The following is a 51,432-nucleotide window of genomic DNA, read 5'->3' on the forward strand; positions in this document are numbered from 1 at the left end:
GACGCCTCGGCGGTAGCCCTCGACCAAGGCGACTTCAAGTCCTACGTTTCGCTGTGGGAGCGTCATAGCTACTCGATATTTATAAGATGCCTTCACTGCTTGGACGGATTCGCGGTGCGTGACGATTGCAAGCACTGCGATGGACGAGGCTTTATCGAAGACCCGCAATGCCCGAATAAGCTGCCCCCGATGATTCAGCGAGTCAATGAACCATAGGCGGCTTCACACGCTTGCCCGGCTATTCGGGCACCGTCATAAGCTTTTGCCAGCTCTCCCGCTCGCGCGTCAGCCCGGCCGAGCAGGTCGGAGAGCACCATTGCGGCGCGGGCGGCTGTTTTGCTTCGTTCGGCAGCGCCGGTATCGCCGGGCACACAACTTGCCGTGGCTGCCAGCTTTCCGGCTTCGACGCGCAGCCGGTCGCCAGCAGCGTCAGCGACAGCAGAATCAGTAAGCGCAGCGGTCTGTTCTTGTCTTGCATCGTTCGCCACCTGGTTGGCCGCTTTCTGGCGGCGTTGCTCTTCGGTTCGGTACTCGGTGGTCGTGGTGGCCACCGCTTCGGATTGGGCGCTGACTTGCTCGGCCCACTTCGCCTTCCAGGCCAGATCGGTGACGGTCACGCCGTGCCGGTATGCCCCGTACAAAGCACCGGCCAGCGCCAGCATGATCAGCAGCAGGCCGAATGCCTTCCACGGCAGGGCCTTCACGCCAGCACCTCAAGCGCTCGGGTATAAAGCGCCTGCCGATCAGCCAAGCCGTTCGTGCCGCCGTTGATGCGCTTGGTGATAGTCAGGAAATCGCCCTTGTCGGCCAGCGCATTGAGGTTGGCCCGGTCCCAGAACCATGCCGCCGACATGGCGGCGTGGTCGGGTTGTTCGAGCAACTCGGGATGGTTGATCAGGTCCAGGCCCAGCGCTTCGGCGCACGCTTCATAGTTGGCCCGCCCCGTCACCTGAATCAGCCCACGGCCCCGATACAACTGGCCGTCGCCGTCGGCCTCGGGTGTGTTGCCAAGGCGCTCCGCCAGCTTGCCGGTGTCGTACTTCGACAGGTAGGCGCTACCGCCCAGCTCGCGCATGTAACGCAGCTGACCGGACTCATGACCGACTTGGGCGATGAAAGCTGCGACGCGCAGCGGCGTCACGATCTGGTACTTGCTCATTGCCGTGTTGAGGGCGGGTGCAAAAACGCCGGCTTTCTGGCCAGCGTTCGGGAGGATCTGCAGCAGCTGCTGCGCGGTGATCGGCATTTCGGTTTCTCCAGGCAAAAAAATACCCGCTCGATGGCGGGGTGCGGGTGCTGCGGGCTTGGCTCTACTGCGCTGAAGCGATTGCGGCCTCTAGGCGGGCTATCCGCTCTTCCTGTCCGCGAGCGATGAACAGAGCCAGTTGGTCGTATCTGAAGCCGTATCGATTACCTGCTTCCCGAGCTTTCTGAGTTATCACTACCTCGCGACTGGTTTCCTCCCAAGTGAAAGCAGGGAATTCACTGTACTTGTCGAACTCAGAATAATTAGCGTTGCTTTGAATAAGTTCTCCAGCCGAATAGATATTTCCCTTAATTATCTCAATTGACTCTTCCGGGAGCGCACCCCACTCATCAAAACAAATAAAGGCGTAAGACATTGGATCTATTCCGGCGCCAACCATTATTTCAATGCAGCGCTGAACAGTCATACCAATATGAAGTCGTGCTTCCTCTCCTTTTTTGTCAATAGCTTCCAGCCACTTGTACGTTCCTATCTCCCTTGCTAAAAGCATTGATACTGACAGCTCAGGGCCGGACATAGGTGATACTGTGGTTTTCTCCCTAGCGTCTGATGTTTGGATTGCTCCAGTTACGGCGAAATATGCTGCAAATCTATTCGTAGATGTTCCGCAGTTTATAATTCCGTCAGAGTTTGGATAGAACTGTGCGCCAAATACCAATCCTGGAGCGCTGGCAGACGAGATACCCAGATTACCAGCAGAAAGAGGAATTATCCTGTTTGTGTAATCTGCTGTAGATGACTGAAAGTGAAAGTCTATGTAAGCGCCACCAGTTAGCTCTAAACCGCTAAATGTAGGAGCTCCTGAATTCCCGAGGCCAAGGTTATCTCTTGCCGAGCCTACATTTGATGCTCCAGTACCTCCTTGAGTTAATGAAAGAGCAGTAGTTAGCCCGATTATCTGTGGAACCTGTATAGAGAGAGGAACTTTTAAAGCGCCTTCATAGCTAAGCGTCATTGCAGGACCTGTAGCACTGTTATCAGAGTTAACAGTTCGCCAGCTGAACCCGCCAGCGCCGCCGCCACGATTTACAACGAAGTGGCCCTCACCCTGTGAACCAGAGTTCCAGCCCATGTACATGCCTTGCACGTTGTAGAGCGCAGCCGCCTGTTGAACTCCAACCTCCGATAAAAGTACCCTTCCATCGGTTCGGCCAGTACCGCCCTTCGCGACCGGGACTGTGCTCTCTACAGCCACTGAGCCCAAGCCCAGCCCAGCACGCGCATCAGCTTGGTTTGCTCCGCCAGTGCCGCCCTTGGCCACCGGAAGCGTGTCGTAGTTGCCGGTGGTGCCGAGTGCCGCCAGCTTTGTGCCGAACTGGTTTACCAGTGCCCGCAAAGCATCAGCCGATTCTTTAACGTAGCCCTGCAGTGGCGCGAGTGCATACCCGCCCGCGCTGTTGCTTGCTCCTTGGTAGTTCGGAGAAATCGACATCGCGGTATCGCTGGCGATGTTGGTTACCTCGTACCAGCCGCCGTCAGGGCCGCGAAATCCGTCGCCTACACGGCTGTTTGCAATGAAGGCCGTACCGCTACCAATAACGGCGTTCGAATTTTGGGTGACGGAAACCGTCCCGGCTTTATACCAAGGCATTGAAGACTCCTAATTAAAAGACGCCTTGATTTAGGCGGTAAGTTTTGCGCAGAGAAATGGCCTGTGACCCTGATCGGTCCATGCCGTTGTTGCGAGGCTGTAAAGCATTATTTTCGAGTTGGCGTAATCCACACCGATGGCGCAACCGCCACCGTTTGACCCGTTATGGCAATGGAAGGCGAACGAGTTTATGGAGATAAATTCCCCAACGCCGAGAGATTTATCAATGCTCCACCTGTAACGCTGGCCAACACTTAGTTGCTCGCTGCCCACATATGTCCAGTTACCAGCAGCAAACGTCACTACGACTGGCGGTGCCCCGCTGTCATATACAAGCTCGCCTCCCGGACCCCATATTCGCGCACCAAACAATGCAGTACCCATTGATGCCCATGCGGCAATGAAGTATTGACCGCTCAACGTGCTTTGGACGTTTGAAGCCTTCATTGCGAAGCCTGTCCAATTGCCAGGACCGCCAGTGAACCACACCGATATCGGCACCTGAACGATGCCGTTTTGATCGGGCCTGATGAATACCAGAGGCGGATCAGCACTTGTTACCGCACGCGGAAAGGTGACATTAGCGTTTGTTGTTCCTGAATAACTGCCCTTCGTGAGCACGCAGAGCCGAGGCGTTTCCGAATCGATCTGCACAAAAGAGCTTTCATTGATGCTGATAACGCCAAAGCTCATGTCTTGAACCTCACTGCAAAGCCCTTTGCGACGATGCGCGTCTGGTTGGTGTTGCCGAGATTGGCTGACGGGTTGGCTGACCTAAGAACTACCTGGCCAGCCGACGTGGTCACGTACGGATAGGACTTGGTGTTGCCGGTGGCATCGCCCTCGGCGGACTGAATGTCCTGCGCCCTTGTGGGGATGACCATAAAGATGCAGTTCGCCGGATCAAAGCCAGGGATGCTCAGCGTGATTACCTTTGCCGTTGATCCGGACGTGTCACTGAAATCAATAACCCCCTTCCAAATAACCTGATAAGTGAACGTGGTCGTGTCCATGACCACGTTGCCGCTTTCATCCCATACCCTGGCCCCAAAACTCATGCGTCAAGATTCCCCCACTGATAGCGCTTCACACCGTTTTGGTCGAAGACCTTGCCGCCTGCGCCATTTATTACCTGGCGACCGCCGCTGCCCAGAGCGCTATTGATCTCAAACGTCCCGTCGAACCAAAGCTTCCATCCGGTGCTTCCGGCCACATAGTTGTTTGACTGGATGTAGCTGCCGATCTTGGCGTTGGTGATGGTGCCGTCCTGGATGAACGCAGAGTTGATGAATACCTGGCCGTTCTGCACAGCGAACGGGACAGAAATCGCGCCTCCTGCCATGGAATTGACCACCGCAAAACGGTCAGCACTGACCAGGAACTGGCTTTGCAGGCCTGCTGCGGTGTTCTCGATGCCAAGCCCAATGCCTGCGGCGATGTACTGTCCGTTTGCTGCGACCTGCATCTTGACGGACCACATCGCGTTCAGCTTGCCGTTGGTGGTCGCCTGCGCCGTACTGACTGTCTGAACAGCAGAGCTTGCGTCGTTCGCTGTTGCCTGAACCTGAGATAGCGTCGTCGAAAGCGCGCCGTCGGCATTCGCCCTGGCGGTTGCCTCTGACTGAATGGCCGCCTGAACCGTTGTCTGGTTCGTGGTAACAGTCGCCGTCAGGTTCGTAATTTGCTGGGTGGTAGCCTCCCGATCCGTAGCTTGAGCAGTTTCAACGATGCTGATTTTCGACTCGGTGCCGCCCACCCTGGCATCCAGCACCGTCGTGCGCTGTGCCAGTGCAAAGTCCTGCTCCGCCCTGACCTTCACTTCCTGCGCCACACTGGCCGTGCTGTCCCAGCCCTTGAGAGCGTCCAGCAGATCGCCTTCCCCGCTATCAGCCCGGTACTGAGCCTGCACCGCCTGTAGCTGGCTGGCGGTAACGCTGGTCTTGCCGTCCACCGTGGTGATGTCTGCGGTGTTCTTCGTTACCTGAGCTGCCAGAGCGTTGGCCGTGCGGATCGACTGACCACTGTTCACCCAGTACGCCGGGTTCGGCGGACCGTTGGACCCATCGGCAGCCGCTGGCACCGCCGCAATGGCCGTCCAGAGGTTGTCGCCCACGCGCACGGTGTTGTCGCGCACGTAGGGGTCGGTCGGCACGTAGACCAGAGCGTCGGTGATTTCCCCGATCTCAGCCTTCAGCTCTTCCATGCGCTCATTGACTGAGCCAGGTCCGTCGCCACTGATCAGCTCAATCTCTGAAAGTAGGTTCTGCGCAAGCTCGGTCTTGCTGATCTTCCCGCCGAGGGCAGCCAGATAAGCCGACACATCGTTCGAAGTCGCCGCGGGCACATAAAGGAAGGCGCTCTTCCCGTATGCGTTGGTCGAGCGGATGAAGTAGTAATAGTTTGTGTAGAACGCCAAATCGTTGTGAGTGAACGACAGGCCCTGCCCCAGGTACTGCGCCGTGCCCGATGTTGCATTTGGGTTGGTGCTGAAAAAGTACTCGTAGGTCCCGCCATTCAAGCCGTGGTTCGGGTTCTGCGGGATCAGCACAATGCTGTCAATCGAGGACTGCACCACGCAGGATTCCGGGATTGGAGGACCCTGAATGCTCACCGATATAGAGGCCTCTCCGGAACGAGCCATAGGACCCAAAGCAGCCACACTCATTGTGTATGTGCCCGACGCCAATCCGTTGATGGCAAGCGTGTTGGCAGTGGCGGGCACCGAGCGTGACTGCGCGACACCGCCGCCCTGGCGGACTGTCACCACATACGAGGTGACGATGCCCTGCGGTGGAACCCACGAAAGTACGCCCTGCACCACCTCAGCAGCATCGCCAGCCGACCATGCAAGGCCGGTGGGCGACCCAAGGCCGCCGCTTGGCAGGTTGATGAATCCCAGCGGGTTGTAGGGCTGGCCCACGGCGTCATCAAAGATTGCCGCCTCGTATTGCTTGACCTGAACCGTGCAGCCTTCGTTGTCACCCATCGACCAATCAGAGACGATGAACTCGCCAAGGATGTTCAGGGATGGCAAGTTCACACGCACGACGCGGCCAGGTCGGCAGTTGTAGCCTGAGAAGTTCATCGGCAGGCTGATTGCCCCGCCAGCCCGGCGCTGACGCAGGGAGATGTTCGCCAGGCGCTGCGGCTGATATGCGTCGGTCACATAGGAGAACGTCATCGTCTCAGCAGCTTCGCCACCGTCCTCAAGAATCCATTCGGAAACGCTGACCTCTGGGTAATCCGTCTCGGTCCAAGACTGCTCAGGATCAATGAACGTGCCGCGCACCGTGTTGATGGCGGAATCGTTGGTCGACTCGGTGCTGCCGGATACAGTGCCGATGATCATGTCTTCGGTGATTTCGAAGTCATACGGGCCGTAGTAGGCACCTGCCTGGAGCATCCATCGGCCGCCGACGCGGATAAGCTTGCCGGCGCATGACGCTTCCAGCTTCTGCAGCACGCCCGGGCGCTGCTCATCAGCACCAATCACGCAGGAGGTACGATAGCGCTGGCTGACAGAGCCGTCGGCATTGGTCAGCGCTTCATCGCAGACGTTTGCTGCACTGGCGAATGTCTCGAAAATGATCTCGTCGTCCGGCACGTTGCAGCGGTTACGCAGAAACCAGAGGATGTGCAGCGCGGTATTGGCGGTGTAGATGTTGTTGCCTGTGCGCGGGTCGTAAATGTCATTCCGGCCACGGACCACAAAGCGGGTGTCAGGGATGCCGGATGGGAACTTTTCGGCGCTGTACTTCAGGGTTATGCGCACGAACGACAGGCCGCGCCCGATCTGGCTGTCCTTCCAGTCCTGGCAGTTGGCCTTGAGGAATGCGTTCACTTCTGTCGGATTGACGATCAGCTCATAGCTGGCGAACTCGCCGTATGTGCTGATTTCCTCTTCGCCGAGGTAGATATTTTCAAGACCATCTATGGCGCCTTCACACAGCACGTAGACGAGGTGCAGCTGCTCGCCCTCTGTGAGGGTGCCTGACTGCTCCTGCGCCCAGACCAGCACGCCACCAGTGGACACACGGCCGAGGATGAAACGGATCGGCGCTTTGGACGACCTCACTGTCTGGGCGGATGGCTCGTTGTCGCGCAGCGGGGATTTAGTGTTGAGCTTCTCCTGTTGCTCAGATGCATAAAAAGCGAGTGCGGCACCAGCAACAGCGCCCCATGGGCCGCCTTGAGCGAAGCCAACGACAGCACCGACGGCGACTTGAGCCAGTTTTCTGACACCACTGCTCATTATTCAACCCTCCACGCCGCCAGCGGCTCACACACAACTCGAGCAACGCCGTCATCGGTCGTGGCCCAATAATCACCAGCCCAGAACACGGCCATGCTGCGGCCTGCAGGCGCTTCGTACATCACGACGTCGCCGCGCTGGATGAAAGGGACTGCCACCCTTGCAAAGCACGCGTCCCATGCAGATTCCAGGCTGCCGTGACGCTTCTTCAGCGCACGCTTGGCACCAGACTCGGTTTTGTAGGTGCCCCGGTATTGTTCTGCGGGATCGACACCGCACACGGCGCTCGCGCAGTCGGCGGCGAACAGGCAACAGTCAAATTCGCCCCATGAAAAAGGCCGCCCTTGGGCAGCCTTGATCACTTCATGCAGACGCGTGGTCCAGTCTCGATTGCGCATATCTAACTTCCGTAGGTGAAGGTCGGCGCATCCTTGGCAGACCCCCAGTAGATGGGCCATTCGGACATTTGCGCGATTGCGTAGAAGAATCGGTCGCCCTGGTGCCGGGCGCGGTGGTTTTCGTCAGTCCAGCGCTCGGTGCCGGTGCGACTCCATTCGGCCATGCGGTCGATGACCGGGACGGTGATGGTGTTGCCGTCCTGGCCATTGCCCGCGAACGAGAACTTGGCGGCGTCCATCCGCCCGGAAAACAGGATGTCTGCGGCGTAATTTCCGGCCTCGTCGAACACCACGAAGATGACCTTAGCCATTCGGCCCCGGCAGCCGCGCACGTTGGTTTCCGACAGGATGTAGGAGTCCAGCCCGCTCAACGTCAGGTCCACCGACATGGGCGAACCGGAGTTGTCGCTTTCCTGCGACTGGCTGACCTGGCCAAAATTGCCCACGCCTTCATAGGTGATGCCGTCGACGATAAGCTCACCAGTTCCGGTGTGGGCGAACACCATGCCGTCTGCGAAGTCCAGCTGCACGGCGTATACCGGCATGAATTTGCCAGTGGCGATGATATCCACCACGCTCTGGCTGAAAGGGAAAGCTGAGGGCATCAGAATGCCTCCCTGAATTGATAGCTGCCGTTGGCGACCACTGGCCGGCGCGTCATCGACCATGTGTCAGAGGTCATGCGCATTTCCGAGTAGGGGTTCATGTATTCAACCGCTGCCCCTGCCGTGAGCGTTTTCCGAATACGCTTGTTGAGCAGCGCCGTGACCTGTCCTTGGGCGTTCGACGATGCCGGGTCGGTCACCTCAAACATCTCTCCAGCTATGGTGATGTAGTCACCGGCACTGAAGACTGGAGAGCTGGCCGGGGCGCCAGCAATGATCATGCTGCGCGCCTGGGCGAAACCGCTGACCACGCTGAGCGCGCCGATACTCACTTTCCGGTACCGCGTGAAGTCCGGCAGGTTGAACGTTCCGAACATCCCGTCCAGCCTGCCGAGGAACGATGAAAGCTCGCGCTCCTGAGCCCGCGTGAGCAGGCCGAAGGTCAGCGTGCACTGCCAGTACGCGCCGGGATAGCCAACGATCTGCTGGGCGTTCGAAAGCGACGAAGTGAACGCCCGGCTGTTGTTGACGATGCCCCAGCTCATTTCTGACGGGCGCAGCGAAGCAGGCCACGTGAGAGCCATGCGTTACTCCTTATTGATTAGCGCCTGGCTGCGAGCTGGCGGATGGGTCCGTTTCGTTTGAAGTCGTTCAGCACCATGTCGTATGCAGCTTTCGCACCGTCGTAGGTGGATCGGGTCACATCCTCTTTCGTGGCTGCGTCAACATTTCCGCCCACAGTGATGTACTGGGTGATTGGCGGTACATTTGACGGAGACGAACCTGTGGACTGCGAAGATCCTTTTGCCGCGACTGCCGAGCTGCCGACATAACCTCCGTCGGCGTAACCCTTGGTATTGGCATTCATGCGTTCCAGGAACTCACGCGCGCCGGGCTGACTGACCACTTCTTTTTTCACGACAAACTCGCCGCCGTGCACGACGCCTTTCGGCTGGAACTTGCCGCCGTCACCGGTATAGCCACCGTCGGAGAAGCCATATTTGGAGCCGTACCCCGCCGCCGAAGCGCCTAGCGCCGATGACGATGTGGCCGCAGCGCCACCGCCAACACCCGACAGGGCGCTGAATGCAGTGCTGAGGAAACCCGCCGCCGCCTGCCTGAGCTGAATCCTGATCAAGTCAGAAACCACCCCGTCAGCAAAATCCTTGAACGAGGCCTTCCCGGTTTTTACGAATTTGAGGACAGCATCCTCCATGTTGCTGAAGCCGTTGGTGAACAGCTGCTTGGTCTGCCCGGCCACGTCGCGCGACTGCTCGAGGTAGTTCTCAAGCGCCGAACTGGCACCCAGGGTCCAATCGGACTGGGCTTTGTCGACGTCCGAGTAATACTTCTGCTGCATCGCCAGGCGGCTTTGCAGCGCAGCATTCAGCGCGTTGGTCTCCTTGCTGTACAGGTCCTGGCTGATCTTCCCCTCGTTGCGCTGCTGCAACAGGTTGTCCAGCTGGGACTGGTACTGCTCTTGAATCGCAAACTCCTCTTGAAGTCGGGCGCGCGCCTGATCGCCCATGCCCTGGCCTGCTAGGCTGTTGCTCAGGCCGATCTGCTCCTTAGAGAGCTGACTGTTCAGGTTGGCCTGAAAGGAAATCATCTTCTGAGTTTCCTCAGCAGCCAGCTTCCTGAGCTCGACTTCCTTTTCAAGGCTGGCGTTTTGCTTCTGCTGCGCAATGTTCAGTTCGGCCATGGCCAGAACTTGCTTTTGCGAGGCGGTGAGCGTTTTCTTTTCCTTCAGCTGAGCAATTTCAGCTTCCAGCTCGACCAGCTTCTTCTGCTCTGCCCCTATCGATTTGATGGTGCCGTCCTGATTCAGCAGCTCCTTGCTCTGTGCGACCAGCACCGCGTAGCGCTGGCGCGCGTCGTCGAGCATCTTCGTGCCAGCATCTTCCTGAAACGCCTTCTCCCTTCCAGCGTTCTTGTTGGGCTTGGTGCCTTCTGTGATTTGCCTGATCTGCGCGTCTACCCGCTGCTGCGGGGTCAACTTGACGGGGGCTGGAGCGACCGGAGCTACTCCGCCATTTGTCAGCAGACCATACCCTTTAGCGTTTTTATTTATGCCAAGGTCAATCTGTGGGCCGCCCTGAATTTTCAATGCCGCATTGATGACCCGCTGCATTTGTTCAATCTGCTTGTTAGCGCTTGTCTCTGCTGCTTTGGCGGCGTCTTCATGACTCCTTTTAACAGCCTCCGCTGCATCCTCAGCGGCCTGCTGCTGGGTATAGGTGGCAAGCAATTGCAATCTGAGTGCGGCCTGCTGAACTTTGTCAGCCTCTTTCACCGCGTCCTGATATTTCTCCCAAAGGTCCTTTTGTTCAGCCACAAGAATGGACTGTGCTTTTTGCTCTTTGGTAAGCCCCATCTGTTCAGCGCGGTGAGCAGCTATTGCTTTTTCATTCGCCCCGACCAGATCGCGAGACTCTGTCAGTTTGGCGATGTACTTCTGCCACTCGCCGAGCTGGGCTTTTGTTTGGGTGCTTGAACCGGCCTGAGCAGCGCTCAGACTTGTGGTGCTGCCGGTCAGCGCCTTGCTTGCAGCATCAACGCCAGCAAGTTTTGCTGCGAAATCAGCAGAGCTTTTGCTGCTTTCTTGCTGGGTTACAGCCAGTTCGGAAAGCGTCTTTATGAAAGCCGGAGTAGCGTTGCTGTTCTCTTGAATCCATTTTGTTACATCGTCCAGTGGGCGTTTACCCGCCTTAACCTCGTCAATCATGGTTCGGAACTGTGCGGCGAACGGCCCGAGTACGATGCCTGTTTGAATTTTGTAGGTGAAATCATCCAGCGCCGATTCAGCTGTTTTCAGCTCCTTAGCCTGTTGTTCTGCCCACGTTATTTTCTGTAGGCGCTGCTGCTCAGCCGACAAGGCTTTGTACTTCTCTATCGACTCGGCAACGGTTGCGTTATGACTGACAAGCGACGCTGAGGCGTCTTTGGCGCTGTCGCCAACGCTCAGAAACGAGTATGCGACGGCGCCGGTCAAAGCAATCAGGCCAACAGGGCCTGTCAGTAATGCGAGAAGCCCGCGCCCTGCTGCTGCCGTAATCAGCATTGCCTTGCTGGCGGTGGTTGTCGCGGCAGTCGCCACCTCAGAGGCCCGAACTGCTGCGTTGAGCGCCAGCGTTGTCTCGGCGTAAGAAGCGGCAGCAGCCGTCCGGCCAGCGTAAGCTGATTGAATCTGTGCGGAAGTAGCGATGGTTGTTGCTGCGAGAGCGGCTTCGGCGGCCTGTACCTGCCGGATGATTGCCACCTCATCAAGTCGAGCCAATGCCATGCGGTTCCTGGCTGCGGCACGCCCCTGCTCGCTGATCTGGGCAGCTAAACGCTGCTCTTCTAACACCCGCTCTGCTGCGAGCGTTGCCTGAACAGACTTTAGGTTGTTGATTTCGGACTGCTGACGAACTCGGTCGGCTGCCACTTTTTGCTCGGCGAGACCCAGCTCGGCGTTTGCCCTGGCAAGCATGGCGGTAGCATCTGCTTGTTTGGACTGAGCACTCAATAGTGACTGTTTTGCCGAGGCCGCCTCCACTGCGGCGTTTTTCAGGCTCATCGTGGTTGAGTACGCAAGAGCCCCCGCCTGCGTCAACGAGGCTTTGGTGGCAGCCACCAAGCCGACGGTAGCTTGACCTGCTGCTATTGCCAGGCGACCACCAAGCACGTAGGCAAGCGTTTCCGCTACATTCGAAACCCTGGAAAGCAGAAGATAGGTAGAGGATGAATCCTTTGTAAGGTCGTCCATCGACTTGGACACAGATACCAGCGCGTGCGATATCGACGCGCTGACGCCGCTGGCTTGGTCCATCTTACCGACCAGCTGGGTAAACGAGTTGTCCAGCGCGGTTATGCTGTTGCCGATCGTCACCGCAGTTCTGGCGAAAAGCTGGTCGACGGCCTGCTGCTGAGACTGCAGGGCTTTGACTACGGCATCGGCAGTGAGAAGGCCGGCAGCGCCAAGCGTACGCAGCTCTCCAACCGTTTTACCCATACCCGTAGCAATGGCCTGCGCCAATGCTGGGGCCTGCTCCATAACGCTGTTCAGCTCTTCGCCGCGCAACACGCCCGACGCAAATGCCTGGCCAAGCTGGATCAGCGCTGCGTTGGCAGATGCCGCAGACGCGCCAGAGATAGCCAAAGTCTTGCTGATCGTACCAACGACACCGGCCACGCCCTCACCAGTAAGCTTCAGTTCTTTCTGATTGGTCGCGATACGCTGATATAGCTCCGCAGTTGCGGTCAATGGCTGATAAGAGCTCTGCGATATCGCAAAAACTGCTTTTTGGGCAGCCGCAAGCTCTCCGGCACCATCAGTCACAAGCTTCATGCGGTTCGTGAGAGTGCTGTATGCCTCGGCTGCGTCGTAGAACGCCTTGGCGCTGAACGCAGCCGCGAGCGGTCCAGCGATGCCAGCGGCAACACTGCCGAGCGACTTTACTTGACGCTCGAGGCTTTGAACCTGAGCGGCAGCTGATCTGGCATTTTGGCCAGCGCCATTAATTGCATTGCCTGCACCGGAAACTATCGGCCCAGTCCTCAAGCCTGCATCGTTCAGCGCCTGCAAACCTCGACGAAGATCGTTCACTTTCTGCTCGGCGCTGCGGCTATCTACCTCAATAGCGAGGCGTGAGGTGAGGGCCATATTCTTCTCCAATGAAAAAGCCACCCGTAGGTGGCCTTGTTTTTTTGTCGGAACTTCAGAATTTTGTGTTTCCCGGAGACTTAACCATCGAACATGGGGACGTTTCTTCGTAAACAGTTCCGGTCATCCCACTTGAGGTTTCTCTTCGTAGCGTAAGGGTTACGCGATCAAGAGAGAACTTTTGGGGGTAGCTGCGAGAATCGCTTCGCCATGTAACTTGCTTTGGCCCAAACGAAGCAGATGAGGTGAAGTTGAGCCCGGACCCACTTTTTTCGCTTTGCAGCGACGCTTTGCCGTTTGGCTGATCAATTACAACCAGCAAGTCGTCCGCGCTCTTGTCGAGTGCCGGGCAAGAAAAATACAGAATGTCTGCCGCAAAAACAGTTTGAGAAAGACAGCCAAGCACCAGTGCAGTTAAAGCCGATCGCATCATTTACTCTCCTTGTGAATAGCAGCAATCTACCATCATCGGGCGCAACGGCGAACGACCGTTAATCCTCTTCTTCCTCGTCGTCCTGATCCATGAACATACGATCCAGCTCGAAGATCACATCATCGACCTCTTCCCTGGGAATCGGAGAGGGTCGCGCATCCAGCCAGTCCGATATCTCGCGGGCAGAAAGCGGCATTGGGAATACGCCGCCCATACCTGAGATGTAGCGCCGCCCCCGGCACACTCCCCTGAACGTGTTCAGCAGGTATGCGGTGATAGGGTCTTGGGGCGGCTCATCTGGTACGGTCATGCCGAACCGCTGGAAGATCAGCTTGCGCTTTTCTGCTTCTGGCCCCGCCCACTCGCTTTCCCACTGGAAGCGGGCAATGGCTTTTCCAGTGTCTCTACCTGCTCTTCCTTCTTCGAGATGGCCAGCTCACCGCTGTACTTCAGCACAAACATGAACAACTCAACATTGTCCTCGAGCATCTGAGCGCCGATATGGGCGGTGTACTTGACTTCGTTTCCTTCGTCATCAACCGCACCGGTCCAGTCCTTCAGCAAGAACGAGGCGATGGCCAGGCAGTGATTGACGTACTCGGTCTTTTCGCCCTGGATGATGCCGATGTCACCTTCCTGGAACTGGGCGTCGTTGCGAGCGACACGGCGGCGCATGCGCTCCATGGCGATCTGGTATTCGGTGTTGTCCAGCGAGACCAGCAGGACTTTGGTTTCCTTGTCGAAATCGAACCACTTCGCAGCGGTGTCTGCCGCTTCTTTGTTCTTCAGTTTGAGAGCCATGATGCAACCTCAACGCCACGCCATAAAAGGACCGCCCCGGCAGGCGTTATCACCGGAGCGGTCAAAAGGTTTACGCGTCTGGATCAGCGGCCAGTCGAGTGATGGTCGGGCTCTGCTTGGCCACGGTGTAGTTCAGCTCGATCTGGATCAGGTCACGCTTACCGCCGTTGGGAAGCTCGCCGTCCACTTCCACAGCCGGGAAGCTGAACGTGTACTTGTTGCCCAGCGAGTCGGTGATAGGGAACTCGACCGCGATCGGCAGCCGGGTGAAGGTGTTCTTCCAGATCTGCCACGCGCGCTTGGACCATGCCAGCGTGATGCTGCCGGTGATGGCCGCTTCGGTGGCGATGTGGGCACCCGGGCCGAGTCGCTCCGAACCCAGACAGCGCTGAGTCTGCAGGCTGTTGTCCAGATTGATGGTCATGGCCGATACGCAGGCCACGCCTTCCAGCGACTGACCATTCACCAGAATCGTGCCTACGTTGTTGTTCGACAGGAACGGCGTGGTGGTCGGCGCGTTCGGCGTCACGACAATCGGCGTCTCGCTGTCGGTGTAGTCCAGGCACGCCATGTTGAACGTGGCGGTGACCTTGCCTTCTTCCGGAATCTCCAGCGCAAAGGTAGACACGTGAGCGCCCTTGAAAACCCCGTAGACGCCGATGTCGTTGTAACCCTTGGCGATGCTGAAGGTATTGCGAGTATCGCCTACACGCAGCACGTCGCCCGTCCAGACGCCGTAGAAAGCGGCCTCCAGAAGCTGGTCAAACGAGCCGAACGAGAACTCGGCAGAAAGATCACCGCCGATATCAATGCTGGTGGCCACAGAGCCTTGGCTCAGTCGGGTGTCGGTGATCTCGTCACTGACTTCGGTGTTGACGGTCGGGGTCAGCGCGTTACCGGTCAGGCGCAGCGTATCCCAGGTGCCGTTGGGGGTAACGCCGGGCGTCACCTCCTTGATGATGTGTGAAACGACTTTTGCGCCGGAACTCATGTGAGTCTCCTTTCTGCGGGCATAAAAAAACCCGCTCAAGGCGGGGTTGGCGGTATTGCTTGGCTGTTACTTGGAGGTCACTACGGCGGTCAACTGGCTTACACAATCGAACAATCGATCCAGCATCTCGTTGGCGTGGGCAGCGTGAACTTCAAGCGCTCCGATCCGGGCAGCAAGCTGAGTGTCGGCACTGACTCTGGTGGTGATCTCATGCTCGATCCTGGCAGCCAGGGCTTTGCCCAGCTCGGTTTCGCTGATTGCTGAACGGAACTGATCCGCCAGCTTCGATTTATCATTTTCAGCATCGCAACCGGTGCGCCCCAGTGCGTCAACAAACTTCTCAATCGGATCTTCATCAAGATCCATTCCCACACCAGCCACGATCATCTGTCCTGCGGCGTTGGTGGTGGTCCGCAAACCCCAGTCTGGGGAAAGCTTGCCAGCGTCGATGAACGCCTGGGCCAGGGAGACCTGATCGCCTTCAACGGCGAATGGCGTCTCGATCTTTTCGTCGGCCTTGTCGAGGTTGCCCAGCACGATTCGGGGCACGCCATCATAGAGAAATGTGAGCGTGTCACCTTGCTTCTTGATCGAGTATTCAGGAAGTCTGGCCGCACTGGCGCGCGATTTTGCCTCGTCGGCAGTCTCAGGGCGCTGGTAGGTCAATGTGGTGCGGATATCAGCGAAGCCTGGATCGTATGACTCATCCTGAGTCGTGAGCTGCGCACTTTCACGATACTCGGCGGGGATCTTGAATATCTCTGCGCCGATGAAGGCGTAGTGTTCGATCGCGCTAGCGGGAAGATCGCTCGCCGCCCATTCGCCAGCTGTAACGGTAATCATCTGAGGCTGCTCAGGCAGGCTGCCGACAGAAATCTTAGGCGAGTTGATTTCAAATTCACCGGTTACTTTGTCAAGCTTCCAGCCAGATACGTTTGGCACGTAGTTATGACTTTGCATAATTCCTCTCAACCGGCGCGGAACCGGATATTCACGTTGATCTGATAGAAGCCTTCGTACTCGCCTGCGTCGACCTGGCTGGCCTCGATGCACTCAAGATCGCCTTCAGTCCAGTAGGCAAAGTGCGCTTCCAGTGCATCGGCCAGTTCATTCAGGCCGCGCATACCGGTGCGTAACCGGGCAAAGCACTGCACGACGATGATGCCGGGCTTGCGGGTGTAGGGCTGGTCGGCCATGCCGGCCATGAAGGCGGTGGCGTGCTGGATGTTCAGGCGGCACCAGAGGCCTTCGGCAGGTGGCTTGAACACGCCCGAACTGTCTTGGTTCTGAGCGGGGTACTGAGCGTTTGGGTAAAAAATGCGCTCCTGATCAATACCGGTGAACGCCACCATGCGCGCCGTGATGGTCCGGCGGATCTGTTCGTAGGTCATTTCGTATCCTGTATAATTCAGGGTGCAGCTAGGGTCGCTCCCGAAAAGGCCGATTCATCGTCAGCCCTGCTGCGCCCTCCCTACGATGAGAACTCTGTGATGGAGAGTTACCGTGCAAGAAATCTGGAAGCCCATTCCCGGGTATGAAGCTTTTTACGAAGCATCAACCCTTGGCAGAATCCGCTCACTGGATCGTCAGATCCTTCGCAGTGATGGCGTTGTCAGGCCGCTCAAAGGCCGTATTTTGAAACAGACCCCCATGTCTGGATATCTCATGGTTTCTCTGAGTGTTTCCGCCAAGCGTGACGTTCAGTTGGTGCACAGGCTGGTCGCATCCGCTTTCTGCGAACAGCCTGAAGGATGCTTTGTGATCAATCACATTGATGCGGATAAATCGAATAACCGCTCTGAAAACCTTGAATGGACTACCAGCAAAGCGAATACAGCCCATGCAATGAGCCTGGACCTTATGAACTGCCCTGTGGGTTCCAAGAAAGGCGCTGCCAAGCTGACCGAGGCCGATGTCGCGGTAATCATTCGCCGGCTTCACACCAAAGAGCAGCAGAAGGTAATTGCAATCGACTTCTGTGTTTCCGGCCCGCGCATCGCAGACATTAATCTCGGAAAGGCTTGGCGCCATGTTGTTGTGCCTGAATGCGGCTCTCCGCCCTACCACTTGAGACGACCTCAGGTATAGGCAGCAGCGACGCCAGCGAACGCCAGTCCAAATATTCCATTGGGGGCTTGCTTGGAGTGGCCGTTCTCTAATTTTTCGGCGTAAACCAAATTATTCTGGATGTAGATGATCGAAAATGGCTTGAGACCAGCCAGAACCGAAGCGCCCTTGCTGATCGTGGCTGCTCCGGTCGGGTCCAGAGTTTGGCTGTTTGAGAACACTGGCGAGCCAATCGTGACCGTTGTATTTCCTCGAAACCTGCCGGTGTCCACCGGGGAGCGGCTGATAATTTCACCCAGGAGCGCCATTGCGATGATTCTCAACTGCTTGGTCATATCGCCTTCAATCTGGGCGATGAACGCTGTGGGGGGCGTGCTCCATCCGGCCATCAGATTTGCCTCAGTTGGATTTGATAGATGCAGTCGGCCGGGTCCTTCTGGACGTTGATCACGTCGAAACCGTTGATCTTGTGGCCCACCTGCGGGATACCACCGATCACCTCATTTGTGAGGGCAATCAACTGCTGATCGGTGGCCTTGATGCTTTCACCGTCGATTAGGTCGATTCGGTAGTCTGCGAAAACCCCTCGCCCGCTGTACGCAACCACTACGCCCGGGGTAGAAGCCTCCGTGACTGGGTTAACCGTTCCGGGCAGCGTAATCCCACCGCTGAACGTCTTTACCGCATCTGCCAAATCAGTGTCGAAGGCCTCAGCCATATCAGCCTGGATTTCATCTCGAATACCCATGGCTCACCTGTAGACGTTGAAGCTAAATGCGCTGGATCGCCACGGGGACAGCAGCGCCAGAGCGAACTGCAGGCCATCCGGAAGCGAGGTTGATTTACTGGTGTCGATTGACGCGAATGTTTTACTGGTGGTCACCGGGCCAGCCTTGACGGTCTTAGCCTCAAGAGTGCCCTCGGTCTGTTGCTGGTACAGCTTTCCCTCGGCCGCAAGCTTGGCCATCTCGATGCCCGCCTGCTTGACCTCTTCAGGGATCGCTTCCATATCGACGCCTGCCAGGCTCAGAGACGTCATGTATGCATTGGCCTGCATGACCGCCCTGGCCTTCTGGTCTTCGGGGGCCCAGGTGGCACCCAGCGCGGCGTCAACGTCTGCCACGGTGATGTAGGTAGCCATCAGGCCTCCGAATTGAATGAGTGGGGCCGAAGCCCCGGTGTTACTTGGTCGTCTTGCTGGTGGAAGCTTTGTTGCCTTCCGATTTATCGCCGCCGCCATTGCTGCGTGCTGCCGACTCGTCAGCTTCAGTGCGCGCGCTTTCGACGCCACCGGTTTCGCCTACGGTTTCAGGGCCCACGGTGATGCTGCCTTCAGCGCCACCGAAACCCCAGCGCGCTTTCACGTTCGGGTCGATGTGCTTGTCTTGTGCTACAGCCATGATCTTTCTCCTTCAGGTCGGCCGGCCCCGCGTGAGGCCGGCGCTCGGTTACGCCGAGACAGTGGAAGTGATGAAGGCCAGAGGAACCTGCTTGCGGCTCCACTTACGCTCCCAGTTGGTCGCCAGCGCCAAGTCGGCCCAGTTCGCCGAGATTGGGCGAGTTGTGGTCGGTGTGCCCGTGATGGTGGCGCTCAGGAACGAGTAGCCCAGGGGGTGCATGACGAAGTTGCGACGGTTCCAGAGCGTTTCGGCACCGCCACCATTGCCGCGATCAGGCGTGCGGTCGTACTCGAGGCCGTCCTCGCCTGGAGGGGTTTCCTCAGCGAAGCCCATCGCGCCAGGGCCGAAGATCACCGACAGGTACTTATTCGGCGTACCAGCGATCACCGGCATGGAGTCATCAACGACGACGCGCATACCTTGGAAGCGGCCAAACTCGGGAACCTGGTCAGCGATCGGGGTGAAGTCGATCAAGTTCAGGATCTGCAGCTCGGTCTGCACGGCGGAGTGCATCGCGATGACGCTCAGGCCGCCCAGCTGGCCGGAATAGTCGCCCATGGTGGCCTTGGCGCGGATGATCGCTGCTGCGTTGATCACACCGCCCGCATCAATGACCATGTCGCCGCCATTGCTGGCCACGTTGTCGTTGTAGATGCCCACGACAGTAGCAATGGCACGGCGCTGGGCCGCACGACGCCAGTAGCTCAGCAGGCGGCCTGCAACGAACTCAAGCGGGTCCTGGTTGGTGATGTTCTTCACCAGATTCATGCAGTTCCAGCCTTCGTTGAGGTACGCCGCGCGCGCCTGCATGGAAGCACTGGTTACCGACAGCGGTACAGCAATGTCGGTGTACACGTCGTTCGAGTAGTTCGACTCGATGGACGCATCCAGGTCAACCCACCAAGGAATGGTGAAAGTGTTGGAAGGGCTGGCCAGCAGCGTGGACATGTCGCTGTTCGATGTCAGGATGCCCGACTCGAAGAACGCAGTTTTTTCCACGCTGTTGACGGTGATGTAGTCGCGCAGCTCGTCGCGGAAGACTACGTCGGCGAGAATGGTTGGCATTGCTTAATTTCCTTTTTGCTTGGCCTCAGCAGCGGCTTTCATGCGCGCATGCTCGGCGGGGTTGGTTCGGCGAAGCTCTACGCGCTCCATACCGGTCATTTGGTCCCACGTTTTGGTGGCCCCGCCACCCTTACCCCCGGTAGCCCCGCCACCGTTCGCTTGCGTGCCGCGCACCAGTGATGCGTAGCGTGGTGTTTGTTCGAACTCTTTCGCCAGGTCCTCCAGAGTAGCGATGGTCAGATTGCCCTGGGCATCCGTGACCTTGACCTGACCCTCGACGACCTTCAGCCGGCGCTGGATGAACTCGGCCAGGATCTCGGCGTTTTCACCATCAGCGATGACGGTTGCAACCTTCGATGCTGCCGAGGACAGATCGCGGCGCTCAATGGTGCTGGTCAGTTCGGCCAGCTTGGCGCGCTCTGCTGCCAGTGCTTGTTCGCTGCTGGTGAACAGCTGCTCGAAGTCACCGCGGGCCTTTGCTGCTTCCTGCTCGCGCAGTTGCTGGGCCTGCTCGGCATCTCGGGCACGCTGCTTGGCAGCCTTGGCCTCGTCCAGCAGGGTCTGGTTCTGGCGCTTCAGGCCTTCCAGATCCTCGCCGCCGCTGGGCAGGCCTTCAATTGCCAGGACGTAATCCTCGCCCTGCGCCTTGTAGAACGCCTGCATGGATGGTTCGAGCGCGTCAAATGCTGCTTTGTCGATCTTGTACTTCATGTCATCCCCCGGATGATTTGCCGTCGGCACAACCTCAGGCGTAAAAAAACCGGCTCATGGCCGGTCGGTTCAAAGTCCTGCGCGCTCGAATGCTGCAGGCTGTTTTGCTTTCAGTTGATCAAGCGTCAGTGTTCGCCCGTTGTCGTCGACGAATCGGTCGAGGGTAAGCTCACCCTTCGAGAACAAGGCATAACGGCTCGGACCGAGAACGTCCTTCTGAAACGCGGCGGGCTGGCGCTCCAGCCATGACTGATAGGTGACCTTGCTGGATACCGGCTCGGTTCCATCCGAACCTTTTGAGGGCCTCGTTGAGCCTGGTATGTCGCGCGCATACTGGTCTTTCAGCACTGGCAGCGCGCTTGACCTGCAATTCCAGTGGCCGGGCGGTCTGGGGTCATCCCATCCGTACAGCTGTTGGTCACGGGCCTGGCACATGTGCGACGTGCGGCTATCCAGTGTGGATATCCACCGCCAACCCTTGAGGATGTCGTCGTTCGCCTTGAGCGTCTCCATGCGTGCCGTGCTGGCCACATGATTTGTGACCGTGCGGACCAGCGCTCTCGCCTGTTCGCGTTGCAGCATTTCCAGACCTCTGATGCGTTTGGCGATGGCCTGAGTGGTCTCACCCAGCGCGGCCCCGATCTGAATCTCGCTGATGATCTCGGCGGCCTTCTTGCTGCCGAACTGATCAAGCGCGCCGCTGATGCTGATCTTCTGGACGCCCTTCTTTCGGGCTTCCAGCGCCATAGGCCTTGTCAGTGCGGACGAAACGACGATCCGAGCCGACGGCGTGCTGACCTGAACGCCAACGCTCACCGTAGCGCCGAGCATTGCAGCGCTGAATGCGGACTCATGGACTGCAAAGTCGCTTAGGTCGGCTTGTGCCTGCCCTTTCATTTCAGCGTAGATGCCCCGCAAATCGCTTTGCAGCACTTCTATCTGCTTCTCGTACCGCTTGGTGCCGTAGACACTCAATCCCGCTGATACGCGATCCTTGGCGGTCGCAATGGCAAGCGTGATGAACTTAGCCACCTCCTTGAGATTGCTGCCTGCGTGCCGCTGGACGTATATCTGGTGCCGGGTGGTGGCGTCGATCAGATAGCCTTCACTGCTCATTGCCTTCACCGGTCACTGGTGGCTCGTCCGGCTCACTGCCCAGTACAGGCGCTTCAGCCTCGCGGTCCTCGTCGATATCGTCGTCGGTGCGGTCCGACTCCAGTACGCCGGCTTGACGCAGGTTCGTGCGGAAGTCGGTCTTGGCTATGATCCCCTGCTGCCAGAGCTGCATTTGAGCCAGGATCGCCTGAGCGTCCATCACCTGATCGAAGAATTCCTGATTAAGCCAGAACACGGTTCCCTTGATGTCCACTGCATCCATCATGAAGCGCTGGGCGTCGAACAGAGCCAGCTTGATAGCCTCGGACACGTTCCCGGCAATCGTGCCCAGAACTGAGTTGTCAGAGCTGTAACGGATGCGAACAGCTTCTGCCGTCTCGGCCCCGTTGCCCTGCTGGACGATTCGGGCGCCGATCATGAGCATTTGCTCTTCCTTATCCTTCATCAGCTCCCGTGCCAGCTGCGTTTCCTTTGCCTGCAGCATGATTGCCGAACCTGACTTGCCCAGGTTGTGGCCGCGCCTTGACCCAATGTGCATACCGTTCGGGTTCAGCTTGATGAACTCTTCAGGCTGTATGTCCGTGGTGATGAACAGGGTTGGCTGAGAAGCGATGAATCCAGCCTCTTCCACCGTAGCGCTGTTGCCATAGTGAAGGATGTTCACGTCGGCAAGGTCCTCAAGCGGGGCCTTGTCGATGCTGGCGTCGTTGTTCTGAGCGCCGAAGAAGTGGAACAGAATGTGATCGAATGGATTGCCAGCCTTGTCGGTAGGCTCAACCTCGTCACCCTCAGGGTTGTCCGATGAATGCACGCTCTGGACGTACTTGCCACCCTTGAGCATCAACGCCCGGTATTGATCCTTGGCTGTGAACTCAAATCCGTCCTCGGTGGGCTCATTGATTTTCTCATGCAGCACGACCAGCACCAGCCGCTTCACGCCGTTGATGACGTCCTCGCGCCAGTTGATGATGGACTCAGCCGGGTAGAAATGAATGAACGCCTGAGCGCCTGCCGATTGAGCTTTTGTGAGAGACGTTTGCCCCTCTGGCAGCTCAACCTTCGGGAAGTCCACCAGAAAGCCGCCACGCCCCGTGTCCATGCATTCGCCGACAGACTCCTTGCTCAGCTGCTCAAGGCTCGCTCCGTCGCCGCTGGCGTTCTCCAGCAGGTACTGGATAGGTGCCGGCAGCTCAACCTCAGCAGTCTTGCGGAACACTGCGCCCAGCAGGCCGGTGCGAGTCCGTCCAACCACGTTCAGAAACATGGCGCGTTTCTTGAGCTGCTGATACCGGGCCTTGTTCTCGTCCGACTGGTTGAGAGGGTCCGGCATAGGCAGGTACTCGTCGTACTTGCGGACCTCGCGCGGGCCAGCTACGCAGCGCTTGACCAGCTGCCAACCGGGCAAGGCATCGCTGTACTCCTGCCGTGTGGTGCTGTAGTTGGGCATTGCGTATAGCCTCAGAAGGTAAATGTGACAGGGATGTGGGTCATGGTTGCGCGCTTGGTCTTGGCTACAGCGAAGTAGCGGAATGCGTCAGCAGCGTGGGATGACCAGTCATGAAGTGGCCGGTCTTTCCAGCAACCCTTTTTGTCGTCCCATTCCTTGCGGTAGTTTTCCAGACAGGTGATGCCCTCTTCGCACTTGGCCTCGTCGAACGCGCAGTGCGGCAGGATCTCGCGCACCTGGTCGATGCCGTCGTCCACACCGATCTTCGGAACAACCTGGAAGGTCATCCGATAGTGCTGGCCGTCGATCTCGTAGCCCTCACGCGCCATTTCGCGCCGGGTCTTGGCATCACTGCTGAATTCCCGGTTGTCGATGTCGTGCGGCCCCCAGTGCTCGCCGTAGACGTAGCCGCGATCCTTGAGAACCTTCATGTAATGGCGCAGGCCTTCACCGCTGTTCTGGTAGAAGTCGACGACGTGGTATTCCTCGCCCACCATCCGGACGAACCAGATCGAGGTCGAGTCGCCAACGCCGATGTCCCAGAACGTGTGCACAGGCTGATGACTGTTGTCAGGCAGCACGCCGATGCGTTGGGAACCGTAAAGTTTGGTGAACTGCTTGGCGTAGTACGCGCCTTCAATCGACTGCTGGAAGGCTTCGGCGGGTATCGACGGGTATTCCCGCTTCATGTCGTCGCCGAGTGTTTTCTCTTTGGCCGAGTACCACGCGCGCTGACCTGGGTTCGTGACGATCCCGTGCTTTGCCTGCAGCTCGTTGAAGTAGTTGGTTAGCCGGTCAGGAATGATGACTTCGGTCGGGTCCAGCCAGTACAGCGGGTTACGCCACCAGCTGAAAAAGAAGAATTTCCAATCCAGCTTGCCCAGCGGTACGCCGGACAGTTGCTGTTTCTCTGCGCTCTGCGAGTAATCGAAGAAGTAACCCGCCCGCCCCTCTGCCGTCGACTCGATGGTAACGAAGCAATCGGCGGCGACCGCCTCGAATGCCCCGGTGACGATCTCTCTGGCCTTGTGGGGAAACTTGGCACAGATCTTCCCGAACTCGGATACGTGCAGATACCGTAGAGTCCCGCCCCGGAAGGATGTGGACACGTAGAGCGATCCGCCCTTGCTGAACACAAGCTCACCAGCAGCATCGTTAGAAGCAGGGTTGGCAGCGCGTATTTCCTTGGGAAGGTTGTCATACGCATACTTGATCTTCTCACGGAACAGGCGCTTGGCGTCGTTCAGGGTGTGGGCAATCAACGCGCACTTGGCCGACTCGAACAGCGCGGCATCCAGCTGGACGATGCAGACCAGCGTCGTGAAGCCGAGCTGACGAGCCTTCAGGATGATGTTGCGGGTGTGCATGCCTTGGAAGTAGTCGATTTGCTCCTGCGTCATCCGGAAGCGGACTTTCTTCCCGTTCTTGTCGGTAATGAAGTACAGGTTGTTCAGTCGCCAGAACCGATCCCTGAGCAGCTTCATGTGCTCGGGTTTCATGTCAGGCTTCCTTCGATAGTTCATCCATCAGAGAGGCCAGGGTGTCGACTGTCTTGTCGCCTTCCTCGGCATCCAGGTTGTAGGCCTGGCGCTCGCCCTTGATAACTTTGAGCTGTGCATCTACGCCAGCATTCAACGCACGCGAGAAGTCCCCGATGTTGTCCTCGCCCACATCCATCTCGGCCAGAGCAACAGACAGCTTGTCGGCTATTGATCGCCACTGAGCCAAACCAACTCTATGAGCCAGCACAACAGACGCAGCCTGATCAGATGCCTCCTCGATGATTTCCGCATCGGTACGCGGCTGCGTACTTGGCGTGCGTACCGAGTTGCGTACCAGCTTGTCGCGGGCAGCAGTCTTAACTTGATGCGCAAGGTCACGGGTCCAGCCTTCCTTCTTGGCTCGTTTGCGTACCGCGCCCTCTGTAAGGCTGTTGTTCTCGGCTATTGCTCGTACCGAAAGCGACCCGGCCCGGTAGGCACGTTCGATCGCCTCCCAGTCGGGTTGCTTGGTTGTCATGTGTTACTCCACTGTACAGCTCGGCCAGATCGACCGGGCAAAGGCAAGCGCGCCGTCGTGATCGAGGGCGCACTCAAGAAGTATCATCGGGAATGGTTTGTGGCCGGGCGTGGTGACCATCCAATTCTTCTTGGTCATGGTCACTCCGCGCCACGAAATGGCAGTGTCTGAATCTGTGGCGCGTTACGGCGTCTGCCGCTCTACCGCCTCGTTGACCTTGTCTGCTGCCTTACTGGCCACCTCTGCCGCTTCCGTGGCCTTCCCTGCCGCACCCTCAACCTTTACCGCTGCATCGGTCGCGGTCTTGGCCAGCTTGTTCAGGCGCATGTCGCGCTGAACGGTGGCCTCGTCGTAACCCCGGCGCACTTCGGCGACCTGGGCGCTGTACCAACTGGCAAGCGACCATTGCGAAGCACCGAAGCCCAGCGCGAACGAGCCGGTTACTAGCAGCGAGGCAATCACCCACACCTCCACCCGGCGCCACCAGCGGCGAGCGATGAAATCAATTGCGCATCTTTCCATCAGTTGATACCTCCGAGCTGTGCACGCAGACGAGCGATCTCAGCGCTTTGGCTGGTGACCTTCTCGGTAAGCTGAGCAACATGGCCGGTGAGGGCTTCGACCTTTCCTTCCATCCGGCCGACTGCGGCAGCCAGCTCGTTACGTTCTTTAGCGAACTGATCGGCTCTGGCCTCAGCCTCTTTGCGGGCAACCCGTTCAGAGTCGAGCAGTTCGTTGAGCCGTCGGACTGTGCCGATATCGGCGTTGTCCATGGCGCGGTCGGTCGCGTCCCTGGAGAGGAATTTCCTCAACCACAGGAAGCCACCCAGCAGGATTGTGCCCGTACCGCCCAGCCAGGTAGCTGTGCCTGGGCCGAGGTCGGTTGGGTCCATCTTTACTCCGGAATAAAAAGGGCCGTCAGGGCGGCCAATGAGGTGCGAGGTACGAAAGAGTCCCTCTCAAGTGGTGCATCGCCGAGGCGAGAGGCATGGAGGGCATTGGGGAAATCTGGACACAAAAAAAGCCCGGTTTTTAGGCCGGGCTTTCGGTGTTTCCTGAGCGAGTTGCCGTAGGCAAAATACTCAATATGGCAAAATGATGCCCTCAGCCGCACGGGAAGTCAAGCAGCTTCTCTCATCTGATAAATTACTGCTCCAATCGGGCTTAAAGCCATGCGATCCAGGTCCTCACAGCAGTCGAAGGACAGGCGCACAAAGCACTCCCAATCCCGGTCCCAGTTGCAGGATTCCAACCTCACGCCGAACTCCCCCATAAGCCAAGACCGGAACGCTTCTGGCTTGATCAGCGGATCGTCGTTGGCCGATTGCCCGCCCTGGTGCATGTAGCGATACCGTCGCATGACGCCCTTCACCACATACTCGAGCTTTTCCCGCTTGCCGGCCGTCATGCGCTTGGACTTGGACATGACCATGCCAAACACGACGTCTTCAGCGGCCTCGCGGATATCGTCATCACGGTTTGCGGCATACATGTACTCGCCGAACACACGCACCTGAGGGTGCAGCTTGGCAATAGCCGACTGAATATGCCCAGCCAGTGCGCTGTGCATGGCGTGGTTTGCCGTTGGACCTCGCTCTGTGCCCTGCACTACCACGCCGAGCTGAACGACGTCAGAGGACTGGCCAGGAACCGGAATGTAGGTGCAGTCATGCCACGCCTGACGTGCTGAGTGGATTTTCATGCTGCTTGCCCCTTTTTCAATTCTCTGGTCAGTGCCCGGTACCTGGCTGTAAGGGCTTTCAATTCGTCGATGGTGTACTTCTGGGGCTCATGAGGCCCTTCGAGCCATTCCACGTTCACGATGCCAATGCGGCGCACCAGCTCAGCCCGGTAATTCACCAGGTCGCCAGACTTGTGCGTATTGCACGGCGCGCACTGTCGCCAGACGTTGAGCGGTTCGAACCTGAGCGCCGGGTGCCCACCGACGGATCGGTAGTGGCCTGCGTGCCATTGACCGTTGTGATGCCGTCCACAGCTCACGCACGGCTCACCCATGTCGCGGTGACGAACCCACTCGTTGAACGCCTGCTGGGTGTCCTTCATGTGGTCGCTGCGAGACTTCAGCTTCTCCTTGCGCACCTTGATCTCGGAACGCTCAACCTGAGCCAGCGCTTTACGAGCCTTGGCCTGGTTCCTCGGCGCATCAATGATCGCGCACGCCGGACTGCACACCGCCTGCCCGAGCTTCTGCGGGACGAATGAGGCCCCGCACTCAGGTACGCGGCACTTCTTCGGCTTGGGGGTTTTGGATTGGAGGCTTACGCGCATGGCTCGGCCTCCTTGGCTTTCTGCTGCTCTGGGGCGAAGTCGCCGCGCAAGGGGATCAGCCACTTTTCCCAAACGATGGCTTTGTCATCACTCACGACCCATACAGGATCACCACCTTCTTGCTCATAAACCCCCGGGTCCATCGGGTCTTTGCGACCCACTGGACTCACCAGATGGCGGCTTATCAGCTCGACGCATGTGCCGATCACTGGCGGGTATGTGTGATTGATCACCAGCGCCAGGTCGCCCGGCTTGAATTGATGGTTCACAAAGACTTCCTCGCGGCGCGCTCTACTTCGGCCTTTCGGTCCCGGCGCTTCCGCTCAAATTCTTCGATGGACCTGCTGCGGCGAACCTCAAGAAAGTGGCCAGCGATCAAGCCAATAATGATGAAAATGAATGCAACGACCCAAAACATCTCAAATGCGCCCATCAGTACCGCCCCTCCCACAAGTCTTTCTGACTCCACCGAACATCGTGCTCAGCACCAAATGCCGCGATCCATTCCAACAAGCTCGCGCACTGCGCAACGGTGAGCTTGCTTGTGCGCTCGTACACGACGTCAAAGCCGTGTCCGTCTACCGCTGGTATCAGTTGCGGCTGATCACCAGCCTCACGAAGCCAGGCAGCGGTCAGCAGTCGTTTCCAGATCAGCACGTCCCACTTTCGCCCGGCGTGCTCGACCTGATTGGCGATGTCGGTCAGCGAGGCATGGAGCTTCTTGTTCTGCTCCCCACTGCGGTCCTGATCCTTGATCACGATCTTCTTGGGCTTGGTGAAGTCTTGAGCCTGCAGGTGGCCCAGCAGGCGGTTGGCGTCGGCCATGCTCCGCATAAGGAACTCAGTCATGCGCACACTCCAAACAGCCAGCTCAGTGCATAAATCAGCGTGTCTACCACGCAGTACAAGACCGCAACGCAGAATGCGAACTGTATGAACTCAGTCATGAGCCACCCCCAAGAACGAATAGCCTTCACGGCCGTTATGCAGAACCTTGGCGGTGTTGAGCAGGGTTAGAAGTTGCTCCCAGGTGAGGATCATTGGTCGGCCCCCTTGCTCATGGCGGCGTCAATGAAAGCATCCATGCGTTCTGGAGCCATGCCCGGTATATCTCGGGTGTCGCAGTAGCCAGCGCCATCGCGAAGCCATTCGTAGCGTCTGGAGTTTCGGATAACAGCTTGCAGCGCCGGCACAACTTCCTGCCTGAAAACTACCAGCGGCGCTTCAGGCCGAGCACCAGTCACACCAAGCAACCCGGACACCTCGTAGAAGGCATCGGAAAAGCCCTGTCGATTGCGCAGCGACTCGCACTCTGCCCGCAACTCAGCATTCACCCGCTCGTAAGCTTCGTAGCCGGTCTTGAGGCCTGCGACTTCGGCCTTGAGGTCACGCATCTCACGCGTTTCAGTCTGCTTGTGCATCTGGTACAGGCCGCGCAATGCTTCGTTCTCGGATAGCAGAGCCTGAGCCCTGGAATGGAACTGCCTTCTCGACAGTTCGCTCTCCATTGCCATTTCAAAGGGCATGCCGATCACTGCTTTGGTTATTTCACTCATGCCAGTCTCTCCGCTGATTCCGCGATCAATGCCATGCGCTCAAGGCGCTGCTGGGCCTGGTCATCAAGGTTTTTGCCGTCGGCTTCGTCCACCACGGGCATGCACACAAAGCCGATACCGGACTTCGCGAGGGCGTGCGCCATTTGGCGCGAATGACGAAGCTTTGCTGGGTTTGCGCGGTTCATGGCTTCACCTCGTATGCTGCGCAAGGCCCTTCATGACCGGAACTGCGACTGCACTCCCAGCCCTCTGGCGGAACGTCACACATCGGAGCCACGTGTAGTCCCGCCTCGCTGATGGCTAACGCCAAATCCTTGTTGTAGACGGTGAAGCGCTTACCCCTTGCGTCGATTACTCGCCATGCAGTTGCCGTGATCACTCCAGAGGGGATGCGGGCTGCCTGCCATGCCATCCAGCAATACTGGAGCGTCGTGCTGTGATACTCGCCATCGGCGAATTGGCCCATGTGCTGGTTCGGGAATTCGCTGAGAACCCATGCTTCGTACTCTTCACGCATCTTGTCGTTGCTCACTGCCCCGCCCTCCTACCAATTCTCGCCAACAGCAGAGCGCGCGCTGAGGCTGCGTCTACCGGAATTCCTTGTTGAATGATTCGTGCCTGTACCGCCTGCTCGGCCAGCTCTTCGGCGAGTTCCAGCTCGGTCTTCTGGCTGTCATGGCCAATGCCGGCCAGGATCTTTCCGTCCAGCGGTTGCCCGGCCTGGGCGCGACGGATCACGATCGTGTAGTTGTGCTCGAAGCGCTGGCGCAGGCCTTTGTCCTCCTGCTTGGCTGAGCGCAGGTCGAACAGGCCGGTGGCAATGGCCGCGATCTTCACGCCTTCGTGGCTGTACAAGCCCATCAATGCCTCCACCCATGCGTCAGCGCTCGCTGGCAGGCCAAACGCCTCAGGTCCAGGCGTGCACCAGCCTATGAACTGGCCGACGCTTGGAGCGAACGGTGAGCCGCTCTTGCGGCACTGCTCGATTCCAAAACGGATCTGCTCAAGCGTGCGGATGCCAGCTGCCATGAAACCCATCGTCCAGTTGCGCATCGCAGCGGCCTTGGCCTTGTCGTCAGGCCATGCCTGCTTGTGCGCGGGGAAGATGGCCTGCAGCTGGCGGAACAGGCGCTCGACCACTTCACCGGTGGCGTCATCCACAACGCCCAGCTGTGTGCCGGCCTGCACCGGGGCCTGATAAGGCGCTGAGGTGCCCAGAGCCCGCGAGGCACCTGGGATCAGCTGAGTGACGTTCTTCATAGGTCATCACTCGTATCGGTGCGCCACGACTTGTCGTAGAAGTCAGGGCCGGCCTGGCGCTGGGCAGATGCCTTGGCGCCCGGCAGGACCTTCTCAGGGAACAGGCCGGTCCAGCCGTTGCTGATGGACTGGTTGATCACTGCATCAGCGTCGTGGTGGCCTGCCAGTGTCTTTGCTTGGCGGGCGCAGGTGGTCGCTGTAAGGGTCTTGCGGATCTCCTTGCGGTGCTGGCACCAGTCAGCCCACGCGGTAGCGCTGACATTGGCTGGCTTGGCAGTCAGCGGGTCGAATTTCTCAGCCTTCGCTTTTTTGCGAGAGGGAGCGTCAGCGACCGGCTCTTTTACTGGTTCAATGACTGGTTCAAAAGAGTGACTGGTTCTGGTGCTTTCTGGGCCTACAGGGGGTGTAGGCTGTGTGCCTACACCTGTGCTTTTTGGGCCTACAGGTGTGCTGTTTGTGCCTACCCCCCCGAGGGTCAGAAAATAGAGGTTTGACGAGTTACCTTTTGGGCCGTCGCGGTTCTCAATTCTCAGCAGACGCTGCTCTTCCAGGTTCTTGATGTGGCGGCGAACAGTGCTACGGTCGATCTCGCACTGGTCAGCGATGTGCTGGTATGAAGGCCAGCATTCGCCCATATCGTTAGCGTTGTCGGCCAGCTTGATGAGGACGAGCTTGCGCAATGGGTTGCCCACTCTGGTCTTCATGGCTTTGACCATTAGTTCCATGCTCATTGCCGCATCTCCAACTGGTACTGAGCCCACAGACCGGCAATCCAGGTGACGCCCTTAGACGTGAATTTGGCTTGGTTGAATGCGTGCCCGCCGTCAGTGGTGCCGGTCTTCACTTCAAAGCGGCCAGCGTCGACGTGGTTCTGGTAGGCCTGCCATTCGCCGCCCATGCGGTACATGATCCGGCGATCAAGCAGGAACTCGCGGAACCGGGCCTCATTAGCACCCAGCAGCTTGGCGGTTTGGCGGAAGCCCTTCAGGCCGGTCGATTCGACGTACTTGTCAACGAACTCGGCCTTGGGGGCTGCGATGGCCAGGGCCTGATTGGCTGCCTGCTGGAGTTCGAACTGTTCCGCCCAGGCGCGCGCGGCGGCTGCGGGGTTGGAGAAGTCGGGAAGCGTACCGACGATTCGGCCACCTTCCAGCTCGCGCCAGCGCTTGATAACAGCCATGCGCATTGCAGCGCTGTAGCCGGTGAGGAGGCAGTCGGTATGCTCCCGGTCAAGTAGGTACTCGGTCTGAGTGCGGTTTTGACCGTCGAGATAGGTGCATCCATAAATGGATGGATCTTCCTGGAGGTCTACGAGCATCTTTTCGATGTCGCGCTTCACATGAAAGTGTTGCTTGCCAGTCAGTTCGGCAATTTCACGCGATGACATCGTGCGCGCCACGTTTTGCGAAGGTGCAATTTCGTGGCGCGGACGGTCAGAGTTGACGACGTGTTGGGAAGTGGGCATTATTCGCTCCAGTACGTTGTTGCAAGCGTTGTAAAAAGAGCCGGGATTGCCCCCCGGCTTTTTTGTGCCTGCGATTTGGTGGTTGGGTTGTTCATTCAGCAGTTCCTCAAGAGTCCCTCAGGGGCTAATCAGCCCTTCTCCCTATTGACCTGACCTTTCCCCTGCTCGGGGGTGGTCGTGACATCCGGTCCAATTCCTTGTTGATGATTTTTGCTGCCAGCTCTTCGGGGGATATCCCTTCCCGCTCCGCCAGAAGCTCCAAATTGCTCAGTCCGATCCCGTCAAGCTGGACATCCAGCTGTTTTCTTTCAGGCACAGGGCCTCCTCGGCAACTTCAGGCCACATCAGTCTTTGCGGTAAGCTCTTCCATCATCTGGTTCAGCCCGCGCTCGAGGATCTCGCGAGCCAAAACGGCTTTCTGCGTGCGCTGATACCTGGCCATGGCGGTCAGCAGGTCGTCGGCCACCTCATCCAGGCGGACTTTGGTGGGCTTGTCGTGCATGTGGCTCGGGTCAAAGTGCATCGTTTTTCTCCAGTGGCTGATGAATGGGTTTAGGCGGCAGAAAGCTCTGGCCAGATCTGACGCCAGTCTTCCGGGCGTAAATCTCGCCTGGTCACGGCGCCGTTGGTGGCGGACTCGGTGCGGACAGCTATTTCTGCGGATGCAGTCTTGTGCCCATAAGCGATAAGTCGGAGGTAGGCGCGAGTTGTGCCGGTGTCCTGAACCTGCGCATCGGTTGCCGTTTTCAGCCAGGCAAGCAGGCTTTGATTTTTGCTCCGCATCGGGAACCTCCGTATAGATGTACGGATTATTACCCGCAGGTAATGATCAAAGCAATACCCATAGGTAATTTACCCTGCGGTAACAGGCGGCGATCATTGGGGAATGGATATTTCAGAAATTAGGCGAATCAACCTTCAGCACCTAACCGATACTCAATTCGGTGGTGTGAAGGCTAAAATTGCAGCGAAGCTTGAGCGTGAAGCGAGCTACATTGCGCGATGCTTGTCGCTTACGGTTGCCCCGGAGAATCGCAAGAAGATTGGTGAGGATTTTGCGCGCCATATCGAGGAAAGGCTCGGCCTGGAACGGTATGCTCTTGATAGCCCATCACTTAACGCCGGCAAGCGTGACGATGCAGGTGGCGGCGTAGCCTCATCCGCACCAGAACCATCCAACGTTGCGATGATCGCCCAGCCAGAGCAGATGTACCGCTACCCGGTCGTGAGCTGGGTAACTGCGGGCACCTGGTCTGAAGCGGTCCAGCCATTTCCGGATGGATTCTCAGATCGGTACGACATTTCGGACTACAAGGCGAAAGGCCCGGCGTTCTGGTTGGAGGTCAAAGGCGATTCGATGACGTCCACGTCCGCCCCTTCTATCCCTGAAGGTTCGCAGATCCTGGTCGATACAGAGGCTGACGTTCGCCCGGGCAAGCTTGTGATCGCGAAGCTGGCCGACAGCAATGAGGCGACATTCAAGAAGCTGGTGGAGGACGGCGGGGTCAGATACCTGAAGCCGCTGAACCCGGCGTACCCCACTGTGCAGTGCTCGGATGATTGCAAGATCATTGGTGTGGTGGTCAGGTCGCTAACGAAATTTGCCTAACCGCCTGGTTGATCGGGCGCATCATGGGTTTGTAGGGAAAATCGCATTCAAGGGAGATGGTGATGCCAGATACAGATGATCAGCATGAAGCCAACAGGCGCAGGATAAAGGCATTCAAGATTCCTCAAGACGCGCTGCTTGGGTATCTCGATAGAATGAGGCCGGGACGAGCCTGTGAGTTCTGCAAGGTAGGTCTTTATGAGGTTGCTCCTCACCCATCGTCCGAGGGCGTTGCCGGTATTGTCGCCACGCCAGTGCCGGACATCCAAAACATAGGCGCGTGGTTCTACGTTGTGACCTGCAATAACTGCGGCGATTCTAGATTCTTCCACGTTCACAAAGCGCTGGCTGCCATGAGATCGGACCATTAATGGGCGCCGCGCTGAGTTCGTATGAATTTTATGATTATTTCCCCGATGAGCCGGAATCAAATTGGGCGCAGCCTGCTTTGTCGTTTTTTGTAAATTCTGGCAACGTAGATGTGTCAATTGACACCGCCACCTATCAGGATCAACCAGACACTTATGTGTATACTGGTAACCGAACACACGGAAGAATCACCATCATGAGCGCATTCAGAAAAGATCTGTTTGTATCCGTCACGCTACCAGTGCTTATTGCTGCAATAGCCTCCGTAAGCGTGGGATGGGCTGCCTATGCTCATATTGACACGAAGCTTGATGCCGCCAGAGCGGACTCATCCAGCAGTGTTGATCATCTTGGGGATACGCTCAGGATTGAGCTTCGCGCCGATCGTGATGCCCGAGCCAAAGAGTTTGAAGCTCTTCGACTAGAGATGAGGGAAGATAGAAAGGACACACGCGATGCTATAAAGGAGCTAATCAACCGCTCATAGCCTCGATCTAACAAGTAGATTCCTCCTAAAGCCCGGCCCTAGCGCCGGGCTTTTTCGTTCCATCCCTTCTAAGCCCTCTCCCGCTGGCCAGGACTGAGGTGTCGATGCTTCAGCTCATCCTTGAGCTCCAACACCAGCGCTGCGATGGCGCGACTCGAACCAAGTCCTGACGCATCTACACCGGTAACCGTAAGCTCTTCCTTTTCCGTGTTCTGACTAAATATCTGAATGGTCAACGAGCCATCTGGGACGTTGATGCAGATGCATTTCATCGGCAGAAACGCTTGCTCAATTATGTGCCGCAGCTCCAGGCTCGAAATCATACCGCCACCTCCTTTTTGGGTGTTCAGGGGTTGTGAGTCTTTAGAACCGCCTGAATTTATGACGTTCCTAGAATTTCCACTTGTAGCGTAGACCTGGTTTACCGATCTGACACAGCCCGCCACTGAGCGGGCTTTTTTGTGGGCGCGTGAAAAAAGATTACCTACAGGTATTGACGCTATGAGTTACCTACAGGTAATGTTCACCCATCGAGACGCGAAACAGCCCCTCAACAGGCCCAGCGGATCGAACCGCTCTTTAACAGCCTGCGCAACAAACAACAGACCGCATTGCCTCTACCGGCGACCGGCGATCAGACAGCCCCGAAAGGCTGCCCACGACAGGGAGAACCCTGTACGGCTGACGATGGTGAAACGCCAGAACCGAGTGAATGACCCGGCAAGCAATGCGCCCCGCGAATCCCAGCGGCAGAAGGGAGAGACAACTATCGCTTACGCAGCAAACCGCGATCGACGCCAGTAGCGGGTCGCGGTGCAATACCAGATTTCACTGGCTGGCCTTGGCGACAGGGCCAGACGGGAAATCGACGAACAACGGAGCAAGGCGAGATGAAACGACTTCAGCAGACGCTCTGCACGAAAACCGACAACTTCAGCTACACCGTCGTCGGCGAAGGAGCACCGATTTACCACGTAGACAGCTCGGGCTACCTGAGTGAACGAGGTAAAGAGATTGGTAAATTCTGCCTCGGTGACAATCAGTGGCATCTGAGAATTGACGGGGTGATCGTAGATTCTGGGCCAGAAAACGGGATGTTCTATCTGCCTGAATTTGAGATGCGAGCCCTGACAGCGCTGATCAATAAGGATTGAACAAACAGCGCCAGCGTCAGCCTGACGAAAACTGCCCGATCCCTGTCATAGCGCCAAGCTGCATCGGTCTGCACTCAGCGATAGCTCAGCCAGGAAGAGCGCCTTGACTGGGAGCCATGCCGGGTTCGAATCCCGACCTGAGTGCAGACCGATGCGGATGAGTACACACCGCGAAAGCGGCCCCCTGCATCACCACAACAAAGCAGATGAATGCGCAGGCTGATGCGCAAGCCCAGACTCGCTGATGAGCTACTGAGTCCTAGATGAGTTAGGCCGTCATGCCGGGATCAGCTCCGGCCATCTGCACCCTCCCACACCCCGAACCTCTCCGACTGAACCCTCTCGGTGCCTGTATGGCCTCTATCCGTTCTTGAGTGTTCAGTCGAAGGGGTTCACCACTCGGCAAGAGGAAATGACATGAACGACGAACACAGCCATATGGCATGCGAGTCGATATCCCACCACGCGCAGCAGAGCTTTTCGGCAATTGCTGATTATCAGACCGAGCCGTCGGTTCTCTACCGCCCAACTCTGAGTGTCGATGGCAATCAGTGGTGCGCGCTGTACGGGGAAGACCTGCAATCTGGCGTGGCGGGCTTTGGCGATACCCCAGCGCTGGCGATGATCGACTTCAACAAGAACTGGAACATACCCCTGCGCAATTCGCCAAGCGGTATTGCCCTGGCTGCAAAGAACGCTGCCAGCACCGCATAACCCAGACCCTGGAGGCAATCATGAACGCAGCAGCAAAGGTGTTGCCTCCTACAGGCACGCCGCATATCGCGCTTACCAACCCCCAGCGACTCTGGGTCGAGAACAGCTCAGACCTGCTGATTCACGGCTCTGACATCAGGGTCAAGCGGCGCGGACATCCCGAGCGGTCGGTGACTCACGCGGAGTACCTGACCGCCCTGCAGGATCGCCTGAACCAGCGCCAGATCGACGGTGAAGACCGGGAAGACCTGTTTGCACAGCTGGTGCTGGCCAACTTCTTCGGCAGGGCCAGCGGCTCTCTGGCGGGTTACCTGATCGGCACCGGTCACCCGCGCGGCAAGCTGTTTGAAATTGCAGAGGGCCTTTTGCGGCCCCTTGCGGCAGACGGTGTCATTGCTGACTTTGAGGACGCAGACCTGTGAGCCCGCACATCCTCATCGACAAGATGCTCGACGCCATAGGCGAATACGACAGCCTCGACCCTTCCGGGGTTGAGGCTATAGCCCAGATCACCGCCCACTTCATGAGTGGCGCCATCACCCTCGAAGAATTCAACCATTACTGCGCCCGTCAGCGGAAAGCTGTTCTGTGTGCGCCAAGGAGAGCGGCATGAAGATTGACTGGAGTAAGGCGCCCGTTGGAACCACCGGCGCCATGGTTGCTGACTTCAATGGCGCGACCGTGAAGCGAGGCGAAATAGAGTGGATTCCATCCAGTATCACACCGAAAGGCCAATACCAAGTAGGTGCTGGGGCTTGGGTTTATCACGAGGCACCTCAGCAGTGGGATGGCAAAGGCCTGCCGCCTGTTGGTACTGAGGTTGAGGTTCATCGCGGCAAATGCGTCTGGATAGAGAAGGATGAATGGCAGATAGGAAAAACAGCGAAGGTTATGTCCTCGTTTGAAAATTCTTTTGAATTAGGCATGGCCGCTATTCAGTTTGAGTCTGGCCACTGCGAATGCATTCTTGCCGAATGCCTGCGCCCAATCCGCACTGCCGAGCAGATCGAGGAGGATCAGAAAAAGCAGGAGGTTAAGGAATTGATGATCATTTTGGGCTCCGTGGAATCCGCCGCTTACAAAGACATCGCCATCGCGATCCAGCAGGCGAATTTCCGCAAGCAGGTGCCGCAATGAGCCAGCCCATCGTGAAATCGCTGATCGACGAGCAGCTCGACGAGGCGAAAGCCCGCGCTCACGTACGTGGAACGATCACCTACCCATGCGGCATGCGAGTTGCAGACCTGCCCTGCCCGATAAAAGCCGACTGGCTGAAGCGTCGGCCGGTGGGTGCGCGGTCATGACCCGCAAGCAGCGACAGCTGCGCATCCATACCTGGCGAGGCTCATTCGTCGTCCTGACCCTCGTTACCGCTTGGATGCTCGCCAGCGCCTACGCATCGCACATCACGCAGTAACCCCTTCCCTATTCAATCGCAGCGCCCCGGCAACGGCATGGCGCAAGGAGCAACCATGTCTGAAGCACAGCAAGTCATCACGATTGACGACATCAGCGCCGACAACGCGCCGGCAATCTACGTCGCTGGCGGCCTGAACCAGTTTCTCCAGGCTGTCACCGCCAAGGTCACCGCTGAGGTGCCGGATCTTAGCACCCGAAAAGGTCGTGATCGCATCGCATCGCTGGCTGCCACGGTCAGCAAGTCGAAGACCGCCGTCGAGAAGCCCGGCCGGGATTACCTGAAACGCCTGAAAGAAATGCCCAAGGTCGTCGAGACTGAGTTGCGCGAGTTCGTCACCAAGATGGACGCCCTGCGTGACGCTACCCGAAAGCCGCTGACTGACTGGGAGGAAGCGAACGACAGGCGGATCGACGCACACAACGACGGAATCCAGCGCATCAAGGATCTGGCTGTGTTCGCAGAAACGCCCAGCGCCGCAAATGTCGCGCAGATCATCGCCGATCTGGAGCTGGTTGAAATCAACGACAGTTGGGAAGAGTTCCTGGCGGAAGCGGCCCAGGCCAAAGACCGGTCTCTGGCATCCCTGCGCACCCTGCTGGCAGACCGCACCAAGCACGAAGCGGAGCTGGCAGAGATCGCCAAATTCAATGCCGAAAAGGCTGAGCGCGAGCAGAGAGAGCGTGACGCGGAGATTGCCCGGCAAGCTGTAGAGCGGGCGCAGCGGGAGGCCGAGCAGAAAGCCCAGGCCGAGCGCGAAGCTGCTGCACGGCGTGAGCAGGAATTGAAAGACCAGGCCGAGCGCCAGCGCTTGCAGATCAAACTGCAGGAAGAGCAGGCAGAACGCCAGAAGCTTCAGGCCGAGCAAGACCGCATCGCAGGCATGCAGCGTGCCGAGCAGGAGCGCCTCGCCGCCGAGCAGCGTCAAGCGGAGGCTGTGGAGCGCGCACGACTTGCCGAGGTGAAGCGCCAGGAAGACGCCAAGGCCGAAGAACTGCGCCAGCAAAAAGCCCGCGAAGACGACAAGGCGCACAAGGCTTCGATCAACCGCGCTGCACTGGAAGCATTCATTGCGGGTGGCATGCCGGAAGAATGCGCACGCCAAGCGGTCACCCTGATCGCTCGGCGCAAGATTCCAGCGGTATCCATTCAATACTGAGGTCGATATGAGCACATCAGCCCTGGCCGAGCGCAACGATGCTCGGCAGGTCGCCAGCCCGGCGACCACCAACGAATCAACCGCGATGCTGACAATGATCCAGCGCGCCGCGACCGACCCGGCATTCGATGCAGACAAGATGCAGAAGATGATGGAAATGTACGAGCGCCACACGGATCGGACCGCCGCCGCAGCCTTCAATGCTGCGATGGTGCGAGCGCAATCAGAAATTGGCCCTGTATTTCGCGACAAGTTCAACGCTCAGACGAACAGCTCTTACGCAGCGCTTGAGTCGATTGATCGAAAAATCTCCCCGGTTTACACGCTTCACGGTTTTTCTCTTTCGTTCGGTACTGGAGACAGCCCTTTAGTTGGCCATATCCGCACCGTATGCGACTGCATGCATGAAGCCGGTCATACGAAGACGTATCACGTCGATCTTCCTATTGATGCTGCTGGCATAAAGGGAAGTGTAAATAAAACCGGCGTGCATGCCAGCGGTTCGACGTTCAGCTATGCCCGCCGCTACCTGACCATGATGATCTTCAACGTCGTTCTGACGAATGAGGACAATGACGGGAATGGCGACGGCGACCAGCCGCCAAGCATCGGCGAATTGATGAATGAGTGGATTCCAAAGGCTTACGCCGCTGAGAACACAGAGGCCTTGACCGCCGTATGGCGGGCTGGCGTTCAGTGCTCTCAAGCCCTCAAAGCCACCGACAGTAAAGCGGCGACCGAGCTTTATGAGGCATTGAAGGTTGCCGTAACGACTCGCGGGCAGCAGTTCAGCGCGCCCCATCAAGCAGGAGCAGCAGCATGATCATCGTCAATTGCACACAGGGATCGCCTGAGTGGCTGCAAGCCCGCGCCGGAGTTATCACCGCAAGCATGTTCAGCACGGCGCGCGCCAAGGTGAACGGGCTGAACGCTCAGCAAAAGAAATATGTCGACGCCATCCTGTCTGGTCGAAGCGAGGCAAAAGCTATCGAACTGGCTGGCTACAAGGCCGGGCCGAAAGCGGAAGTTGTGCAACGGGCCTTGGATGGCGAAACGGTTGGCGAGCCATCCGGTGCTGCGCTGACCTACGCTTTTGAGCTTGCAGTTGAGCGGATCGGCGGTGCGCCGCTGGATGGCGGATTCGAAACATGGCATATGCGCCGAGGCCACGAACTGGAGCCCGAGGCGCGCATGGAGCATGAAATTCAGACCGGCCTCATCGTCCAGCAGGTTGGCCTTGTTAAGACGGATGACGGCGCGTTCGGCGCAAGTGCCGACGGGTTCATCGGCGAAGATGGCGGCTCGGAATACAAATGCTTCCTGGCGCCCGAAAAGCTCCGGTCATTCCATATCGACAACGACGCCAGCGAAGTGATTGACCAGGTGCAGGGTTGCATGTGGATAACTGGTAAGAAGTGGTGGCACATCGGGATGTATTGCCCCCTGCTCCGCCCGGTCGGACGCCAGCTTTGGCTGAAAGAGCTTAAGCGCGACGACGATTACATCGAAAAGCTTGAAGAGGACCTCTGGGAATTCAAGCTGTTGGTTGATGGTTACGAGAAGCAACTGAGGAGTAAGGCAGCATGATCGCTACCGAACTGAGTGCCATCCAGGCCAACAGCATCAAATCCTACGAACTGTCCCAGTCCGTGAACGAGTTCCAACGCAGTGGCGGTCAGGTGCGCGACCTAGGCTCATTCCGGGTTGCGCCGAGGCCTCCGCGCAAAGAGCCGCCTCCCCGCAAGCCCCGCTATAACGGCGCTGATCACCGGAAGTACGTCAACGAAGAGTATGACCTGAAGCTGCTTAAGCAGATTGAAGGGATGCGCGACCTGGGCGTAAGCCATTTCAAGGCCGAGAAGCTGACCGGAATCAACCGCACCGTCATCAGGCGAATCGTTCAGAAGTACGGCCTGGACTACCCCAGCAGCCCGGCGAAATGAAGCGCCTTCAAAGCCGCGCCCGCCACGGCAGGCGCCAGCAATACATTCACTTGCCGCCCAGCGGCTACACGGAGCTGATCAATGGCCCTGACCCAGAATCAGCGGGACAAGCGGACGGCGCTCAAGCGGCAGAAGGCAAAGGAAGAGGAATTGCGGCTCAGGGTTCGGCCCGGCACCAAGCAGGCGCTGGCTGAGCTGATGGAGTGGGCAGGCATCGAGGAACAGGGCGAGGCGCTGACCCTGATGATTCACCACCTGCACAGGCTCGGAGCGGTCCGCGCGCTGCCGCTGCTTGAGGTTCCGCGCCACGAAATCACAGTGTCGAAAATCGTGGCGCTGGAGTTTCACCGCAAGAGCATGCTGATGATTCAAAAAGATCCGGGCGACGAGGTAGTTTCGCCAACTTAAAGCTTCCTGAAACTCAGCGTCGTTCCTTGCGGCGGATAGATCGACATGCTGTCGCGAACCTCGTACTGGGCGATAACATTTCCCTCTGCATCCGTTTCATCATAGAAATCGATATCTGTGTCGCGCCCTTTGCGTTGCTCTGACTTGGAGCCAGTATGTTTGAGGCCGTGGCCATCTGGAATACCTATCAGCTTTCTGTGTTCTGCACTCATTTCTAACCATCCTTTGATCCGGCCCCATGCCGGTCATTACCTATAGCTCACCCCCAACCAATTTGCCACCACCGGACACGGAGGGCGGCGCATGCATGGAGAAACGCCATGAGCCAGTTTTACCTGCAGGACAGCCGAAGCCATGTAGGCGACGGATTGACGTTCTGGGCGCTGGGCGGCGGTTACACGACCAACCTGGATAAAGCCGAGCTGTTCACACTGAAACAGGCCAGAGGGAATAGGGACACAGATATCCCGTGGCCGAAAGCCTATATTGACGAGCGCGCATCTCGGCGTCGATCATCAGTACATCAGAAAATCCGACGTGAAAGCACAGCCTACTGAGGGGTGTCAGTGCGTTTTGCAGATACAGAACCGATGGAACGGCAACGACATTTTTTTTGCCAGGTGGCCCATCGGTGGGACTGACCGACTTGAACTGGCGCACCGGTTGACGCTAGAGGCCGCTATCGCGATCGGCGACGATTCGCTGACTATCTGGCCACTCGATTACATTGTCTCGCGCGTCCGGCGCTTGGTTCATCGGCAAGATGTGGACCTGAAACAAGCTCTGCGCGGCACCGGCATCACGCCACCGAAGCCGCGACGCATCCGCAAACAGGTATTCAACTGTCAGGGCTGCGGTCGATTCATCGCGGTCGCTGATTGCTACTTGTCCGATTGCCAAAATTGCGGCGCGGATAACCACCCTTAACACCCACCCTCACCTATTGCGCTGAACGCCTTGGCAGGCGGGCGGCCGCCTGGAGTATCTCATGAGCACATTTGCTGTATTTGGCATGACCATGGCTTGGGCGCTGTCCGAGGCCAGAAAGAAAACCCCGACCACTAGAGCCAACCCAAAGACGGGCGGACCACCAATAGAGCTGACCCTCGAAGAGTGGATGGTCAAGGTTGAGCGCAATGCCGAGCACATAATGGCCGGCGCTGAGATGCGGCAGCTCAGCCCTGCGTTCGACGCCCCCCAGTTCGCCCGCCAGTTTGTAGAGCTGGCCAGAAAGTCAGGGCGCTGCCGAGATCTGAAGATCCGGGCTCGACATGCTCTTGTCGATGCCCAAGGTGAGCCGCTACTGCACAAGAAAACAAAAGCTCCGCGCATAGGCTGGCAGGACTACAGCGAGTCAACAGTTGCTAAGTCGGACGCAGCAGCATGACCTCAGCCCACCGCGCCACAACGCTACAGCCCAGCCCTGCCCCGTGGTTCGCCGTAAAGAGCAAATGCGATATCTGCGGCAAGTGCCGCTCCCACGGAAACCACAAGGCCTGCTCCAAAGCGCGTCAGGCCCGTTATGCGCAGAGCGCGAAGGAGCCCAAATCATGAGCAACGAACCGAACGACGTGCGAGTGTCGCGTGAGCTGCTGGAGCGTATGCGTCAGCGCCTGATTGAACTTAATCAGATAGCTGACTTCGGGCCCGAGTTATTCGAGATTCTTAATCGTCGCGCCCAGCCAGCCGATCAGCAGGGCAAGACCGAGCGCAACCAATGCGATGGATGTCAGGCAGGAATACCAATCATCCGAGGATGCCACCGCATGGGTAAGCCAAGCGGTTATTCAGACCTGATGAGCTGCACGGCAAAGCTCTACAGCCACGCCCAGCCCGCCACGGCGAAGGTGGTGCTGCCTGAGCGACGCGACGAAGATCCAAGCCAGTCTGATGCCGATTATAATTCGGACTGCGGCTGGAACGCCTGCCTTGATAAAGTCGCCAAGCTGAACGGTGGGCAGACATGACCAGCAAGCCAATCTGCTGGCGTACAGCGGCCCAGGCAGTGCCGAAACAACCTAGTATCACCGCCGAAAGGCCGATACTTGAACTCATAAAGCGCTTCTCCAAGGGTTTGACAGGGCCTCACTTTTGCCCTGTGCGCCCGAACACCCCGCAGTAACTACCCCCTCTCAATCAATTCAATGTCAGCCGCGTGTGCGGCAAGGACGAAGTTATGCCCGAAGAAAAGTTGATAGGCCCCGTCGAAGTCACTCGCGACGAGTACGGCTACTGGTATCACCCAGACATTCCTGATTTCGATGAAGACCATGCCGCCTACAAAGCCTGGCTTGATGGTCAGCATCTGATGGTGGTCGGCTGGCACATGGACTCCGACCTTGAATCGCACCCCTACTGGGAGGAAGACGCAGCCAACTGCCTCGGCTGGGAGCCTGAAAAACCACCGGCCTACGACTGGTTCATGCTCGGAATTTTCGATACCGAAGATGGCCCATATGTGCAGTGGGCGCGGCGGGTGGTGACGCCATGAGCCAAGCCAAGGAAAGACCGATCCTCTTCAGCGCGCCGATGGTGCGTGCCATCCTGGAAGGCCGGAAGACGGTCACGCGGCGAGCCTGCAAGCCTCAGCCAAGCCCAAATGCTCACACTACAAGTGCTGAAGGCTCGCCTATGACTTCGTGGTGGGAGACCGGCAAAGATATCGTGCGCTGCCCGTATGGCCAACCCGGCGACCGTCTATGGGTGCGAGAGGCTTGGCAGGCTGACGCCCAGGTAAATGATGTCGCGCCGCGAGAGCTGAGTCACGGTGAGCCGATCCAGTACCCGGCAGATGGCGCCTCAAGGCAAACGGGATGCTCGATGATCACGCCGGGGAAAACTCGGCCATCCATCCACATGCCGCGCTGGGTAAGCCGCATTCTTCTGGAAATCACCGACGTGCGGGTCGAGCGCCTGCAAGAAATTTCCCGCAGCGACATCCGGGCGGAAGGATTGGAATGCCCGCCAGAACTGGCGAGCGACGACGTATCGCCGAATTATCGCGACTGGTATCCCGCTGCGTGGCGGGAACTGTGGGAATCAATCAACGGTGCCGACTCCTGGAATAGCAACCCTTGGGTCTGGGTCGTCGAGTTCAAGCGCGTGAGGACCTGAGCCTACCGCACCATGAAAATCAGCTCTCCTCTGTCAGTCATAGCCATGCCGTACTTGAGCCGGCCCAGGTACTGCTCGTGCATTGAGTAGACCCGGTCATCGATGATTCTGAATATGAGCGTCCTGCCCGACCATATGTTGCCGTCAGCGCCGCGCCGACCCAGCTTGGCGTTATACGGCCCGTAAACCTCGTTCGTGGCTGTGGTGCATTCCATGACCTCTCCTTGGTGCTGCACCAGCTCCTGCTGGCTGCGTGGACCATAGCAGTGATTGGTAGCACCTGCCCGATATCCCCTTCCCTACAGAGCCTGCCGGTGATCGGCGGGCGAGGATTCGCTATGCGCAATGAAAAAATTGTGATGTTCAATTCCCCAGAAGCGGCCAGTTTTCAAACCGTTAGCGGCTGGGTCGACTCAAACGGTAGGTTCTGGGGTCAGGACGAAGATCAGGCACGCTACTGCGGATCGACGCACCGGCACTGCAAAAACAATCCAGCGCACCCGATCCACGAAACGAACAGCTATTGCAAAGTCTGCAGAGAGGAGCGCATGGATGAGCGTTTCTTGAAGATGGAGATCAAAGATTGGGCGGACGAGCCGCTGGTTATATACGACGGCGACACATATTTCTTTGACTCGGACGCACTCCGGGATTACCTGCTTGAGTCCGACGAAGATCCTGAGAACGTTCGGCTTTGCATATGCGAGCCGAATATGCCTCGCGAAATCGACCCGGCAGATTACTTTTGCGACGACCTGCCAGAAGATGGCGAGCTGAACGACGACCAGCTGATGGCTGCGTTCGATCTGGTTAACGAGATGATCCGCAAGTCCGGGCCTTTATCTTGGTCTCAAGGCGGTTATGTCGCGCGCCTTCCCCCCGAGTTCATCGCAGAAATCAAAGCTCAGCGGGCCACCGCCGAATAACCCTTTCCGCCGCCCAGCGCGGCCCGGAGCAGTACCTCTATGGCAAACAAATCTGCCAACAAGCTCCCGCTCGCACCGCGCTTTATTCGAGCGGGAGAGGCACCAGCTTACCTGAGCATGAACCTTGCTCTATTCAACCTGATCGTCCGGCCCTTCGTGAACGAATTCCCCATCGGCGAGCGCGGCGTCGGTTTTGACCGGCAGGAACTCGATGAATGGGCGTCGTCCTATGTGGCCGCCAAAGCGATTGATAAAAAAGGCGCGCCGGAGCAACAATTGCCCCGCAGCGAGCGCCAGAAAGGAGATACACAATGGCGCGAAAAACGATCACCGGGCTCTCCCAAAGGAAAGGGCTCTGGCATATCGACAAGAAAATCAACGGCGAGCGACTTTACGAATCTACTGGCACAGCTGACCGACAAGAAGCGGAGCGCTACCTGATACACCGGCTTGAGCAGATCCGGCAGCAGAAGGTCTACGGGGTGCGTCAGGTGAAGACCTGGCGCGATGCCGCGATGAAGTTCCTGGTGGAGATCAAGGATCAACCGTCCTTCAAACTGTCCGCTCATCACCTTTCGCAACTTGATCCATTCATTGGCGATATGCCGCTGACTCATATTGATGATCAGGCTCTTGAGCCATTCATCAAGGACAGGCTAGCGACCAAGAAGCTGGCGGACGGAAAGGTCAAAAAAGGAGTTAGCAACAGGACGGTGAACATCTCGATTGAGCGGGTGGTTCGGGTGTTGTCGTTATGTGCCAGGAAGTGGCGAGACGATGAGCGAAGGCCGTGGCTGGATAGCGTGCCGATGCTCACGAAGCTGGAAGAGAAGAAATCGAGCCGCAAGCCATACCCGATGTCATGGGAAGAGCAGTCGATACTTTTCGGGGAGTTGCCGGCACATCTGCAAACGATGGCTCTGTTCAAAGTGAACACAGGATGTCGCGAGCAGGAGGTCTGCAAATTGCGGTGGGATTGGGAGATTTCGGTACCGGAGCTTGAAACGAGCGTGTTTCTGATCCCGGCTGATTTCGGCGGCCGCCACGCACGGTCAGGTGTGAAAAACGGTGATGAGCGACTGGTGGTACTCAACAGCGTGGCAAGGTCGATCATCGAGAAGCAGCGTGGCGTAAACAAGGACTGGGTGTTCCCTTTCAACGACACAGCAATGCATCGGATGAACGACACAGCATGGAAGAAGGCCCGGGTGCGCGCGGCGAAACTCTGGCAGGAGAAAAACCTTCGCCCGGCGCATCCAGGTTACCTTTCAATAAGGATTCACGACTTGAAGCATTCCTTTGGTCGTCGCCTGCGCGCTGCGGGTGTAACAGAGGAAGATCGGAAGGCCCTGCTCGGCCACAAGAACGGCAGCATCACAAGTCACTACTCGGGCGCTGAGCTTGGGCATTTGATTGAGGCTGCGAACATGGTATCAGCAACCGACTCGCGCGGCCCGGTTCTGACAATTTTGAAAAGGAGGCAGGCATGAAAAACCTACGAGTCACGCAAAAGTCACGCGCATGAAAAAGGCCAATGCTGCGAATATTGGCCTAACTCATTGAATTATATGGTCGGGACGGAGTGATTCGAACACTCGACCCCTAGCACCCCATGCTAGTGCGCTACCGGACTGCGCTACGCCCCGACTAGGCGTGTATCTGTTTTGCAACGTGCGAAAACGTTGAGGAATATACCCTAAGCATTTGAATTTTGGAAGTATCCTGACTGCTCAATTACGCCTTGAGCATGACGAGTACGTCTTCCAGCTCGGCAATCATCTCCCGAATCATCTGCTTGTACTGCTGAGTATCATCCTTCGGTTCACCGCTGGTGAGACGAAGTCGGGCGCCACCGATGGTGAAGCCCTGATCGTAGAGCAGGCCGCGGATCTGGCGGATCATCAGCACGTCCTGGCGCTGATAATACCGACGGTTTCCGCGCCGCTTGACGGGGTTGAGTTGAGGAAACTCCTGCTCCCAATAACGCAGAACGTGCGGTTTTACCGCGCAGAGCTCGCTGACCTCACCGATGGTGAAGTAGCGTTTGCCGGGGATCGGCGGCAGCTCGTCGTTATGACTTGGTTCCAGCATATGCCTCAACTCGGGCCTTCAGCTTCTGCCCTGGACGAAAGGTGACCACACGGCGCGCCGTAATCGGAATCTCTTCACCGGTCTTGGGATTTCTCCCAGGCCGCTGGCGCTTGTCTCGAAGGTCGAAGTTGCCGAAACCTGACAACTTCACCTGCTCGTTATCTTCCAGAGCGTGCCTGATTTCTTCAAAAAACAGTTCGACCAGTTCCTTGGCTTCCCGTTTATTCAGGCCCAGCTCTTCGTACAGACGTTCGGCCATCTCAGCTTTCGTCAGAGCCCCCATACGCTACTTCCTTAACGTGGCGTTTAACCTCTCCTCAAGCGAGGTGAGGATAGCAAGTGTCGTTGCGTTTACCTCATCGTCATTAAGAGTGCGTGATGGATGCTGCCAGGTCAAGCCGACTGCAAGGCTTTTTCTATGCGGATCAATGCCTTTACCCTGGTAAACATCAAATAACCTGAGGTCTGTGAGCCACTCGCCTGCATTTTCACGAATAACGTCCAGAACCGCACTGGCCGAAACATCCCGATCAGCCAGCAGTGCCAGGTCGCGGCGCACTTCAGGGAAGCGCGACAGCTCGTGGAATTTCGGCAGACGGCCGGTGGACACTTCCGCCAGAACCAGCTCGAAAACAAACACGGGACGATCAAGCCCCAGGGTTTTCGACAATTCCGGGTGAATGGCGCCCAGGAAACCGACTTCACGGCCATCACGCTCGATGCGAGCCGTCTGACCTGGGTGCAAGGCAGGATGCTGCCCCGGCGTGAAGGTGAACTCGCCCAACGCACCGGCAAAGCCCAGCACGGCTTCAACGTCAGCCTTGACGTCGAAGAAATCGACTGCATCGCGACCTTGCGCCCAGCCTTCAGGCAGGCGGCTGCCGCAGACAACGCCGGCCAGCATCGGCTCTTGCTTCAAGCCGTCGAGCTGACCGACGAAGCGCAGGCCGCTTTCGAACATCCGCACACGATCCTGCTGACGGTTGAGGTTGTGCTGCAGCGCCTTGACCAGACCAGGCCACAGCGAGGCACGCATGGCTGCCATGTCATTGGAGATCGGGTTAGCCAGCAGCAAGGGCTTGGCGCCCGGCGTGAACAGCTCGAACCATTTCGGGTCAATGAAGCTGTAGGTGATCGCTTCCTGATAACCGCGGGCAACCAGCAGGCGGCGCAGCTCAGGCAGATCGCCCTTGGCTTCGGCCTTGGCCTGGGGAGCCAGACGGGCTTGCGGATAGCGGACCGGCAGGCGATTGTAGCCGTACAGACGCGCCAGCTCTTCGATCAGGTCGACTTCAAGGCTGATGTCGAAACGATGACTTGGCACTTCGACACGCCATTTTCCGTCGGCTTCGGCAGTCACAGCCAGGCCGAGACCTGTCAGCAGACGCTCGATTTCGGCGTTTTCGATCACCAGACCGAGCATCTGCTCGACTCGGCTGGCGCGCAACGTAACCGGAGCAATCGATGGCAAATACTGTTTGCTGACCACTTCTGTTATCGGACCAGCCTCACCACCGGTGATTTCCAGCAGCAGGCCAGTCGCCCGCTCCATGGCTTCGCGGGCCAGCTGCCAGTCAACACCACGCTCGTAACGGTGCGAGGCATCGGTGTGCAGACCATAGGAACGCGCCTTGCCAGCCACCGAGATGGTGTCGAAGAAAGCACTTTCCAGGAAGATGTCACGAGTACCGGCAGTTACGCCGCTGTGCTCGCCACCCATGACACCGGCGATTGCCAGCGCGCGCTGGTGGTCGGCAATGACCAAGGTGTCGGCACGCAGGCTGACTTCCTGACCGTCGAGCAGAACGAGCTTCTCGCCCTCCTCGGCCATGCGCACGCGAATCCCGCCGTTGATTTCGGCCAGATCGAACGCGTGCAGAGGCTGACCCAGCTCCAGCATCACGTAGTTGGTGATGTCGACAGCCGCATCGATGCTGCGCACGTCAGAACGACGCAGACGCTCGACCATCCACAGCGGAGTCGGACGCGACAGATCGACGTTGCGGATGACGCGGCCCAGGTAACGCGGGCATGCAGCCGGAGCCAATACTTCGACCGGGCGCACTTCATCGTGCACAGCGCTGACAGCAGCGATCTGCGGACGGGTGACGTCAGTGGCGTACAGCGCACCGACTTCACGCGCCAGACCGGCCACCGACAGGCAGTCGCCACGGTTAGGGGTCAGGTCGACCTCAATGCTGGCGTCATCCAGGTTCAGGTAGACACGAATGTCTTCACCGACTGGCGCATCGGCGGCCAGCTCCATCAGGCCATCATTGCCCTCGCCGGCCTGCAACTCGGCAGCCGAACACAGCATGCCGTTGGACTCGACGCCGCGCAGCTTGGCTTTCTTGATCTTGAAATCGCCCGGAAGCTCGGCGCCGATCATGGCAAATGGAATTTTCAGGCCCGGACGCACGTTTGGCGCACCACAGACAACCTGAAAGGTTTCGCTGCCATTGCTGACCTGACACACACGCAACTTGTCGGCATCGGGATGTTGCTCGGTGCTCAGCACCTCACCCACCACCACGCCGCTGAAAACGCCGGCGGCCAGCGTCACGCTGTCAACCTCAAGACCGGCCATCGACAGACGAGCAACCAGCTCGTCGCGGGAAACCTGCGGGCTTACCCAGCCGCGCAGCCATTGTTCACTGAATTTCATCCTGCTCTCCTGAAAGGTTCGTACGACTTAGCGAAATTGCGCGAGGAACCGCAAATCGTTGTCGAAGAACAGGCGCAAATCATTGACGCCGTAACGCAGCATGGCCAGACGCTCTACGCCCATGCCGAACGCGAAGCCCTGAAACTCTTCAGGATCGATGCCGGACATACGCAGCACGTTCGGGTGGACCATGCCGCAACCCATGACTTCAAGCCAGCCAGTCTGCTTGCAGACACGGCAGCCCTTGCCACTGCACATGACGCATTCCATATCCACTTCTGCCGACGGCTCGGTGAACGGGAAATACGAAGGACGGAAGCGCACGGCCAGCTCTTTCTCGAAGAACACCCGCAGGAATTCTTCGATGGTGCCTTTCAGATCGGCAAAATTGATGTCGCGATCAACCAGCAGACCTTCGATCTGGTGGAACATCGGCGAGTGGGTAATATCGGAGTCGCTGCGGTACACACGGCCTGGGCAGACAATGCGGATCGGCGGCTGTTGCGATTCCATGGTGCGGACCTGTACCGGTGAGGTATGGGTGCGCAGCAGCATGTTCGCATTGAAATAGAAGGTGTCATGCATCGACCGGGCCGGGTGATGGCCTGGGATGTTGAGTGCCTCGAAATTGTGGTAATCGTCTTCGACTTCAGGGCCTTCGGCGATGCCGTAGCCAATGTGCGTGAAGAATTGTTCGATACGTTCCAGAGTACGGGTAATCGGGTGCAGACCACCGGAGGTCTGGCCGCGGCCCGGCAGGGTCACATCGATGCATTCGGCTGCGAGCCTGGCAGTCAGTTCTGCCTGCTCAAACGATGCCTTGCGTGCATTGAGAACCTCTGTGACACGTTCCTTGGCAACGTTGATCAGCGCACCGACTTGCGGACGCTCTTCAGCAGGCAGGTTCCCCAGGGTCTTCATCACCTGAGTCAACTCGCCTTTTTTGCCGAGGTAGTGAACCCGGATTTGCTCCAGGGCATTGATATCTTCGGCGCTTTGCACAGCCTCAAGAGCTTGAGAGACCAGCGCGTCCAGGTTTTCCATGTACAGACTCCAGATACAAAATAGGGGAAGAGCTGAAGGCTCTTCCCCTATTTATGACGTTTAACACCGACCCCGGAGAACCGGGGCAAGTGATTGTCGGGGACTTAGGCCAAGGTGGCTTTAGCTTTCTCGACAATCGCAGCAAACGCCGCTTTTTCGTTCACTGCCAGATCAGCCAGAACCTTACGGTCGATCTCGATGGACGCTTTTTTCAGGCCGGCAATGAAACGGCTGTAGGACAGACCGTTAACACGAGCACCAGCGTTGATACGAGCGATCCACAGAGCGCGGAACTGACGTTTTTTCTGACGACGGTCACGGTAGGCGTATTGGCCTGCCTTGATTACCGCTTGCTTGGCAACACGGAATACGCGTGAACGCGCGCCGTAGTAGCCTTTTGCAAGTTTCAGAATTTTTTTGTGACGCTTACGGGCAATGACGCCACGCTTTACACGAGCCATGAGTTACTTCCTCTATATCTTGATCAAAATTAACGAAGGCGCAGCATGCGCTCGACTTTTGCCACGTCAGACGGATGCAGCAAGCTGCTACCGCGCAATTGACGCTTACGCTTTGTCGACATTTTGGTCAGGATGTGGCTCTTGAAAGCGTGCTTGTGCTTGATGCCGTTGGCGGTTTTCAAAAACCGCTTAGCTGCACCACTTTTAGTCTTCATCTTTGGCATGTTCGGATACTCCGCATTCAGTTGATAAATATAACCGCAAGGCCTGCCGTGCCCTGGTGGTTATTTCTTCTTTTTCGGGGCGATGACCATGATCAGCTGGCGTCCTTCCATCTTAGGATGCTGTTCGACGGAACCGTATTCGAGCAAGTCACCTTCAACCCGCTTCAACAATTCCATACCCAGCTCCTGGTGGGCCATCTCACGACCGCGGAATCTCAACGATACCTTGGCCCTGTCCCCGTCACTCAGGAAACGTACCAGGTTGCGTA

At 57.8% G+C, this 51,432-nt stretch carries 74 protein-coding genes and 2 tRNA genes (2 of these 76 cut by a window edge); 24 read left to right on the forward strand and 52 right to left on the reverse strand.

Going from position 1 to position 51,432, the window contains the following annotated elements; all coding sequences use genetic code 11:
* Nucleotides 1–216: the 3' end of a hypothetical protein gene (locus BLR16_RS16230; RefSeq protein WP_092194450.1), read on the forward strand. It extends 414 nt beyond the left edge of the window; 216 of the gene's 630 nt are visible here — the last part of the coding sequence; the start codon falls outside the window, past its left edge; the stop codon is at nucleotides 214–216.
* Here the strand turns inward: BLR16_RS16230 and BLR16_RS16235 are convergent.
* From BLR16_RS16235 to BLR16_RS16305, 16 genes are all read right to left on the reverse strand, one after another.
* Nucleotides 195–704: a DUF2514 domain-containing protein gene (locus tag BLR16_RS16235; RefSeq protein ID WP_161437864.1), complete on the reverse strand. Its 510-nt coding sequence runs from the start codon at nucleotides 702–704 to the stop codon at nucleotides 195–197. The two genes, BLR16_RS16230 and BLR16_RS16235, sit on opposite strands and share 22 nt — an antisense overlap.
* Nucleotides 701–1,246: a glycoside hydrolase family 19 protein gene (locus tag BLR16_RS16240; protein WP_092194361.1), complete on the reverse strand. Its 546-nt coding sequence runs from the start codon at nucleotides 1,244–1,246 to the stop codon at nucleotides 701–703. The genes BLR16_RS16235 and BLR16_RS16240 overlap by 4 nt, the downstream gene beginning before the upstream one ends.
* Before the next feature lie 64 nt (nucleotides 1,247–1,310).
* Nucleotides 1,311–2,858, reverse strand: coding sequence for a tail fiber domain-containing protein (locus BLR16_RS16245; RefSeq protein ID WP_074808289.1), 1,548 nt, complete (start codon nucleotides 2,856–2,858; stop codon nucleotides 1,311–1,313).
* Between the two features lie 30 nt (nucleotides 2,859–2,888).
* The gene (locus BLR16_RS16250; protein WP_092194363.1) at nucleotides 2,889–3,551 is read right to left on the reverse strand and encodes a hypothetical protein; all 663 of its coding nucleotides are present in this window, start codon (nucleotides 3,549–3,551) and stop codon (nucleotides 2,889–2,891) included.
* Complete coding sequence (locus BLR16_RS16255; protein WP_092194365.1) at nucleotides 3,548–3,916, reverse strand: hypothetical protein; 369 nt, start codon at nucleotides 3,914–3,916, stop codon at nucleotides 3,548–3,550. Before BLR16_RS16255 ends, BLR16_RS16250 begins: the two co-directional genes overlap by 4 nt.
* Nucleotides 3,913–7,110: a phage tail protein gene (locus tag BLR16_RS16260; RefSeq protein WP_092194367.1), complete on the reverse strand. Its 3,198-nt coding sequence runs from the start codon at nucleotides 7,108–7,110 to the stop codon at nucleotides 3,913–3,915. The genes BLR16_RS16255 and BLR16_RS16260 overlap by 4 nt, the downstream gene beginning before the upstream one ends.
* A complete protein-coding gene (locus BLR16_RS16265; protein WP_092194369.1) occupies nucleotides 7,110–7,508 on the reverse strand; it encodes a DUF6950 family protein in 399 nt (132 codons plus the stop codon). The genes BLR16_RS16260 and BLR16_RS16265 overlap by 1 nt, the downstream gene beginning before the upstream one ends.
* 2 nt (nucleotides 7,509–7,510) lie before the next feature.
* On the reverse strand, nucleotides 7,511–8,113 hold the full coding sequence (locus tag BLR16_RS16270) for a hypothetical protein (RefSeq protein ID WP_092194371.1): 603 nt from the start codon (nucleotides 8,111–8,113) through the stop codon (nucleotides 7,511–7,513).
* Nucleotides 8,113–8,697, reverse strand: coding sequence for a hypothetical protein (locus BLR16_RS16275; RefSeq protein ID WP_092194373.1), 585 nt, complete (start codon nucleotides 8,695–8,697; stop codon nucleotides 8,113–8,115). The genes BLR16_RS16270 and BLR16_RS16275 overlap by 1 nt, the downstream gene beginning before the upstream one ends.
* A gap of 17 nt (nucleotides 8,698–8,714) precedes the next feature.
* Entirely contained in the window at nucleotides 8,715–12,758 is a 4,044-nt protein-coding gene (locus BLR16_RS16280) for a phage tail tape measure protein (protein ID WP_092194375.1), read from the reverse strand.
* Between the two features lie 55 nt (nucleotides 12,759–12,813).
* On the reverse strand, nucleotides 12,814–13,191 hold the full coding sequence (locus BLR16_RS28180; protein ID WP_129446459.1) for a hypothetical protein: 378 nt from the start codon (nucleotides 13,189–13,191) through the stop codon (nucleotides 12,814–12,816).
* A gap of 58 nt (nucleotides 13,192–13,249) precedes the next feature.
* A complete protein-coding gene (locus BLR16_RS16285; RefSeq protein ID WP_092194377.1) occupies nucleotides 13,250–13,501 on the reverse strand; it encodes a hypothetical protein in 252 nt (83 codons plus the stop codon).
* 17 nt (nucleotides 13,502–13,518) lie between these two features.
* Complete coding sequence (locus tag BLR16_RS16290; RefSeq protein WP_092194379.1) at nucleotides 13,519–13,992, reverse strand: hypothetical protein; 474 nt, start codon at nucleotides 13,990–13,992, stop codon at nucleotides 13,519–13,521.
* A gap of 70 nt (nucleotides 13,993–14,062) precedes the next feature.
* Entirely contained in the window at nucleotides 14,063–14,983 is a 921-nt protein-coding gene (locus BLR16_RS16295) for a phage tail tube protein (RefSeq protein ID WP_057404419.1), read from the reverse strand.
* A gap of 66 nt (nucleotides 14,984–15,049) precedes the next feature.
* Nucleotides 15,050–15,943, reverse strand: coding sequence for a hypothetical protein (locus tag BLR16_RS16300; RefSeq protein WP_092194381.1), 894 nt, complete (start codon nucleotides 15,941–15,943; stop codon nucleotides 15,050–15,052).
* A gap of 8 nt (nucleotides 15,944–15,951) precedes the next feature.
* A complete protein-coding gene (locus tag BLR16_RS16305) occupies nucleotides 15,952–16,374 on the reverse strand; it encodes a phage tail terminator-like protein (protein WP_092194383.1) in 423 nt (140 codons plus the stop codon).
* A gap of 112 nt (nucleotides 16,375–16,486) precedes the next feature.
* On the opposite strand from BLR16_RS16305, the gene BLR16_RS16310 reads away from it, so the two are divergent.
* Nucleotides 16,487–17,071 (forward strand): NUMOD4 domain-containing protein, encoded by a 585-nt coding sequence (locus BLR16_RS16310; RefSeq protein WP_092194385.1) that lies wholly within the window; start codon nucleotides 16,487–16,489, stop codon nucleotides 17,069–17,071.
* On the opposite strand, the gene BLR16_RS16315 is transcribed toward BLR16_RS16310, so the two are convergent.
* The 25 genes from BLR16_RS16315 to BLR16_RS16435 all read right to left on the reverse strand — a co-directional run bounded on the left by BLR16_RS16315 (nucleotide 17,062) and on the right by BLR16_RS16435 (nucleotide 32,161).
* Nucleotides 17,062–17,439 carry a hypothetical protein gene (locus BLR16_RS16315; RefSeq protein ID WP_092194387.1) on the reverse strand — a complete coding sequence of 126 codons (378 nt, stop codon included), beginning with the start codon at nucleotides 17,437–17,439 and terminating at the stop codon, nucleotides 17,062–17,064. The two genes, BLR16_RS16310 and BLR16_RS16315, sit on opposite strands and share 10 nt — an antisense overlap.
* Nucleotides 17,439–17,798: a hypothetical protein gene (locus BLR16_RS16320; protein ID WP_092194389.1), complete on the reverse strand. Its 360-nt coding sequence runs from the start codon at nucleotides 17,796–17,798 to the stop codon at nucleotides 17,439–17,441. The genes BLR16_RS16315 and BLR16_RS16320 overlap by 1 nt, the downstream gene beginning before the upstream one ends.
* A gap of 3 nt (nucleotides 17,799–17,801) precedes the next feature.
* Nucleotides 17,802–18,191, reverse strand: coding sequence for a protein singed (locus tag BLR16_RS16325; protein WP_092194391.1), 390 nt, complete (start codon nucleotides 18,189–18,191; stop codon nucleotides 17,802–17,804).
* Nucleotides 18,192–18,231: 40 nt separating this feature from the next.
* A complete protein-coding gene (locus tag BLR16_RS16330; protein ID WP_092194393.1) occupies nucleotides 18,232–18,450 on the reverse strand; it encodes a hypothetical protein in 219 nt (72 codons plus the stop codon).
* Between the two features lie 48 nt (nucleotides 18,451–18,498).
* The gene (locus tag BLR16_RS16335; RefSeq protein WP_092194395.1) at nucleotides 18,499–19,515 is read right to left on the reverse strand and encodes a hypothetical protein; all 1,017 of its coding nucleotides are present in this window, start codon (nucleotides 19,513–19,515) and stop codon (nucleotides 18,499–18,501) included.
* A gap of 3 nt (nucleotides 19,516–19,518) precedes the next feature.
* The gene (locus tag BLR16_RS16340) at nucleotides 19,519–20,226 is read right to left on the reverse strand and encodes a hypothetical protein (protein WP_092194397.1); all 708 of its coding nucleotides are present in this window, start codon (nucleotides 20,224–20,226) and stop codon (nucleotides 19,519–19,521) included.
* Nucleotides 20,227–20,295: 69 nt separating this feature from the next.
* Nucleotides 20,296–21,342, reverse strand: coding sequence for a minor capsid protein (locus BLR16_RS16345; protein ID WP_092194399.1), 1,047 nt, complete (start codon nucleotides 21,340–21,342; stop codon nucleotides 20,296–20,298).
* Complete coding sequence (locus tag BLR16_RS16350) at nucleotides 21,332–22,789, reverse strand: DUF4055 domain-containing protein (RefSeq protein WP_092194401.1); 1,458 nt, start codon at nucleotides 22,787–22,789, stop codon at nucleotides 21,332–21,334. The genes BLR16_RS16345 and BLR16_RS16350 overlap by 11 nt, the downstream gene beginning before the upstream one ends.
* Nucleotides 22,790–22,800: 11 nt before the next feature.
* The gene (locus BLR16_RS16355; RefSeq protein ID WP_092194403.1) at nucleotides 22,801–24,288 is read right to left on the reverse strand and encodes a terminase large subunit; all 1,488 of its coding nucleotides are present in this window, start codon (nucleotides 24,286–24,288) and stop codon (nucleotides 22,801–22,803) included.
* Between the two features lies 1 nt (nucleotide 24,289).
* A complete protein-coding gene (locus BLR16_RS16360) occupies nucleotides 24,290–24,808 on the reverse strand; it encodes a hypothetical protein (RefSeq protein ID WP_092194405.1) in 519 nt (172 codons plus the stop codon).
* A gap of 3 nt (nucleotides 24,809–24,811) precedes the next feature.
* On the reverse strand, nucleotides 24,812–24,946 hold the full coding sequence (locus BLR16_RS28920) for a hypothetical protein (protein ID WP_256333072.1): 135 nt from the start codon (nucleotides 24,944–24,946) through the stop codon (nucleotides 24,812–24,814).
* 45 nt (nucleotides 24,947–24,991) lie between these two features.
* Nucleotides 24,992–25,330: a hypothetical protein gene (locus tag BLR16_RS16365; RefSeq protein ID WP_074808365.1), complete on the reverse strand. Its 339-nt coding sequence runs from the start codon at nucleotides 25,328–25,330 to the stop codon at nucleotides 24,992–24,994.
* Nucleotides 25,330–25,701, reverse strand: a complete 372-nt coding sequence (locus BLR16_RS16370; RefSeq protein WP_074808368.1) for a DUF3450 domain-containing protein — start codon at nucleotides 25,699–25,701, stop codon at nucleotides 25,330–25,332. The genes BLR16_RS16365 and BLR16_RS16370 overlap by 1 nt, the downstream gene beginning before the upstream one ends.
* 227 nt (nucleotides 25,702–25,928) lie before the next feature.
* Nucleotides 25,929–26,510, reverse strand: a complete 582-nt coding sequence (locus tag BLR16_RS16375; RefSeq protein WP_092194407.1) for a hypothetical protein — start codon at nucleotides 26,508–26,510, stop codon at nucleotides 25,929–25,931.
* Nucleotides 26,507–27,097 (reverse strand): recombination protein NinG, encoded by a 591-nt coding sequence (locus BLR16_RS16380; RefSeq protein ID WP_074808374.1) that lies wholly within the window; start codon nucleotides 27,095–27,097, stop codon nucleotides 26,507–26,509. The genes BLR16_RS16375 and BLR16_RS16380 overlap by 4 nt, the downstream gene beginning before the upstream one ends.
* Complete coding sequence (locus BLR16_RS16385) at nucleotides 27,088–27,366, reverse strand: hypothetical protein (RefSeq protein ID WP_074808377.1); 279 nt, start codon at nucleotides 27,364–27,366, stop codon at nucleotides 27,088–27,090. Before BLR16_RS16385 ends, BLR16_RS16380 begins: the two co-directional genes overlap by 10 nt.
* Before the next feature lie 163 nt (nucleotides 27,367–27,529).
* Nucleotides 27,530–27,946, reverse strand: a complete 417-nt coding sequence (locus BLR16_RS16390) for a recombination protein NinB (RefSeq protein WP_074808379.1) — start codon at nucleotides 27,944–27,946, stop codon at nucleotides 27,530–27,532.
* Between the two features lie 188 nt (nucleotides 27,947–28,134).
* On the reverse strand, nucleotides 28,135–28,653 hold the full coding sequence (locus BLR16_RS16395) for a hypothetical protein (RefSeq protein WP_074808382.1): 519 nt from the start codon (nucleotides 28,651–28,653) through the stop codon (nucleotides 28,135–28,137).
* Nucleotides 28,650–28,838 (reverse strand): DUF1382 family protein, encoded by a 189-nt coding sequence (locus BLR16_RS16400; RefSeq protein WP_074808386.1) that lies wholly within the window; start codon nucleotides 28,836–28,838, stop codon nucleotides 28,650–28,652. The genes BLR16_RS16395 and BLR16_RS16400 overlap by 4 nt, the downstream gene beginning before the upstream one ends.
* Nucleotides 28,835–29,185, reverse strand: coding sequence for a phiTE_015 family protein (locus tag BLR16_RS16405; protein WP_074808389.1), 351 nt, complete (start codon nucleotides 29,183–29,185; stop codon nucleotides 28,835–28,837). Before BLR16_RS16405 ends, BLR16_RS16400 begins: the two co-directional genes overlap by 4 nt.
* The gene (locus BLR16_RS16410; RefSeq protein ID WP_092194409.1) at nucleotides 29,182–29,913 is read right to left on the reverse strand and encodes a replication protein P; all 732 of its coding nucleotides are present in this window, start codon (nucleotides 29,911–29,913) and stop codon (nucleotides 29,182–29,184) included. The genes BLR16_RS16405 and BLR16_RS16410 overlap by 4 nt, the downstream gene beginning before the upstream one ends.
* Nucleotides 29,910–30,644 (reverse strand): helix-turn-helix domain-containing protein, encoded by a 735-nt coding sequence (locus tag BLR16_RS16415; protein WP_092194411.1) that lies wholly within the window; start codon nucleotides 30,642–30,644, stop codon nucleotides 29,910–29,912. The genes BLR16_RS16410 and BLR16_RS16415 overlap by 4 nt, the downstream gene beginning before the upstream one ends.
* Nucleotides 30,641–31,378, reverse strand: coding sequence for a phage antirepressor KilAC domain-containing protein (locus tag BLR16_RS16420; RefSeq protein WP_092194413.1), 738 nt, complete (start codon nucleotides 31,376–31,378; stop codon nucleotides 30,641–30,643). The genes BLR16_RS16415 and BLR16_RS16420 overlap by 4 nt, the downstream gene beginning before the upstream one ends.
* 334 nt (nucleotides 31,379–31,712) lie before the next feature.
* Nucleotides 31,713–31,901: a hypothetical protein gene (locus tag BLR16_RS16430; protein ID WP_004418163.1), complete on the reverse strand. Its 189-nt coding sequence runs from the start codon at nucleotides 31,899–31,901 to the stop codon at nucleotides 31,713–31,715.
* A 29-nt stretch (nucleotides 31,902–31,930) separates the two neighbouring features.
* Entirely contained in the window at nucleotides 31,931–32,161 is a 231-nt protein-coding gene (locus tag BLR16_RS16435) for a transcriptional regulator (protein ID WP_041924538.1), read from the reverse strand.
* Nucleotides 32,162–32,264: 103 nt separating this feature from the next.
* Here BLR16_RS16435 and BLR16_RS28925 point away from each other — a divergent pair, with 103 nt between their 5' ends.
* Entirely contained in the window at nucleotides 32,265–32,987 is a 723-nt protein-coding gene (locus tag BLR16_RS28925; protein ID WP_161437865.1) for a LexA family protein, read from the forward strand.
* Between the two features lie 370 nt (nucleotides 32,988–33,357).
* A complete protein-coding gene (locus tag BLR16_RS16450) occupies nucleotides 33,358–33,843 on the forward strand; it encodes a hypothetical protein (RefSeq protein ID WP_092194417.1) in 486 nt (161 codons plus the stop codon).
* 68 nt (nucleotides 33,844–33,911) lie between these two features.
* Here the strand turns inward: BLR16_RS16450 and BLR16_RS16455 are convergent, their stop codons facing one another.
* Nucleotides 33,912–34,166: a DUF1652 domain-containing protein gene (locus BLR16_RS16455; RefSeq protein WP_092194419.1), complete on the reverse strand. Its 255-nt coding sequence runs from the start codon at nucleotides 34,164–34,166 to the stop codon at nucleotides 33,912–33,914.
* A gap of 567 nt (nucleotides 34,167–34,733) precedes the next feature.
* Between BLR16_RS16455 and BLR16_RS16460 the strand changes: the two genes are divergently transcribed.
* The 12 genes from BLR16_RS16460 to BLR16_RS16505 all read left to right on the forward strand — a co-directional run bounded on the left by BLR16_RS16460 (nucleotide 34,734) and on the right by BLR16_RS16505 (nucleotide 40,638).
* A complete protein-coding gene (locus BLR16_RS16460; RefSeq protein ID WP_092194421.1) occupies nucleotides 34,734–34,997 on the forward strand; it encodes a hypothetical protein in 264 nt (87 codons plus the stop codon).
* A gap of 70 nt (nucleotides 34,998–35,067) precedes the next feature.
* Nucleotides 35,068–35,143, forward strand: a tRNA-OTHER gene (locus BLR16_RS28625).
* Nucleotides 35,144–35,414: 271 nt separating this feature from the next.
* Nucleotides 35,415–35,711, forward strand: a complete 297-nt coding sequence (locus BLR16_RS16465) for a hypothetical protein (protein ID WP_074808424.1) — start codon at nucleotides 35,415–35,417, stop codon at nucleotides 35,709–35,711.
* Nucleotides 35,712–35,731: 20 nt separating this feature from the next.
* Nucleotides 35,732–36,133: a hypothetical protein gene (locus BLR16_RS16470; RefSeq protein WP_074808426.1), complete on the forward strand. Its 402-nt coding sequence runs from the start codon at nucleotides 35,732–35,734 to the stop codon at nucleotides 36,131–36,133.
* Complete coding sequence (locus BLR16_RS16475) at nucleotides 36,130–36,324, forward strand: hypothetical protein (protein WP_074808428.1); 195 nt, start codon at nucleotides 36,130–36,132, stop codon at nucleotides 36,322–36,324. The genes BLR16_RS16470 and BLR16_RS16475 overlap by 4 nt, the downstream gene beginning before the upstream one ends.
* The gene (locus BLR16_RS16480) at nucleotides 36,321–36,848 is read left to right on the forward strand and encodes a hypothetical protein (RefSeq protein ID WP_074808431.1); all 528 of its coding nucleotides are present in this window, start codon (nucleotides 36,321–36,323) and stop codon (nucleotides 36,846–36,848) included. The genes BLR16_RS16475 and BLR16_RS16480 overlap by 4 nt, the downstream gene beginning before the upstream one ends.
* On the forward strand, nucleotides 36,845–37,015 hold the full coding sequence (locus tag BLR16_RS28630) for a hypothetical protein (RefSeq protein ID WP_164989060.1): 171 nt from the start codon (nucleotides 36,845–36,847) through the stop codon (nucleotides 37,013–37,015). The genes BLR16_RS16480 and BLR16_RS28630 overlap by 4 nt, the downstream gene beginning before the upstream one ends.
* Before the next feature lie 168 nt (nucleotides 37,016–37,183).
* Nucleotides 37,184–38,287 carry a hypothetical protein gene (locus tag BLR16_RS16485; protein WP_092194423.1) on the forward strand — a complete coding sequence of 368 codons (1,104 nt, stop codon included), beginning with the start codon at nucleotides 37,184–37,186 and terminating at the stop codon, nucleotides 38,285–38,287.
* 7 nt (nucleotides 38,288–38,294) lie between these two features.
* Nucleotides 38,295–39,110, forward strand: a complete 816-nt coding sequence (locus tag BLR16_RS16490; protein ID WP_170846036.1) for an ERF family protein — start codon at nucleotides 38,295–38,297, stop codon at nucleotides 39,108–39,110.
* Entirely contained in the window at nucleotides 39,107–39,874 is a 768-nt protein-coding gene (locus BLR16_RS16495; protein ID WP_074808438.1) for a lambda exonuclease family protein, read from the forward strand. Before BLR16_RS16490 ends, BLR16_RS16495 begins: the two co-directional genes overlap by 4 nt.
* Nucleotides 39,871–40,230 carry a hypothetical protein gene (locus BLR16_RS16500; protein WP_074808441.1) on the forward strand — a complete coding sequence of 120 codons (360 nt, stop codon included), beginning with the start codon at nucleotides 39,871–39,873 and terminating at the stop codon, nucleotides 40,228–40,230. Before BLR16_RS16495 ends, BLR16_RS16500 begins: the two co-directional genes overlap by 4 nt.
* 81 nt (nucleotides 40,231–40,311) lie before the next feature.
* The gene (locus BLR16_RS16505) at nucleotides 40,312–40,638 is read left to right on the forward strand and encodes a hypothetical protein (protein ID WP_074808444.1); all 327 of its coding nucleotides are present in this window, start codon (nucleotides 40,312–40,314) and stop codon (nucleotides 40,636–40,638) included.
* Here the strand turns inward: BLR16_RS16505 and BLR16_RS16510 are convergent.
* Nucleotides 40,635–40,850 carry a hypothetical protein gene (locus BLR16_RS16510; protein ID WP_003364237.1) on the reverse strand — a complete coding sequence of 72 codons (216 nt, stop codon included), beginning with the start codon at nucleotides 40,848–40,850 and terminating at the stop codon, nucleotides 40,635–40,637. The two genes, BLR16_RS16505 and BLR16_RS16510, sit on opposite strands and share 4 nt — an antisense overlap.
* Before the next feature lie 108 nt (nucleotides 40,851–40,958).
* Here BLR16_RS16510 and BLR16_RS28930 point away from each other — a divergent pair, with 108 nt between their 5' ends.
* The 5 genes from BLR16_RS28930 to BLR16_RS16535 all read left to right on the forward strand — a co-directional run bounded on the left by BLR16_RS28930 (nucleotide 40,959) and on the right by BLR16_RS16535 (nucleotide 43,752).
* The gene (locus tag BLR16_RS28930) at nucleotides 40,959–41,195 is read left to right on the forward strand and encodes a hypothetical protein (RefSeq protein WP_241689267.1); all 237 of its coding nucleotides are present in this window, start codon (nucleotides 40,959–40,961) and stop codon (nucleotides 41,193–41,195) included.
* Between the two features lie 431 nt (nucleotides 41,196–41,626).
* A complete protein-coding gene (locus tag BLR16_RS16520) occupies nucleotides 41,627–42,025 on the forward strand; it encodes a hypothetical protein (RefSeq protein WP_092194425.1) in 399 nt (132 codons plus the stop codon).
* A 163-nt stretch (nucleotides 42,026–42,188) separates the two neighbouring features.
* On the forward strand, nucleotides 42,189–42,605 hold the full coding sequence (locus BLR16_RS16525) for a hypothetical protein (protein ID WP_074808452.1): 417 nt from the start codon (nucleotides 42,189–42,191) through the stop codon (nucleotides 42,603–42,605).
* Between the two features lie 209 nt (nucleotides 42,606–42,814).
* On the forward strand, nucleotides 42,815–43,129 hold the full coding sequence (locus BLR16_RS16530; RefSeq protein WP_074808456.1) for a hypothetical protein: 315 nt from the start codon (nucleotides 42,815–42,817) through the stop codon (nucleotides 43,127–43,129).
* On the forward strand, nucleotides 43,126–43,752 hold the full coding sequence (locus BLR16_RS16535) for an ASCH domain-containing protein (RefSeq protein WP_074808465.1): 627 nt from the start codon (nucleotides 43,126–43,128) through the stop codon (nucleotides 43,750–43,752). The genes BLR16_RS16530 and BLR16_RS16535 overlap by 4 nt, the downstream gene beginning before the upstream one ends.
* Nucleotides 43,753–43,754: 2 nt before the next feature.
* On the opposite strand, the gene BLR16_RS16540 is transcribed toward BLR16_RS16535, so the two are convergent.
* The gene (locus BLR16_RS16540; RefSeq protein WP_058417388.1) at nucleotides 43,755–43,967 is read right to left on the reverse strand and encodes a hypothetical protein; all 213 of its coding nucleotides are present in this window, start codon (nucleotides 43,965–43,967) and stop codon (nucleotides 43,755–43,757) included.
* A 123-nt stretch (nucleotides 43,968–44,090) separates the two neighbouring features.
* On the opposite strand from BLR16_RS16540, the gene BLR16_RS16545 reads away from it, so the two are divergent.
* The 3 genes from BLR16_RS16545 to BLR16_RS16555 are packed head-to-tail and all read left to right on the forward strand — an operon-like array spanning nucleotide 44,091 to nucleotide 46,168.
* Complete coding sequence (locus tag BLR16_RS16545; protein WP_074808474.1) at nucleotides 44,091–44,678, forward strand: hypothetical protein; 588 nt, start codon at nucleotides 44,091–44,093, stop codon at nucleotides 44,676–44,678.
* Between the two features lie 39 nt (nucleotides 44,679–44,717).
* Nucleotides 44,718–45,119, forward strand: coding sequence for a hypothetical protein (locus tag BLR16_RS28935; protein WP_225694441.1), 402 nt, complete (start codon nucleotides 44,718–44,720; stop codon nucleotides 45,117–45,119).
* Nucleotides 45,005–46,168, forward strand: coding sequence for a tyrosine-type recombinase/integrase (locus tag BLR16_RS16555; protein ID WP_241689268.1), 1,164 nt, complete (start codon nucleotides 45,005–45,007; stop codon nucleotides 46,166–46,168). The genes BLR16_RS28935 and BLR16_RS16555 overlap by 115 nt, the downstream gene beginning before the upstream one ends.
* Before the next feature lie 79 nt (nucleotides 46,169–46,247).
* Here BLR16_RS16555 and BLR16_RS16560 read toward each other — a convergent pair.
* The 8 genes from BLR16_RS16560 to infC all read right to left on the reverse strand — a co-directional run.
* A tRNA-Pro gene (locus BLR16_RS16560) sits at nucleotides 46,248–46,324 on the reverse strand.
* Between the two features lie 88 nt (nucleotides 46,325–46,412).
* Entirely contained in the window at nucleotides 46,413–46,769 is a 357-nt protein-coding gene (locus tag BLR16_RS16565) for a MerR family transcriptional regulator (protein WP_003315559.1), read from the reverse strand.
* Nucleotides 46,750–47,052 (reverse strand): integration host factor subunit alpha, encoded by a 303-nt coding sequence (ihfA, locus tag BLR16_RS16570; protein WP_002553164.1) that lies wholly within the window; start codon nucleotides 47,050–47,052, stop codon nucleotides 46,750–46,752. The genes BLR16_RS16565 and ihfA overlap by 20 nt, the downstream gene beginning before the upstream one ends.
* A 3-nt stretch (nucleotides 47,053–47,055) precedes the next feature.
* Nucleotides 47,056–49,434 carry a phenylalanine--tRNA ligase subunit beta gene (gene pheT / locus BLR16_RS16575; protein WP_003367021.1) on the reverse strand — a complete coding sequence of 793 codons (2,379 nt, stop codon included), beginning with the start codon at nucleotides 49,432–49,434 and terminating at the stop codon, nucleotides 47,056–47,058.
* A gap of 27 nt (nucleotides 49,435–49,461) precedes the next feature.
* Complete coding sequence (pheS, locus tag BLR16_RS16580; protein ID WP_003367019.1) at nucleotides 49,462–50,478, reverse strand: phenylalanine--tRNA ligase subunit alpha; 1,017 nt, start codon at nucleotides 50,476–50,478, stop codon at nucleotides 49,462–49,464.
* Between the two features lie 104 nt (nucleotides 50,479–50,582).
* Nucleotides 50,583–50,939, reverse strand: a complete 357-nt coding sequence (rplT, locus tag BLR16_RS16585; protein ID WP_002553161.1) for a 50S ribosomal protein L20 — start codon at nucleotides 50,937–50,939, stop codon at nucleotides 50,583–50,585.
* Nucleotides 50,940–50,968: 29 nt separating this feature from the next.
* A complete protein-coding gene (gene rpmI / locus BLR16_RS16590) occupies nucleotides 50,969–51,163 on the reverse strand; it encodes a 50S ribosomal protein L35 (protein WP_002553160.1) in 195 nt (64 codons plus the stop codon).
* A gap of 60 nt (nucleotides 51,164–51,223) precedes the next feature.
* On the reverse strand, nucleotides 51,224–51,432 hold the end of the coding sequence (infC, locus tag BLR16_RS16595) for a translation initiation factor IF-3 (protein ID WP_170846037.1). The gene runs 343 nt beyond the window's last position; only the last 209 of its 552 coding nucleotides appear in the window; its start codon lies beyond the right edge, outside the window; the stop codon is at nucleotides 51,224–51,226.

The organism is Pseudomonas sp. BS3767, from assembly GCF_900099665.1.
Classification (GTDB): Bacteria; Pseudomonadota; Gammaproteobacteria; order Pseudomonadales; family Pseudomonadaceae; genus Aquipseudomonas; species Aquipseudomonas cerasi.

Coding starts and splice junctions, on each gene's coding strand:
- BLR16_RS16275 (WP_092194373.1), bottom strand. CDS start 8,697: ATGGCTCTCACGTGGCCTGCTTCGCTGCGCCCGTCAGAAATGAGCTGG.
- BLR16_RS16320 (WP_092194389.1), bottom strand. CDS start 17,798: ATGGGTATTCGAGATGAAATCCAGGCTGATATGGCTGAGGCCTTCGAC.
- pheS (WP_003367019.1), bottom strand. CDS start 50,478: ATGGAAAACCTGGACGCGCTGGTCTCTCAAGCTCTTGAGGCTGTGCAA.
- BLR16_RS16300 (WP_092194381.1), bottom strand. CDS start 15,943: ATGCAAAGTCATAACTACGTGCCAAACGTATCTGGCTGGAAGCTTGAC.
- rplT (WP_002553161.1), bottom strand. CDS start 50,939: ATGGCTCGTGTAAAGCGTGGCGTCATTGCCCGTAAGCGTCACAAAAAA.
- BLR16_RS16365 (WP_074808365.1), bottom strand. CDS start 25,330: ATGGAAAGATGCGCAATTGATTTCATCGCTCGCCGCTGGTGGCGCCGG.
- BLR16_RS16505 (WP_074808444.1), top strand. CDS start 40,312: ATGGCCCTGACCCAGAATCAGCGGGACAAGCGGACGGCGCTCAAGCGG.
- BLR16_RS16450 (WP_092194417.1), top strand. CDS start 33,358: ATGGGCGCCGCGCTGAGTTCGTATGAATTTTATGATTATTTCCCCGAT.
- BLR16_RS16400 (WP_074808386.1), bottom strand. CDS start 28,838: ATGAACCGCGCAAACCCAGCAAAGCTTCGTCATTCGCGCCAAATGGCG.
- BLR16_RS16510 (WP_003364237.1), bottom strand. CDS start 40,850: ATGAGTGCAGAACACAGAAAGCTGATAGGTATTCCAGATGGCCACGGC.
- BLR16_RS16280 (WP_092194375.1), bottom strand. CDS start 12,758: ATGGCCCTCACCTCACGCCTCGCTATTGAGGTAGATAGCCGCAGCGCC.
- BLR16_RS16305 (WP_092194383.1), bottom strand. CDS start 16,374: ATGACCTACGAACAGATCCGCCGGACCATCACGGCGCGCATGGTGGCG.
- BLR16_RS16540 (WP_058417388.1), bottom strand. CDS start 43,967: ATGGAATGCACCACAGCCACGAACGAGGTTTACGGGCCGTATAACGCC.
- BLR16_RS16290 (WP_092194379.1), bottom strand. CDS start 13,992: ATGGCTCTCAAACTGAAGAACAAAGAAGCGGCAGACACCGCTGCGAAG.
- BLR16_RS16435 (WP_041924538.1), bottom strand. CDS start 32,161: ATGCGGAGCAAAAATCAAAGCCTGCTTGCCTGGCTGAAAACGGCAACC.
- BLR16_RS16285 (WP_092194377.1), bottom strand. CDS start 13,501: ATGACCGTACCAGATGAGCCGCCCCAAGACCCTATCACCGCATACCTG.
- BLR16_RS16470 (WP_074808426.1), top strand. CDS start 35,732: ATGAACGCAGCAGCAAAGGTGTTGCCTCCTACAGGCACGCCGCATATC.
- rpmI (WP_002553160.1), bottom strand. CDS start 51,163: ATGCCAAAGATGAAGACTAAAAGTGGTGCAGCTAAGCGGTTTTTGAAA.
- BLR16_RS16530 (WP_074808456.1), top strand. CDS start 42,815: ATGCCCGAAGAAAAGTTGATAGGCCCCGTCGAAGTCACTCGCGACGAG.
- BLR16_RS28920 (WP_256333072.1), bottom strand. CDS start 24,946: ATGACCAAGAAGAATTGGATGGTCACCACGCCCGGCCACAAACCATTC.
- BLR16_RS28180 (WP_129446459.1), bottom strand. CDS start 13,191: ATGATGCGATCGGCTTTAACTGCACTGGTGCTTGGCTGTCTTTCTCAA.
- BLR16_RS16270 (WP_092194371.1), bottom strand. CDS start 8,113: ATGCCCTCAGCTTTCCCTTTCAGCCAGAGCGTGGTGGATATCATCGCC.
- BLR16_RS16360 (WP_092194405.1), bottom strand. CDS start 24,808: ATGACAACCAAGCAACCCGACTGGGAGGCGATCGAACGTGCCTACCGG.
- BLR16_RS28930 (WP_241689267.1), top strand. CDS start 40,959: ATGAGCCAGTTTTACCTGCAGGACAGCCGAAGCCATGTAGGCGACGGA.
- BLR16_RS16240 (WP_092194361.1), bottom strand. CDS start 1,246: ATGCCGATCACCGCGCAGCAGCTGCTGCAGATCCTCCCGAACGCTGGC.
- BLR16_RS16495 (WP_074808438.1), top strand. CDS start 39,107: ATGATCATCGTCAATTGCACACAGGGATCGCCTGAGTGGCTGCAAGCC.
- BLR16_RS16355 (WP_092194403.1), bottom strand. CDS start 24,288: ATGAAACCCGAGCACATGAAGCTGCTCAGGGATCGGTTCTGGCGACTG.
- BLR16_RS16335 (WP_092194395.1), bottom strand. CDS start 19,515: ATGCCAACCATTCTCGCCGACGTAGTCTTCCGCGACGAGCTGCGCGAC.
- BLR16_RS16330 (WP_092194393.1), bottom strand. CDS start 18,450: ATGGCTGTAGCACAAGACAAGCACATCGACCCGAACGTGAAAGCGCGC.
- BLR16_RS16345 (WP_092194399.1), bottom strand. CDS start 21,342: ATGAGCAGTGAAGGCTATCTGATCGACGCCACCACCCGGCACCAGATA.
- BLR16_RS16260 (WP_092194367.1), bottom strand. CDS start 7,110: ATGAGCAGTGGTGTCAGAAAACTGGCTCAAGTCGCCGTCGGTGCTGTC.
- BLR16_RS16325 (WP_092194391.1), bottom strand. CDS start 18,191: ATGGCTACCTACATCACCGTGGCAGACGTTGACGCCGCGCTGGGTGCC.
- BLR16_RS16430 (WP_004418163.1), bottom strand. CDS start 31,901: ATGCACTTTGACCCGAGCCACATGCACGACAAGCCCACCAAAGTCCGC.
- BLR16_RS16395 (WP_074808382.1), bottom strand. CDS start 28,653: ATGAGTGAAATAACCAAAGCAGTGATCGGCATGCCCTTTGAAATGGCA.
- BLR16_RS16525 (WP_074808452.1), top strand. CDS start 42,189: ATGAGCAACGAACCGAACGACGTGCGAGTGTCGCGTGAGCTGCTGGAG.
- BLR16_RS16490 (WP_170846036.1), top strand. CDS start 38,295: ATGAGCACATCAGCCCTGGCCGAGCGCAACGATGCTCGGCAGGTCGCC.
- BLR16_RS16410 (WP_092194409.1), bottom strand. CDS start 29,913: ATGAAGAACGTCACTCAGCTGATCCCAGGTGCCTCGCGGGCTCTGGGC.
- BLR16_RS16480 (WP_074808431.1), top strand. CDS start 36,321: ATGAAGATTGACTGGAGTAAGGCGCCCGTTGGAACCACCGGCGCCATG.
- BLR16_RS28925 (WP_161437865.1), top strand. CDS start 32,265: ATGGATATTTCAGAAATTAGGCGAATCAACCTTCAGCACCTAACCGAT.
- BLR16_RS16245 (WP_074808289.1), bottom strand. CDS start 2,858: ATGCCTTGGTATAAAGCCGGGACGGTTTCCGTCACCCAAAATTCGAAC.
- pheT (WP_003367021.1), bottom strand. CDS start 49,434: ATGAAATTCAGTGAACAATGGCTGCGCGGCTGGGTAAGCCCGCAGGTT.
- BLR16_RS16565 (WP_003315559.1), bottom strand. CDS start 46,769: ATGCTGGAACCAAGTCATAACGACGAGCTGCCGCCGATCCCCGGCAAA.
- BLR16_RS16520 (WP_092194425.1), top strand. CDS start 41,627: ATGAGCACATTTGCTGTATTTGGCATGACCATGGCTTGGGCGCTGTCC.
- BLR16_RS16375 (WP_092194407.1), bottom strand. CDS start 26,510: ATGAAAATCCACTCAGCACGTCAGGCGTGGCATGACTGCACCTACATT.
- BLR16_RS16340 (WP_092194397.1), bottom strand. CDS start 20,226: ATGAAGTACAAGATCGACAAAGCAGCATTTGACGCGCTCGAACCATCC.
- BLR16_RS16380 (WP_074808374.1), bottom strand. CDS start 27,097: ATGCGCGTAAGCCTCCAATCCAAAACCCCCAAGCCGAAGAAGTGCCGC.
- BLR16_RS16255 (WP_092194365.1), bottom strand. CDS start 3,916: ATGAGTTTTGGGGCCAGGGTATGGGATGAAAGCGGCAACGTGGTCATG.
- BLR16_RS16535 (WP_074808465.1), top strand. CDS start 43,126: ATGAGCCAAGCCAAGGAAAGACCGATCCTCTTCAGCGCGCCGATGGTG.
- BLR16_RS16250 (WP_092194363.1), bottom strand. CDS start 3,551: ATGAGCTTTGGCGTTATCAGCATCAATGAAAGCTCTTTTGTGCAGATC.
- BLR16_RS28935 (WP_225694441.1), top strand. CDS start 44,718: ATGGCAAACAAATCTGCCAACAAGCTCCCGCTCGCACCGCGCTTTATT.
- BLR16_RS16295 (WP_057404419.1), bottom strand. CDS start 14,983: ATGAGTTCCGGCGCAAAAGTCGTTTCACACATCATCAAGGAGGTGACG.
- BLR16_RS16485 (WP_092194423.1), top strand. CDS start 37,184: ATGTCTGAAGCACAGCAAGTCATCACGATTGACGACATCAGCGCCGAC.
- BLR16_RS28630 (WP_164989060.1), top strand. CDS start 36,845: ATGAGCCAGCCCATCGTGAAATCGCTGATCGACGAGCAGCTCGACGAG.
- ihfA (WP_002553164.1), bottom strand. CDS start 47,052: ATGGGGGCTCTGACGAAAGCTGAGATGGCCGAACGTCTGTACGAAGAG.
- BLR16_RS16265 (WP_092194369.1), bottom strand. CDS start 7,508: ATGCGCAATCGAGACTGGACCACGCGTCTGCATGAAGTGATCAAGGCT.
- BLR16_RS16315 (WP_092194387.1), bottom strand. CDS start 17,439: ATGGCCGGATGGAGCACGCCCCCCACAGCGTTCATCGCCCAGATTGAA.
- BLR16_RS16465 (WP_074808424.1), top strand. CDS start 35,415: ATGAACGACGAACACAGCCATATGGCATGCGAGTCGATATCCCACCAC.
- BLR16_RS16415 (WP_092194411.1), bottom strand. CDS start 30,644: ATGAGCATGGAACTAATGGTCAAAGCCATGAAGACCAGAGTGGGCAAC.
- BLR16_RS16370 (WP_074808368.1), bottom strand. CDS start 25,701: ATGGACCCAACCGACCTCGGCCCAGGCACAGCTACCTGGCTGGGCGGT.
- BLR16_RS16420 (WP_092194413.1), bottom strand. CDS start 31,378: ATGCCCACTTCCCAACACGTCGTCAACTCTGACCGTCCGCGCCACGAA.
- BLR16_RS16460 (WP_092194421.1), top strand. CDS start 34,734: ATGAAACGACTTCAGCAGACGCTCTGCACGAAAACCGACAACTTCAGC.
- BLR16_RS16390 (WP_074808379.1), bottom strand. CDS start 27,946: ATGACTGAGTTCCTTATGCGGAGCATGGCCGACGCCAACCGCCTGCTG.
- BLR16_RS16455 (WP_092194419.1), bottom strand. CDS start 34,166: ATGATTTCGAGCCTGGAGCTGCGGCACATAATTGAGCAAGCGTTTCTG.
- BLR16_RS16350 (WP_092194401.1), bottom strand. CDS start 22,789: ATGCCCAACTACAGCACCACACGGCAGGAGTACAGCGATGCCTTGCCC.
- BLR16_RS16545 (WP_074808474.1), top strand. CDS start 44,091: ATGCGCAATGAAAAAATTGTGATGTTCAATTCCCCAGAAGCGGCCAGT.
- BLR16_RS16500 (WP_074808441.1), top strand. CDS start 39,871: ATGATCGCTACCGAACTGAGTGCCATCCAGGCCAACAGCATCAAATCC.